Below are 57671 nucleotides of genomic sequence, written 5' to 3'. Positions count from 1 at the left end.
GTCGATCACGATCCGCTCGCGCCGCGCGATCGCCGCGCGCAGCCGCGCGACATCCGCCGCCTCGGTCAGCGGCCCCTGCATGAAGCGGCAGTTGCGCCCGATCACCTCTTCCCGCGCGAAGCCGGTGAGCGCGGTGAATGCCCGGTTCACATGGACCAGCGGATTGTCCGGCAGCGTCGGGTCGCTGACCACCATCGCGACGGTCGAGTCCGCGACCGCCGCCTGGAACGGATCGTCCACGGTCAGCCGCGCGGCGAACGCCGCGACCGCGGCGGCCACCTCCGGCGCGACGGTCGCCGGGCGGACCGGGCGGGTCAGATGGGTGGCAAGCGGCTGACGATCCACGAAACTGATCTAGGATAACAACACCATACGAGCAACCGGATTCGGGCGCGGTTGCCGTTACGGCCACCGGACGGTAGCGGAGCGACGCATGAGCGCGCGCCTCCTCCCCGCCTGCCGCATGGTCGCCGCGATCGTGGCGACGACCGCGCTGGCGGCGTGCGGCGGACGCTACCGCGCGGTCAGCGATACGCCGGTGACGATCGGGCGGCCCTATGCGGTGCGCGGCGTCACCTATGTCCCGGCGGCCGATCCTGGCTATGACATGCTGGGCCGCGCGAGCTGGTACGGCGGCGAGAGCGGCGACCGTACCGCGCGCGGCGAGAAGTTCCGCCCGAGGTGGATCACCGCCGCGCACGCCACGCTGCCGCTGCCGAGCTATGTCGAGGTCACCTCGCTGGATACGGGGCGCGTGATCCTGGTGCGCATCAACGATCGCGGGCCGTTCGCGCGCGGGCGGATCATCGACCTGTCGCGCGGCGCGGCGCAGGCGCTGGGCCTGCGCGACGCCGGGCACGGTGCCGTGCGGGTGCGCGTGGTCGAACCGCCGGAGCGCGACCGCGACCGGCTGCGCCACGGCAAGCCCGCGCTGCCGCGCCCCGACGCCGACCCGCGCTCGCTCGCTTTCTGGCGGTCGCAGCTCGCGGCGTCGGGAATGTGAGGCCAGGTCGACACGTCGAGGGATCGACGTGCCGACAGCGTTCGATCACAGCCTCAGCGAAACGCCCGCCACGATCTGCCGCCCGAGCAGGTCGTAGCCCATGATCGTGTTGCCGCGCAGCAGCCCGATTCGCGCGCGGCTGTCGGGGACCAGCGGCGGGTCGCGGTCGAAGATGTTGTTCGCGGCGATCCGGAACGTCATCCGCTTGCTGATGTCGAAGCCCAGCGCGACGTCGATCCAGTTATAGGCGTCGATGCCCGGATATTGATCGCGACGCGCGCTTTCGTCCTGCGCCGGGATGCCGGTGTCGGCGGGAGCGTAGAAGGTCGTCGGCATCGCGCCACGATGACGCCAGTTGACCGAGACGTTGGCGACGCGCTCCGGCGCGAACCACGTCACGCGCATCTGGTGCGCCCAGCGCGGCAGGCTCTCGCCGCAGCCCGTGCCGAAATAGCCGGTGCAGTTGCGGCGGATCGCGTTGGGCGACGCCTGCCCGCCGTTGCGCGTCATCAACGTGCCGTTGAAGCTGACGTCGAGCAGCCCCGCGCCGCCCAGGCCGACGTTATACTGGCCCTGGAAGTCCCAGCCGTAGGATTGCTCCTTGTAGCCGTTCGACGACCCGCGCGCGACCCAGCCGGTCGCCGGGCTCGATGCCGGCGAGCTCGACAGCGTGCCGGTACCCGGATTGCGGACGATGCCGCGGCAGAAATATTCGAGCCCGGTGTTGAGGCATTCGTTGATGATGTCCTGCGGTTGCAGAAACACCAGCTGATCCTCCAGATCGATCAGCCAGCGATCGACCGACACCACCAGCCCGGGAATGAAGCGCGGGCGCAGGACGACGCCGAAGGTCTTGGTGTATGCCGTCTCCGGGGTCAGGTTGAACCCGCCCTCGCGCACCGTGCATGCATCGTTCGGGCAGATCAGCGACGTGCTGCCATACAGGTTCGCGGGCAGCCCGGTGTTGGCGCATTGCGCCGCGGTGAAGGCAGGTGCGAGGCGCGGGCCGGTGGGATTGTTGGGGTCGACGCGCGGCGCGCATGGATCGGCGTAGAAGCCCTGGTTCCAGAACACGTTCGCGGCCCCGGCCGCTGCGCCCACGCCGGGTGCCGCCTGCGCCTTGTTATAGGAGGCGCGGAAGGTGATGTCCTCGACCGGCGACCACAGCCCTTCGACCTTCCAGGTGGTGAAGCGGTTGTCGAGGCGGTTGTACTTCGACACGCGATAGCCGCCGTTGAACTGCAGCAGCCGCGTCCACGACTGGTTCTCGACCAGCGGCGCCTGGATCTCGGCATTCGCCTCCAGGATGTTCTGCGTCACGCGGACGCGCTGGCCACCGTTGTTCTCGATGAAGATCTCGTTGGGATCGGTGCGGTCCATCTCGGCACGGAATTCGGCGCCCAGCGCGATTGCGAAGCCCTGCTCGGCGAACGGCGAGGTGATGCCGTATTTGCCGAGGTCGCCGCTGGTCGTGGCGAGGAATTGTAGCAGCCGCGGGATACGCTTGCTGATGCCCCCTGTCGCGCCACCCCCGTAAAGATAGTCGTTGACCGCAGCGTCGCGGCTGAACGGCACGAAAGCGTTGAAGGGTACGCAGCGCGGGTCGGAGCCGTTCACCACCGAGCGGCAGGTCGGCACCCCGCCCACGCTGACGACGTCGAGCGAGCGGTTGACCCGCTCCGGCGCGGCGAACGGGAAGTCGATCGTGTCGAGCTGCGCACGCGAGATCATCCCCGCGACGTCATAGGTCCACGCATCGCCCAGCGTCTTGCCGCGAAGCCCCGCGACGATTCGATAGCCCTCGTTGGTGAACTGCTGCCGGACGAGCGGCAGGCCGTCGAAACGGTAGCGCACGTCGAGCGGCGCAAATTGTCCCGCAACCCCGGCGTTGGCACCGCAGAGGGTGGTGGCCTGCGACGCCGACAGGAACGGATTGTCGCAGTTCACGCGGTACGGATCGGTGCCGAACGCGGTGTAGGACAGCGTCCGGTTGAGCTGCGTGTTGTACGATTTGTCGCGGTAGAACAGCGCATTGGCGTACAGCTCGATCTCGTCGGTGATCTCGGCGGTCAAGAAGCCGCCGACGTTGACGCGCTCGAACGCACGCTGCGACAGGAAATCGTCATAGGGGTTCGCGGACGTGCCCGTGCCCGGCGGACCGCTGTTGATCGGGATGAAGGTGCCGCTGCCGTTAGGGTTGTTGACGAGCTGCTGCTCGCTCCGAGTGCCTGGCCGCGTGACGATCGTGCCGGCGGGGGTGTAGCTGGCACGGCTGCAACCGAGCGGCGCGGTGTTCGATGTCTGGAGCACCTCGCAGATCGAGTACGACCGATCGCCCAGCTTCACCGGGCTGGACTGGCGATAGTTGATGAAGCTGCTGAAATTGACGCGACCGTCGAACAGACTGGTGCCCGCCGCCAGACTGATGTCGCTGCGACCGCCGTCGTTGGTGAGCCCGTTGGGCGAATTGAACCCGGCCCGGCGCGCCGCCTCGGTCACCGCGCTGCTGGAATTGTCGTGGTTGAAGAAGCTGTAGTTGGCGTCGATGCGGATGCCTTCAAAATTCTTCTTCAGGATGAAGTTGACGACGCCCGATACCGCGTCCGAGCCGTAGACCGACGAAGCGCCGCCGGTCAGCACGTCGATACGCTCGACCAGCGCATTGGGGATGATCCCGACGTCGACGCTGTTGGGCAGGCCGATGCGCAGGCCGTCGATCAGCATCAGCGTGCGCTCATAGCCCAGGCTGCGCAGCTTGATGCGCTGGCGGCCTTCGGAATCGCTGAAGTTCTGTTCGGAATTGACCTGCACCTGCGGCAGGCGGTTGACGACCTCCTCGATCGTGGTCGCGCCCTGTGCGGCGATGTCGAAGGCGGTGGTGGTGACGATCGGCGCCGCCGAGCGGTTGTTGGGGCGCACGATACGCGTGCCGGTGACGACCACGTCGCGCGTGCCCTCGCTGCTCTCGGCGGTGTCGCGCCCGACATCGGCGGCCAGCTTTGCGGAGGCGACCGGATCGCCGATCGCGGTTGCTGGCGCGGTATCGGCCGGCGTGGTGCCCGCCTGCGCCAGCGCCATCGACGGCATCGCCATCAGTGCCGCCGCGCAGCATCCGCTGGCCAGCACATATCTCATCATCATCACTGTCGACTCCCCTTCGCTCCCTGAAGCGCCCGGGAAGATCGGTGCCGCCCGGCTTTTCGGCCCGGTCCTGCACCCTCGCGATGTTCGGCTTATCTCCCCGTCGTCAGCGTTAAAAAGGTGTCACCAATTACTTCATTTAACAATACCAATTTCATTAATAGTCGAACTTTCGTCTTATCACATGATTGCCTTTTCGACTTGCGACACACCCCAAACGCAATACGGCGCGGAAAGAGGGTCCTCTTTCCGCGCCGTAGCAAATGACACCGGTCGCCGCGGGCGCAGGCGCCCGCGGCGGATGGATCAGGCGAACAGGATGTCGCTCTGGTCGATGCGGATCATCGTCTGGATCGAGAAGTCGGCGACGCCGTCGCCGTTCACGTCGCCTTCCAGGAAGTTCATGCCGTCCACGCGGTAGAAGCGCAGCTCGCCGGCGGTCTTCGAGAACGCCTGGTCGCCGATCCACGCGAACGGATCGATCGCGCCGCCGGTCTTGGCGTCGAGCTGCGTCAGGTCGATCAGGTCGACACCGCGGGTGAAGTCGGTGATCCGGTCGCGCGTGCCCAGATCGGTGAAGCGGAAGATGTCCGCCCCCGCGCCGCCGGTCAGCACGTTGTTGCCCGCACCGCCATACAGGATGTCGTTGCCGTCGTTGCCGCCCAGCACGTCGTTGCCCGCACCGCCGAACAGCACGTCGTCGCCGAACACGCCGTCGAGATAGTCGTCGCCGGCCCCGCCGTAGAGCTGGTCGCTGCCCGCGCCGCCATACAGCTGGTCGTTGCCGATCCCGCCGTCCAGCCAGTCGTCGCCGCCGTGGCCGTAGATGACGTCGTCGCCGGCCCCGCCGAAGACGGTGTCGTCGCCGCCGTTGGCGTACAGCTTGTCGTTGCCGGCATTGCCGGTCAGCGTGTCGGCGTTGTTCGAGCCGTAGATCGTGTCGTCGAAGGCGCTGCCCTCCACCGCCTCGATCCCCGACAGCCGGTCGCCGTTGGCGTCGCCCTGCGTGCCCGCGCCGGTCGACAGCGACACGGTGATCGCGGCGGCCGCGTTGCGGTAGCTGGCGGTGTCGAACCCGCCGTTGCCGATCAGCGTGTCGGCGCCGGCACCGCCGGTCAGCGTGTTGGCGCCGTTGTCGCCGGCCAGCACGTCGTTGAACTTCGTGCCCTCCAGCCCTTCGATGCCGGTGTAGATGTCGCCGCGCGCATCGCCCGCCGTACCGCGCCCGGTGAGCAGCGAGGCCTGCACGCCTGCGCCCGCGTCGCGGTAGCTGGCGGTGTCGGTGCCCGCCCCGCCGGTCAGCCGGTTGGCGACCGCATTGCCGATCAGCACGTCGTTGCCGCTGCCGCCGACCGCATTCTCGACGATCGCGCCATAAGCGATACCGACATTGTCGGTCAGCCGCAGGTTGCGCGTGCCGGCCAGCAGCTGCGCATAGAGCGCGTCGTAATCGGCGCGTGCGATGGCGTCATAGCCGAGCGCGGCGCGGTTGGCGTTGACCTTCTCGAACGTCAGCTCGGTACGGACCTGCTCGGCCGTGACGCCGCCCATGCTGCTGAGCGAGCCGGGATTGAGGTTGATCTCGGAATCGGTGGCGAAGCCCGAGCCGTCGAGCGTGTCGGTGCCGCCGGCATCCCAGATCGTCACGATCGGCGCCTTGTTGACCGTGAAGTCGAACACGGTCTTCCCCGCGGTCGCATTGAAGCCGTACACCGTGTCGCCGGTGCGGGTGGTGGTGTCCGCGCCGTACATCTTCTGCACCGCCAGGATGTCGTGGATCATCGGCGTGCCGCCATAGGCGCGCGCCATCGTGTTCCAGTCGATATCGCCCGCACCGATCGCGCTGGGGTTCCAGTACGACATGATCGTGTAGTTGCGCGAATCCTGGTAATATTCGGCGCCGTTGGTGTAATTGACCGCGAAGCCGGGGCCGAAATTGTAATTGCCCGGGTGCGACAGGCCGATGGCGTGGCCGATCTCGTGCGTCAGCGTGTTGAGGCCGTAGCCACCGGGCAGCAGCTGGAAGTTGCTCGGCTGGCTCGCCGAGACCCACACGTCGCCGACGATCCGCTCGGCATCGCCGTTGACGACCGGATCGCTCGACACGGTCTTGGACGGCAGCCGCGCATAGGCCTGCGTGCCCGGCGCGCTCGCCAGGTTGCCGAAGTTGATGTCGGCCTGATAGGCGTTCACCTCACGGAACGAGATGTCGACCACATCGTCCCAGAAGCTCATCGCCAGGCGCGCCGCGCCCTTCTGCGCATCGTTGAAAGCGGCGAAGTTGAAATATTCGTCGAGATATTCGACGTTCCCTTCGTAGCGGTAGGAATAGCCGCTGGCGCCGAGCTGCTCTTGCGAGAAGTGGAAGCCGAACGTCACCTCGCGCACGTTGCTGTCGCCCTGTCGCGCCGCATTGGGGCCGACCCAGCTGGTGCCCGAGCGGTTGAGGTAGCTCGCGATCTGATCCGCCGACCAGATCGCCTTGCCGTTCGCCGCGGTGGTGCCGGCCAGATAGTCGACCGAGCCCTGCTCGCCCGACAGCTTCAGCCCCGCCATCGGATCGACCTTGCCCACGTCCTTCTGCACGCCCGAACAGGCCGGGCAGGTGCAGACCGTGTCGTTCAACGGATTGGTCTGATGCTCCGGATGCTGGATCAGCTGATCCACCGCCGCCGTCGTCCCGATCGCCATATACTCACTCCCCGTTGTGATGTGTGGTGGTTGGTATGCGTGCCCGCGTCATGAGTGCGGTGCGGTCTCCGGCGACAACGGCCGGCGCGGCCCGCCCCGCGCGGGCGCCTGCCACGGCAGCGTCTCGGCGAGCAGCGCGGCGACCGCGCGGTCGAGCGCGGCGGCATCCCCGGCCGCCACGACGCGCGGGCGCGCGCCGAAGAACTGCCCGGCCCCGGCGGCGTTGCGGAACGGCCTCAGCGTCAGCGCCATGACCTCCGCGCCGCCGACCCGCTCGACATTGGCATGGACCAGCAAGGTGACGCGCCCCGGCGCCAGCGCCGCCCCGCCGATCGCGGCGACCTCGACCGGCACCGGCGCGCCTTTCGCGGCCTGCGCGCGCACCGCGGCGCACACGCGGTCGTGGAGCGCACCGGTCTCGACGCCGCGGGGCGTGTGGACAAGGCAGGTGACGCCGAGCGACGTCACGTCCTGCCAGATCGGTGCCGGGCTGGCGGCGGCGGGCTGCGCGCCGGACGCGAGTGGCGACTGATCGGGGGCAGAGGGCTGCGCATCGGCGGCGACGGCGAGCAGCGCCAGCGACGACGCCGCCGCGACCCGCACTCCCGCCCCCCGATGCTCGATCCCCACGCCGGCACACCCCCGAAGAAGTTTCGACGGAGACTGTCGCGCTGTCCGGGTAGCGTCAATGGGGTTTTAACCACGACTTCACGAAAGCATCATTTTTGCGCGATTTGTGGTTTTCCGCGCAATGCATCCACGGCTGATACCCATTTCGGGTCACGCGCGGTCGCAAAAATTGCCTTCAAAATGCTCGGGACGTGCTGGACCGGAGCAATTCGGAAATCTACGCCAACCAGCATCGGCGAGGGGACGCCGGAACATTGGGGTGGGACAGATGGCAGTTCAGCGTTCGGTGCGGTTGCGCCGTTGGTCGCTCGCGCTCGGCACGAGCATCGCGGCGATGGGGGTGGCGTCCTCGGCGCAGGCGCAATGTTCGCCGGATCCCGTCACCTCGTTCAACACCACCACCTGCACCGGCACCGATAACGACGGCTTGATCGCCGATGCCTTCGCCGCCCGCGTCGTGGTGGCGGAGGGGGCCACGGTGCGAGGCGGGTTCTTTGCACCGATCGATACCCGGTCGCAAAGCGCGACGTTCACGATCAACGGCACCGTCGACGGCGACAGCCGGATCGGCTTCCTCGTCAGCAACGGCCAGCCGTATCAGGCGCCGTGCGACCCTTATGCCGGCGCGTCGGTCATCGTCTGCCCGCCGGGCCTGCAGACCTATTATCCGTCGGCACGCGCCGACATCACCGTCGGCGCCGCGGGCAGGATCACCGGCGGACAAGGGCTGGTCAGCCGCCGGCTGTCGAGCAACAGCAGCGGCGAGATCACCGTGACCCTCACCAACGAGGGAACGATCGCCGGCACGAGCGGCGCGGCGATCCGCGACGCCAGCACCGTCCTGACCGTGAGCAACAAGGCCGGCGGCACGATCCGCGGCGTCGGCACCGCCATCGACACGGACGGCACGCTGCGCCTCGTCAATGCGGGTGCGATCGAAGGATCGGTGATCTCGCGCACGACCGGCAGCACCAACGACGGCAGCAGCATCGATACGCTGGCCGGTACGATCACCGGCGACCTGACCCTGGGGGCGGGCAACGATACGCTCGCGGCCCGCTATGAGGCCGGGCGGATCGTGACCGGTATCAGCGGCGCGATCGACGGGGGCGCGGGCATCGACACGCTCGACATGCGCCTTGCCACCAGCGCCGACTTCGCCACGCTGCCGCTCTTGACCGGCTTCGAGCGTCTGTCGCTGCGGATGAGCGACGCGCCGGTGGTCGCGATCGGCACGGCCGGCGGTGTCATCGACGGGGCGCTCGCGCTTGGCGGCGACGGCACCGTCACCATCAACGGCACCCTAACCGGAACCGGGCAGGTCCTGACCGCCGCCTCGTTCGACGGCGCGCCGACCATCGTCAACGCGGGGACGATCCAGGGGACCTCCGGAGGCGCCAACACCTACCTGGTGCGCATCAGCGATGCGAAGCGATTCCAGAACGACGGACTGATCGACGCCGCGGGTAACGGCGTATCGATCAATGCGCAGGGCATGTTCGTCAACGCCGGGACGCTTCAGGCCAGCGGCACCGCACTCGACCTGTGGGGAAGCGGCTTCACGAACACCGGGACGATCCGCTCGACCGCCGGGGTCGGCGCGATCATGAACGGTTCGTCGGGCACGAACTGGAGCAACAGCGGCACGATCGAGGGTGCGATCGCTGCTGTGCGACTAAGCAGCGACCTGGCCAACACCGGGCTCATCACCTCGCCGGGCTTGGCGGTCGACCTCGGTTATTACGGCGTCCTGTCCAACCGCGCCGGGGGCCGGATCGTCGGCAACATCGGCCCGCAGGTATCCGGCACCGGGCTGTTCAACGCAGTGGTCGCCAATGCCGGGACGATCACCGGCAACGTCTCCTTCGGCGGCAGCAACAACAGCAGCTATAGCAGCAACCGCTATTTCGCGCTGGCCGGCGGCGTGCTGGACGGCAACCTGACGCTGGGCCGCAACGAGATGCTGGTCACCTCGCTGACCGGCGAAGGCAGCAGCGGCTTCGCAGGGATCAACGGCGCGGTGTTCGCGACCGACGCGTTGCTGCGGTACCGCGTCGATGTCGACACGACCGTGTCAGCGATCGCGCGTCTTGGCTTCGCGGAGGTCGGCTACGATCTTATCAACAATGCCGGGTTGACGCTGACCGGCGCGACCACGCCGCTGGCGTTCGCCGGCAACGGCAGCGTCGACCTCACCGCTGACATCGCCGCCACCACTCAGGCGGCGATTTCCGTTTCGAACGTCACGATCGCACCGGGTGAAACGCGCCCCGATCGTGAAAGCGTGTCGATCACCAGCTACGGGACGCTGACGCTGGATCGCTCCGGCGGCAACGCCAACGCCTTCGCCGCAGTGCGGATCGGCGGCGACCACCGTTTCACCAACGCTGGCACGATCGTCGTGCGCGGCCTGGGCGGCCAGGGATTCGTGACAGGCATCTACAGCGACTTCCAGGGCGAGGTCACCAACAACGGCACGATCACGCTGGACGGGGCGACTGGTATCGGCGGTGCGGCTACGGTGACCAACACCGGCCGGATCGTGCAGGTCGAGGGTGGACGCACCGCCACGGGTATCGCAACGTTCGGCACGCTCGATCTTACCAACAGCGGCACGATTACGGTCGCCGGCACGGCGGTCGACACCACGCGCCTGACGCTGGACAACAGCGGCACCATCACCAGCACCGACGCACGCGCGATCGGCGGCAACGATCTTCCCTATGCGACGATCACCAATCGTGCGGGCGCGACGATCTCGGGCAGTGGTACCGCGATCCGCATGGCATCGGGCAGCTTGAACAATGCGGGCGCGATCATCGGTTCGGTGGACATGCTCTACGGCGGCGCGACCTATGTCGCGCAGGGCGGCACGCTCACGGGCGATCTGCGGCTCAACAATGGCGCAAACACGCTGGTCGTCTATGACGGCGTGACCGGCGTCAGCGGCACCATCTATGCCGATGGCGCAAACGACACCTATGTCGATGCCCGCACGACCAATGCCACCGTCACGTTGGGCAATCCCCTGCCCGCCGCCTTCGAACGCGAGGGCGTCCGCGCGGTCGGCACCGACACGGTCATCACGCTGACCGGCACCGCGGACACGCTGAACCTGTCCGGCACCGGCGCTTTCGTCAACACCGTCACGACCGCCAATGGCGCCACCACGGGCGACGCGTATTCACGGGTCGACGACCGCGAGGTGCCGATCCTGACCTCGTTCACCAATCAGGCCGATATCCGCGGAGGTTTCAGCGGGCAGACCCGGCAGTTCGTGAACGCCGCCGGCGCGACGATCAAGACCAACATCTCGCCCGGCACGGCGGTCGACATCCGTCAGCTCGCTGCGATCGATTTCCTCAACGACGGCACGATCGGCAACGATCCGGACAGCGCAGCCGCGATCTTCTCGCGGACGGCGATCACCGCGACCAACCGCGGGACGATCGACGGCAGCCTCGATCTCGACGTGCAAGGCAGTGCGATGGCACCGACCGCCGGTCCGGTCTCGATCGCGTTGACTAACACAGGCCGGATCACCGGTGCGCAATATCGCGACCAAGTGCAGATGACTGCTTTCGATGGCGCCAATGTCGGAGCATCGCTGACGCTGGACAATCGTGGATCGATCGTCAGCAGCACCAGCGGCGATACCGCAGTATACTTGGCGACCTATTCCAGCCAGCCGTCATCCGGCATGAGCCAAGCCGTGCGCACGATCAATGTGACGAACAGCGGCACGATTCGCGCGAACGCCGGTGGACGGGTCGACGAATATTACGACTTTTTCACCGGGCAGACCGTTTCCTATCCCCGCCCCGCAACGGCGTTGTCGCTGCATGCGGACACCGTCAGCGTCGCCAATGCCGATGGCGGCACGATCGAGGCGACCGGTGACCTTTCGGTAGCGGTGACGACGTCCGGCGCGCTCGACCTGACCAATGCCGGTACGATCCGCGGGGGCGCAGGCGCGACATATAACGGCTTCTATTACGCGGGTGCGATCCTGACAGGCGACGCCGCCGACCGCATCACCAACACCGGCACGATCATCGGCTCGATCGGGACCGGCGCCGGTGACGACCGCATCGAGAATTACGGCACCCTCGACGGCAACGTCTTCCTGGGCGACGGTGACGACACCTTCCTGCACCGCGCATCGGCGACGCTGACCGGCACCGTCGACGCCGGCCTGGGCACCGACAGCCTCATCATCGATGCCAGCGCCGGTGGCACGGTGCGCGCGGCGCAGTTCATCAACTTCGAACGCTTCAGCCAGATCGGCAACGGCGCGGTCGATTATGTCGGCGCGTTCCAGGCGAGCACGATCGGAGTCGCGGGCGGCACCGTCACGGTCGGCGCCGGCGAGACGCTGAGCAGCGCCGGCGCGGTCACGATCACCGGCACCGATGCCGCGGAGACGGTCGACAACGCCGGCACCATCACCGGCGCGGTCGACCTCGACGCAGGGAACGACACGTTCGTCGAGCGCGCGGGCAGCAGCGTTGCGGGCGGCGTCGACGGCGGCGCGGGCGTCGACACGTACCGTGTCGCGCTGTCGGGCGACCGCAGCGGTCTCGGCACGCGCAGCGGGTTCGAGCAGCTGTCGATCACCGGCACCGGCACGCTGGCGCTGACGCTCGACCAGCGCTTCGACAATGTCGCGCTCGCCGGCACCGGCCTGGCGCTCACGTTGAACGGCAACACCATCGGCGCGGTCACCGGCAGCGATGCGGCCGAGACGCTGGGCGTCGACGGCGACGTCGCGCGCGTGGCGCTGGGCGGGGGCAACGACACGCTGGCGCTCGGTACCACGACCGCGGCGGGCAGCTATGCGGGCGGTGCGGGCAGCGACACGCTGCGCTTCACCAGCACCGCGCCGGTGACGCTGGCGGGCGTCGCGACCGGGTTCGAGACGCTGGCGCTCGCCGGCAACAACCTGATCGTCGCGGGAACGCTGGGGGCGAGCGGCGATGCGATAACGCTCGGTGACGGCGCGCAGACTCTGGTCGTCGCCGAAGGCGGCACGGTCGGCGGGACGCTCGACATGGGCGCGGGCGACGACACGCTGGCGTTCGCGTCCGCGATTGCCGCGGGCCGCTTCACCGGCGGTGCCGGCAGCGACATGCTGCGCTTCACCAGCACCGCGCCGGTGACGCTGGCGGGCAACGTTAGCGGATTCGAGACGATCGCGCTTGCCGGCAATGCGCTGACCGTCACCGGCACGCTGGGTGCCGCGGGCGAGACCGCGACATTGGGCGACGGCGCGCAGGCGCTGACGCTCGGCAACGGCGGGACGATCGCGGGGACGATCGATCTGGGCGCGGGCAACGACAGCTTCAGCCTCGCGCCTGGCGGCACGCTGAGCGGCACCGTCGCGGGCGGCGCGGGCGACGACATTGCCTCCGTCGGCGTGGCGGGCACGCGCACGCTCGACGCCGCGTCGCTGACCGGGTTCGAGACGCTGGCGAGCACCGGCACCGGCACGCTGACGCTGACCGGCGCGCAAAGCTACCGCCAAGTGCTCGCGGGCACCGACCTGACGATCGCCGGCACCGGATCGCTGACGACGCAGACGCTGCGCATGGCCGGCGGCAACGAGCGGCTGACGATCGCCGGCGGCTTTGCGGGCGCGGTCGACGGCGGCGCAGGGACCGACACGGTCGCGGTGTCGGGGGGCAGCTCCAGCGTGCCGGTCGCCTTCACCGACGTCGGCAATGTCGACGCGTTCGGGATGAGCGGCGGCTATGCCACCGTCTCGGGCAATGCCGCGCTCGGCACCGTTGCGCTGACCGGCGGGCGGCTCGTCGGGCTCGCCAATTCGACGCTGTCGGCCAGCCGCTTCGACGTCGGCAGCGGCGCGACCTTCGGTTCGGCGGGAATCGTCAACGGCAACGTCACCGTCGCGGGCACGCTCAGCCCCGGCGCGTCGCCGGGCACGATGACCGTCAACGGCAACGTGTCGCTGGCCAGCGGCTCGCTGTCGGTGTTCGAGCTGACCCCGACCGTGTCGGACAGACTGGTCGTCAACGGCGCGCTTCAGATCGCGAGCGGCGCGACGTTGCAGATCGTGCCGGTCGGCACCCTGCGCGCGGGCACCAGCTACGACCTGATCACCGCCAGCGGCGGGATCACCGGCGGCTTCACCACCGTGTCGAAGCCGGCGTCGCTCTTCGGCGTGATCGTGCAGCGCGCCGATCGCATCCAGCTGCTCGGCCAGTTCCTGACCGACGCACGGTTCTCGCCGCAGGTGGCGCGCAGCGTCGCCTATGCCAATGCCACGCTGGCGGTGCAGCCGGCGACCAGCGCGCTGTTCGGCAGCCTGCCGGCGCTGGTCGACGCATCGGGCGCATCGAACGCGCGCGCCTTCGCGCAGCTGACGCCGGAGGCATACGCCTCGGCAACGCAGCTCGGCATCGACCATGCGCTGTCGCTGACGCAGGTCGCGCGCGGCAACGCCTTTGCCACCGACCGCGCGGAGGCCGGCGCCTTCACCGTCGCGCAGACGATCGGCCAGTGGCACACGCTGCAGGGCGACGCCGCGCAAGGCAGCAGCACCGCGCGCGCGCAAAGCTACGGCTTCCTCGGCGGCGTCGGCTACGGCGACCGCGGCTGGATGGTCGGCGCGTTCGGCGGCTACCTCAACGGGCGGCAGCAGATCGGCGCGCTGGGCGCGCGCACCAAGGCCAGCGGCGTGGTCGCGGGCGTGCACGGCCGCTACGGCGCAGACAGCGGCTGGGGCTTCAGCGCCTCGGTGCTGTACGACGGCGGCAAGGCGCGCACCGACCGGGCGCTGCCCGGCACGGTCGCGGCGACCGGGCGCTACGACCTGCACTCCTGGGTCAGCGACATCGCGGCGCATTACGGGATCGACGCCGGCGACGGCTGGTCGTTGCGCCCGCGCGTCGGGGTGACGTACATCCGCACCACGCGCGACGGCGTGGCGGAACGGGGCGGCAGCGCGTTCGCGCTCCAGGTCGCGCGTGACGTCCATGTCGCAGGCTTCGCCGACGCGGGCCTGACGCTGGCGCGCAGCGAGGCGAGCGACGCACCGTTCCGCCCGTTCGTGACGCTGGGCGCACGTTACCAGATCGAGGGGCAGCGCGCCGACGCGCTGGCGGGCTATGCAGGGGGCGGGCTCGGGCTGAGCGCGGTCGGCGCGGCACGCGGCGAACTGGTCGGCACCGCGGCGGGCGGCGTCGCCTATCGCCTGCCGGGCGGCCTCGACCTCTACGCCTCGGCCTCGGCACAGACCGGGCGCGACGACCACCAGGAGACGATCACCGCCGGCGTGCGGCTGCGCTTCTGATCGTAAAGGGGGCGGCCTCGGGTCGCCCCTCCCCATGCATCCCTTCGCGCCCTGCACCGTTCGTCCCCTCGACCCCATTCGAGAAAGGACGGAACATCATGGCGATCTTCAACAAGGACATGGTCGACCTCGCCGGCAAGAACACGCTGTGGCAGAAGGAAGTGTACCGCGACGCCAAGGTGCAGATCGTGCTGATGAACATCCCGGCCGGCGAGGAGATCGGGATGGAGACGCACCGCGCCGACCAGACGACCTTCATCGTCGAGGGCGAGGCGAAGATCACGATCGACGGCCACAACACCACCGCCGGGCCGAACCATCTGGTCGTCGTGCCCAAGGGCGCCGAGCACAATATCGTCAACAAGGGCAGCGCCGCGCTGAAGCTGTTCTCGGTCTATGCGCCGCCTGCCGAGCCGGAAGGCGCGGCGTTCAAGACCAAGGCCGAGGCGGAGGAGGCCGAAAAGGGCCTGCTCGCCAAGGCGGCGGAAAAGGTGAAGGACGTCGTCGGCGGCTGACGCGGCGACCATGCCGGGCCGTCGTCGCACGGCCCGGCTTGATGCAGGCGCTTGCGCCGGTGCGGGCGGCCGCTGCATCGTACCTCGAAAGCTCGAGGGGAAGATGATGCGCCGCCCGATCCTGTTCGCCCCGATCCTGTTCGCGATGTCGCTGGCGGCCGTCCTGCCGGGTGCGGCATCCGCCGAACGCGTGACGGTCGAGGAACGGTCGATCGACACGCTCCAGGCGCAAATGACCGCGCGCAAGGCCAGCAGCGTCGACCTCACCCGCGCCTATCTCGCGCGCATCGCCGCCATCGACCGCAAGGGGCCGGCGCTGCACAGCGTCCTCGCGCTCAACCCCGACGCGCTGGCGCAGGCGAAGGCGCTGGATGCCGAGCGCAAGGCCGGGCGCGTGCGCGGGCCGCTCCACGGCGTGCCGGTGCTCATCAAGGACAATATCGAGACCGCGGACCGGATGGCGACCACCGCGGGCAGCCTCGCGCTCGCCGCCAATGTCACCGGCCGCGATGCACCGCTCGTCGCCGCGCTGCGCGCGGGCGGCGCGGTGATCCTCGGCAAGACCAATCTGTCGGAATGGGCGAACATCCGCTCGACCCGGTCGATGAGCGGGTGGAGCGCGGCGGGCGGGCTGGTGCGCAACCCGTACGCGCTCGACCGAACCGCATGCGGCTCCTCCTCGGGCTCGGGCGCGGCGGTCGCGGCCAGCCTGGCGGCGGCTGCGGTCGGGACCGAGACCGACGGCTCGGTCGTCTGCCCGTCGTCGATCAACGGGCTGGTCGGGTTCAAGCCGACGCTCGGCCTGGTCAGCGGCGAACGCGTCGTGCCGATCAGCCACAGCCAGGACACGCCCGGCCCGATGGCGCGCAGCGTGCGCGACGCCGCGCTGTTGCTGGACGCGATGACCGACGGCACGCACGGCTTTGCGGCAGGGCTGAAGGCCGGCGCGCTGGCGGGGGTGCGCGTCGGCGTGATCCGCCCGGCGAACCTGCGCCCGGAGCTCGCGGCGCGCTTCGACGCGGCGGTCGACGTGCTGCGCGCGGCGGGCGCGGTGCCGGTCGCGGTGACGATGCCCGAGCTGCCCAGACTGGGCGAGGCCGAGCTGCTGGTGCTCCAGACCGAGCTGAAGGCGGACCTGAACGCCTATCTCGCCACCACCCCGCCGGCGGTCGCGACGCGCACGCTGGCACAGGTGATCGCCTTCAACCGCGCGCACGCCGCGCAGGAAATGCCGTTCTTCGCGCAGGAAACGTTCGAGGCGGCCGAGGCGACGAAGGGCCTCGACGATCCCGCCTACAAGGCGGCGCGCGCCACCTCGCGGCGGCTGGCGGGCACGCAGGGGATCGACGCGATGCTGGCGGCGGCGAAGGCGACGCTGCTGGTGGCGCCGACATACGACGCGGCGTGGCTGAGCGATCCGGTGTACGGCGACCAATATGACGGCCCCTCGGCATCGACGCTGCCGGCGGTCGCGGGCTATCCGCACCTGACCGTGCCGATGGGGCTGGTGCGCGGGTTGCCGGTCGGGCTGTCGTTCATCGCGACGCGCGGGCAGGACGCGGCGGTACTGGCGGCGGGTTACGCCTATGAGCAGCGCGCGCCGGCGCGGACGGCACCGCGTTATCTGGCGACCGCCGCGGGCGACTGACGCGCCCACCCCTCGCCCGCCGGCACCAGCGCATCGAGGAACGCCGCCGCGCTCGCCCGATACTCGGCCTGTTTCTCCGGCGGGAACCGCCCCCACGTCGCGTACATGTTGCGCATCCGCGGGTTGCCGGCGAACCGCCGCTCGTGCCGCGCCAGGAAGTCCCAGTACAGCGCGTTGAACGGGCACGCGCCCGCGCCGGTCTTCTTCTTCACGTCATAGGCGCAGCGCCCGCAATAATCGGACATGCGGTCGATATACGCCCCGCTCGACACATACGGCTTGGACGCGATCATCCCGCCGTCGGCGAACTGACTCATGCCGACGACGTTGGGCAGCTCGACCCATTCATACGCGTCGAAATAGACGACCAGGAACCAGTCCGACACCTGTGCCGGATCGACGCCGGCCAGCAACGCGAAATTGCCGAGCACCATCAACCGCTGGATATGATGCGCATAGGCCTCGCGCTTCGTCTGCCCGACGCTTTCGGCCAGGCAGCGCATGTCGGTGTCGCCGGTCCAGTAGAAATCGGGCAAGGGCCGCACCGCCTTCAGCGCGTTGCGCTGCGCGAACGCGGGCATGTCCCACCAATACATGCCGCGCATATATTCGCGCCAGCCGATGATCTGCCGCACGAACCCCTCGACCGCGTTCAGCGGCGCGTCGCCGCGATCGTAGGCGGCGACCGCGGCCTCGCACACCTCCAGTGCTCCCAGCAGCCCGAGGTTGAGGCACAGCGACAGGCTGCTGTGGAAGAGATAGTCCTGCCCCGCGACCATCGCGTCCTGATAGCGCCCGAAGTCGGGCAGCGCGGCGGCGACGAAATGGTCGAGCGCCGCCAGCGCCTGCGCGCGCGTCACCGGCAGCGCGAACGGTTCGAGGTCGCCGAAATGCGCGGCGAAGCGCCGGCCCACCAGCGCCAGCACCTCCCTGGTGACGTCATCGGGCGCGAAGCGTTCGGGGGCGGGATAGTTCACCCCGCGCGGCGGCGTGTCGCGATTGTCGTGGTCGTAGTTCCACTTGCCGCCCTCGGGCTGGCCGTCGGCGGTCATCAGCAGGCCGGTGCGCCGCCGCATGTCGCGATAGAAGAACTCCATCCGCAGCTCGCGCCGCCCCTGCGCCCAGGCGTAGAAATCGGGCAGCGGGCAGACGAAACGGTCGTCCTCCAGGATCTCGACCGGCACCCCCGTCTCCGCCGCCCACGCGTCCTGCGCCTGCCGCACGCGATACTCCCCGCCCGCCACGACGCGGATCGCGCTCGCACGGTGGCGCGTGGCCGCCCGCGCGACCTCGCCGGTGAAGCTGTGCGTGTTGCCGTCCGCATCGAGCGCGACGTAATCGACCGTCCAGCCCTGCCCGCGCAATTCCTCGGCGAAATGGCGCATCGCGGCGAAGATCAGCGCGATCTTCTTCTTGTGGTGCCGGACGTACGTGGCCTCGTCCCACACCTCCATCATCACCACCACCGCGTCGCCGCGGTCGACGTCGCGCAAGGAGGCGAGCGTGTGGGAAAGCTGGTCGCCCAGCACCGGGATCAGCGTGGTCATGGCGGGTGGAACGCACGGTAGCACGATCGGGCGCGTCAGGCCCGCCTCGCCGTCTTCGTCATCCCCGCGCAGGCGGGGATGACGGCGAGAGTCATTCGGGGTCGCTGGCCTGGATGTCGGTCGACCTAACTGGGCCGCACCGCATTCCGCCCGGCCTGCTTGGCGGCGTAGAGCATGGAGTCCGCCGCCTGCAGCCAGTCCGCGAACGCGGTCACACCCGCGGTCAGTCCCGCCACGCCCAGACTGGCGGTGACATGCAGGGACAGGCCGTCCGACACCCGCACGCGATGCGCATCGATGGCGTACCGTATGCGTTCCGCCGCAAGGCTGGCCTCGCGCTCCCCGGTTTCCGGAAGAAGGATGCCGAACTCTTCCCCGCCCAGCCGGCCGAGCACGTCGCTGGGCCGGATCGTCGATTTGATCACATCCGCCGCATGGCGAAGCACCGCGTCGCCGACGGCGTGGCCATGGCCGTCGTTGATCGACTTGAAATCGTCGAGGTCCAGGATGATCAGCGAGCCGGGGCGGCTGTACCGCGTCGAACGGGCGATCTCGCGCTCCACCTGCTCGACGAAGCCGCGGCGGGTCAGCGTACCCGTCAGATGATCGGACTGCGCGATCAGCCTGAGTTCGAGTTCGTCGCACACAATATTGGCGAAGTTCGACAGGATGCCGATGTCCGCCGGGCTGAAGCGGCGCGGTCGCGTGTCCATCGCACACAGCGAGCCGACGTTATGGCCGTCGGGGGTACGCAAGGGGACGCCGGCGTAGCTCCTGATGAACGGCGGCCCCGCGACCAGCGGGCTGTCGGCGAAGCGGGGATCGGCCTCGGCGTCTTCAACGACCAACGGATCGCGCTGCTGGATGGTGTGGGTGCAGAACGACACCGATCTCGGCGTTTCGTTCGCCTCGACGCCGCGCTTCGCCTTGAACCACTGCCGGTCGCGGTCGACGAGCGTCACGGTTGCGATCGGCACGGCCAGCACCGTCCGCACGAGCGTGACGATCTTCTCGAACGGCTGCTCGATCGGCGTATCGAGGATCGCCAGCCGCTGAAGCGCGGCGAGCCTCGCCTCGTCGTCGAACGGCGCCTCACCCACGATCATCGCCCTTGATCATCTCGCGCACGGCGCGGGTGAGTTCGTCGGCGTAGCTGTCGACCAGTCCGCGAATGCTCGCCTCGACGGTCGCCTCATCAACGCCCGCTGCCCGCAGGCTGGACACCAGCGCGGCGAGATGCGCCTGATGCCGATGGACGCTTTCCAGCAGCGCCGCAGGGATTTCGAGCGGCGCCGCGTTGATCGGCGTCGGTTCCAGTTCGTCGATACGCAACGATGTCTCCCGGGCAATACGGCACTGGAATAACACCGGAAGATTGTCGTCGCATTAACCCCGTACGATCGCCAGGCGCGCGCCGCCATCGCGCCCGGCGACACGATCCCGCTTCTCGCCGCTTCCCCTTACGACGACGGCGGCCGGCTGCCCGGCAGCAGGAAGCGCACCGATTGCTGCTCGCCCGAACAGGCCAGCGCACCTTCGGGGCGGAAGGTGCTGGTGTAGCGGGTGCCGCGCGCGATGCCGTTCGCGGCCTCGTCGAAGACGAACGGCGGGTAGGCGATCACCACGCGCGGTGCGACCGTCCGCCCGTCGGGCGCGATGTCGAAGGCGGTGCGCACCCAGCCCTCGAACCCCATCCGCTGCGCCTCCTGCGGGAAGTCGTTCGCGCCGGTGCCCAGCCGGCTCATCGCCGGGGTCAGCCCGATCATCGCGCATTGCTCGGACGTCAGCCCGGTGCGGTCGAACACCGCGCGCGCACCCGCCACGTCGCCCTTCGCCGCGACGACATTGGCCTCCGCCAGCAACGCGGCGATGCGCAGCGGATGCCGCTCGGGCAGCGCGCCGCCGTCGCTCACCTGCCCCAGCAGCACCGCGGCGTCGGCGGGCGGTCCTTTCCGCTCGCGCGGCTGCGCGATCAGCAGCCGGAGGGTCGCGGCGGTCAGCGGGTCGGTCGCGAGATCGGGGCGCGCCAGCAGCGTGCGCAGCCCCGCGCGTTCCTTCTCGACATTGCCGTAGGGCAGCTCGCCGCCCTCGATCGCCAGATAGCCGCGCACCGGCGCCGGCGCGCCCAGCGCCTCGACCGCGGTCGTCGCGTCGGCGAAGAACGCCGGCCGCTCCTCGCGCGTCACCACCGGATTACCCGCCAGCGCGAGCGCGGCCTGCGCCGCCTTCGCCCGGTCGCCGCGGGCGGTCGCCGCCGCCAGCGCGGCGCGTTGCAGCGGCAGCGCCGCGGCGGGGGACAGTTCCGCCCACGCCGGCGTGCCCGCACCCTTCTCCGCCAGCCAGCCTTGCGTCGCCTCCGCCAGCGGCGCGACCAGCTCCGGCGCGCGGTCGCCCTTCACGCAGCGCAGCTCGACGCGCGTCGTATAGCGGAACAGCGGCGGGATCTTGCGGGCGTCCTCGGCGCGCCACGACCAGTCGCCGACCGCGCGCGCGAAGGCGATCGCCTTGTCGCGCCCGCCGGTGGCGTAGATCGGCGCCACGCCCGAGACGTGGCCGTCCTCCTCCAGCGAGAATTCGACGATCGCCTCGTCCGCCGGTGTCAGCCCGCCGTCGCCGCACGTCGGCGGGGCCATCGCCGCGGAGCTGGTGAAGGGCGTGTTCTCCACCCGCCCCGCGCCGGTATAGGCCAGGTACAGCCGCGCCTGGTCGCGGTCGTTGTTCTTCAGCGCCGCGATCGCCAGGTCGGACCGCGTCGCGATGTCCGATGCCGTGACCTTGTTGGTCAGCCCGCCCTGCTTGGACAGGCTGTTCTTCAGCAGCGCATAGGCTTCCTTGAACTGCCCCTCGTTCAGCAGGACGCGCGCACGTATCGTCTGGATCGCGGCGAGGTTCTTCCTGCCGAGCTCGGGCGATCCTTCCGCCAGCCGCAACGCCTCGTCGGTCGCGGCCAGCGCGCGGCCGTCATGGTCGAACAGCGTCACCTGCGCGATCCGTAGCAGCGCGGGGATACGCCCGGCATCCTTCAGCTGCGCGGCGGCCGCGGTATAGGCGCGCGCGGCGGCATCATAGTCGAGGTCGCGCTGCGCCAGCCGGCCGAGCGCCATGTGCGCGTCGTATACGTCGCCCGAAAACGCCTCGCCCTTCGCGGCCAGCACTGGCAGCCCGCGCAGGATCGCCGCCTTGCCCTCGGCACCGCGCCCCAGGTCGATCAGGCACGTGCCGCTCCGCACGTCGACCGTGGCGGCGAGCAGCGGGTTGCGGCTGCCCGCCAGCGTCGCGAAGCCGCGCACCGCCTCGGCACAGCGCCCGTCCGCCGCGGCCTGGCTGGCGGCATCGAACCGCGCCTGCGCGCTCTGCTGGGCCGGGGGCGGCGCCGCCGACGTAGCGGCGGGCGCGGCGGCTTGACCGGCCAGCGCCAGCGCGAGCAAAGATATCGACATGGACCCTCCCGTTGCTGCCGCGAACACATCATGGCGCGCGCGTGCTGTCGAGGGGGGTCGTGGCCCGATCCGGGCGGCGGTCCTGCTATGCGCCGCGGCGGCCGCGCCCGCCCTTCCCGCCGCCGCGGCGCCGGACGTGCGCTATCCGCCCGACAGCGTGCTGCTGCTGGTCGCGCCGTGGTGCGCGCCGTGCCATGCCGAGCTGGCGCGGCTCGACGCGATCGCCGCAGGCGCGCGCCCGCGAGCGGTGCGGGTGTTCATGGTCGACGAGGGGCCACGCGCCGCGGCGATGTGGCGCGGCGTCCCCGCCGGCTATCGCTGGACGCCCCCCGCCGGCGAGGAACGCCGCTACCGCGCCGACGCGATGGCGCGCACCGCCGGGCTGCCGTTCAGCCTGGCGACCGACGCGCACGGGCGCGTCTGCGCGGCGCGCGGCGGGGGGATGGACGCGGCGCGCGTCAAGGCGCTGGCGACGGAGTGCTAGGCTCCCCACCCCCCCCCCCCGGGGAGGGGTGCGTCCGGGCGATGTTCGACGCCCGAGCGGTGACAGAAGCCGGCATCATCCGCATATGTTCCGTTTTTGTTCTGTCCTACATCGACCTAACCTGCTGAAAGGGCGTCAGGAAAGGAGTCGAGTCATGACGATCGACACGCCGATGCTGCTGGCGGTGGCCGCGATCCTCACTGCGCTGGCGAACGTGATCTGGTCGATTCGCCGCAAACCCTGAGCGGCGCGACCGGCCAACTCGTCAACAGTGGCACAGACCACTAGGCCGATCACGACGGCATACCACCGTCAATGATGTTTACACGACGACCCCACACGATCACAAGTCGAGCACATCGTGATGGTGGGCAGAGGTCCGTGGTTCAATCCATCGGCATCGGGCATCCAAGCCTAGCCAGACCGATACAATGTCGATATTCGCGCTACAGCATCGTAAGCGTGAGACACACCGGAATGACTGGATCATCGGGCACCATGGCCGCAGCTCCCGCCCTGCGGATATCGGATGACATGCACGCTGCAATGTCGGCGCGGAATTTCCACTCTGCGCGACCATTCCCGGTCGTGATCATCGACGATTTCCTACCGGCCGACTTCGCGGATCAACTCCATCGCGAGATCCTCTCGATCAAGGACCTTAACCAGTCAAACGACTACATCTTCGCCAAAAATAAGTTCGAGTTTCCTGCGCTCGAGCAAATCGGCCCGTATGGTGCCGAATTTAAACGCTTCCTCCTGTCCGGCGAATTTGCGGCCGCATTGACGGAAATGTACGGCAAGCCGCTATTCGTCGATGCGCACTTCACCGGCGGTGGAGTTCACCGTGGGGGAAGCGGCTCGTTTCTCGATATGCATGCCGATTTCGGGCGCCATCCGGGCGAACCGCAGTGGGTGCGCGAACTCAATATCCTGCTGTATATGAACAAGGATTGGCAACCCGACTACCTTGGGTCGCTCGATCTGACGAACGCAGAAACCGGCGAAAGCCGCGCCATTGCGCCCTTGTACAATCGCTGCGTCTTGATGCTCACCAAGGATCACACGCTTCACGGTTACAAGAAGACGGCCTTTCCCGACGGAAACTTCCGAAATTCGATCGCGGCTTATGCCTATTCGCTGGAACATGACGAAGCGAAGCTCGCCGAGCTGTCCACCACCACAAAGTGGCAGCCCTCCGATGCGAGCGTGGTGAAGCGCGGCGTCGCCGCCATCGCACCAGCACTCGTTCGCCTCAAGCAACGCCTGTTGGGCAGCAACACCGTCAAGAACAGCAAGAGATAGAGAAAGCATCGACACGCTCTCGGCGCTCGCATGAGAGAACGAAGCTGCCGATCCACGATCATATCGGGTGCGCGGGCGACCGCTTCCGCCATACCCGCATCCATGCTGCGGTCGCCTCCAGGGGAATTCGGAGTGAGCACGTTCGCGAAAGCGCGGGAATCCCTTACGTTCAAGATGCTCGGCCGCCTGCGCTATCAAGTCCTGATGCTTGTTATCGCTGCGGTCGTCCTTCCAACGATCGTACAGCAGTATGTCTTTAAAATTCCCTTCTACGTCACCACACAATATGCGACGATCCTAGGTGGCGCCGCCGCGCTGATCATGGGATATTTTGCCTACCGCCGACTTCTTGTCTTCCCTGGAATTTCGGCGGGTGGCTATGTTATCACCTCAATGATCGCGACCTTCGGGACGCTGACCGCCCTGCTCGTCTTACTGCGAATCGATTACAGCCGATGGCAGTTGACGACGTGCTTCGTCCTTTCAATCGTAGTCCTGCTCTTCATCCACCTGAAGGTTGAACGGTATCGCAATCTCGTCTTTGCCTATGTTCCCGGGGGACAGGCCGACGCGCTGCCGCTCGTCCCACGGGTCGTGTGGCAGCCGATCGCCAGTCCCGGTCAGGATTGCGGCAAGTCGATTCATGCGATCGTCGTCGATCTGCATCACGCACATGATGCGGAATGGGAGACGGCGATCACACGCTGGGTCCTGAACGGCGTCCCCGTCTATGACGTGCGTCCTGCACTGGAACAGATGACCGGCCAAGTTCAGATCAAGCATATTTCGGAAAACACATTGGGGTCGCTCAATCCCAACGCGGTGCTGCTGAAGATCAAGTCCATTCTCGATGTCGCCGCCGCGCTGGCGATGCTAGTGATCGCAATGCCGATCCTGTTGATGATCGGCATTGCGATACGGCTCGATTCGCCGGGGCCGGCGATCTTCCGGCAGCAGCGCACCGGCTTCCGGGCGCAACCTTTTACCGTCTATAAATTTAGGACGATGCGCGTCGTCCCACCCGAGCAGGACGAGGAGCGCTCGCGGCAAAGCGCCATGACCAAAAACGACGACGGCCGGATCACCCGCTTCGGTCGCTTCCTGCGGCGATCGCGGCTCGACGAGCTGCCGCAGCTCTACAATATCCTAAAGGGCGAAATGAGCCTTATCGGCCCCCGCCCGGAAGCCATATCGCTCAGTCGATGGTACGAGGCAGAGATACCTTTCTACCATTACCGGCACATCATCAAGCCGGGCCTGACCGGCTGGGCGCAGGTCAACCAGGGCCACGTCACCGATGTCGAGCAGATCCGGGAGAAGCTGCACCTCGACTTCTACTACGTCAAAAACTATTCTCTTTGGCTGGATATTCTCATCGCCCTACGCACGGCGGCGATCATGGTGTCAGGGCATGGCGCGAGATAGGCTCGTCACTTCAGCAAGGCGCAATAGTCGGCGGCGATCTGCGACCATCGGTATCGGTCGCGCAATGACCGAAGTTGCGCTGCCGGGATCGGCACCGGCGGCCGTCTCAGACGCGCGGCAAGCGTTGGTGCATCGACGAAATACTCACCCGCATCAAACAGCGACGCTCTGTTGAAGCTGCAATTGAAGCTCAGCAGATAGTCAGTATGGAACAGCGCCTCAACGAGTGACGGATTGGTGCCCCCCACGCTGTGGCCATGGATATAACCGATCGCCTGCCGCCGCCATGGGTCCAATTGTACCTGCGCGTAGATCGGGTCGAGGAGCGTGAAGCCGGGCTCGTTGCCATAGCGCCGGCGCAGATCGCGGCCATAATCGTTCGCCGACCAGTTGCCGACAAAGGCGAGCGGCACGCCGGCCAGGCGGCAGCCCTCTAGAATGGCGAGGGTGTTGTTTTCGGGTTCGATCCGCGCGATCGCCAGATAGTGTCTCCCAGCCATTTCGGGTGACGATCCGGCAACCAGCGTGTGGTCACCACCATAAGCGATTACGACGGGGGCGCGGCGATACCGCTTTTGGAAGAGGTTGGCGAGTGCGGCGTTATCGGCGATGATCGTGTTTCCCCATCGGGCCGCAAGATATTCCAACGCTTTCAGCAACCTCTTGGCGGAGCGCGAAAACTTGTCGCGCCGCCACTCCATGCCGTCAACATTGACGATAAAGTTGACGCTCGGCCGCAGGAGCCGGAGCAGCGGCAGAAGCCAGGCACCGGAGTAGCCCAGAAGGTAGATGTTCGCGACCCGGGCGATCATCGTCGCATGGAGCAGCGCAAGGGCGTCGTAGAATAGGCTCATCACGCCGTTCGCGCGCAGCGGCAGGAACACGCGGCGATGTCGCAGGAATTCACTGGTCCGCTCGCCCACCGGATAGCTTCGACGCTCGCAATAGATGATAAATGTCACGTCTTCGGGTTGGACATGCGCGCACAATTGCTCGGCCAGCGTCTCGAAGCCGCCATAGCGGGCGGGAACACCGACGGTGCCAACAATCGCAACGGGACGGTCGCGCATCAGGAATGTTCCAATCACGAAAGAAGGGCAAGAAGACGGTGGGTGAAGGCCGTCGTCGAGAGATGCGGCCGCCGTGCGGCACACGCGCGCCGCAAGGCCGCATGCCGCTCCGGCGCTTCGCGCAGGCTGACGATGTCGGCGGCGATACGAGCCGGATCGCGGTCGGGCTCGTCGAAAGCAAGTGCCTCGCCCACGACTTCCGGAAGGACGCTGATGCCCGGTCCTGCAACTGGGACGAGATGCGCCACCGCCTCGGCCGCCACAAGCGAGAATGTCTCCGTCCACAATGCAGGATCCGTGCAGACCAGCACCAGGAACCCGTCTGCATACATGGCATCGGGAGAACGCTCGCCGAAGATCACGCCGATGCCGGCTTGGCGCGCACGCGCGACCAACGCGGTGTCGCAACGATCCTCGTCGGACAGATAGGCCGTCACCTCGCAATCGATATCGGGAAGACGTTCGCAGACTTCGATGAAGAGCGAAAAGCCCTTGATCGCTTGCGTGGTACCGATGAATAGCAGACGGTTCCGGCGTGAAGGCGTATCCACCGCCGGTATCGGCACCGGGTTAGGAAGAACTAACGCTTCGACCCCCACGCGGCTGGCCTGATCTTTTGAAACACATACAATCGTGGCACCGCGCCACGCCGCAAGTTTGAGAATATCGTGAAATATTCGTGGAAACGCCGCCTCGTGCAGATGAATCACCGTCCGGTGAGGAAATAACATGGTCGCCAGCAAAGCCGGTAACAATGCATAGACGGCGTTGATCCAGATGGTTCGCCCACGCGCGGCGCTCCATGCGACCGGGATCAGCGCGGCCAGCGACCAAAGCGGGTAGATCAGCTTGCGCGTCGGGATGTGGTTGCTGCCGATGTCGGCGGAGACGCCGGGCAGATCCGAGAGAAAGCCGCGCGTACCAAAACCGAGCTTCACGTCGACATCGACGCCGCGTGCGCGCAACTGGGTTACGATGGCGGCGCCGATGCGCTGCGCGCCGGCATAAGCGTCGAAACAGTGCAGAAGAAGGACGCGGGAACCGGGATTGCTCATCGACTTATCCGATCGCCACGGCGCGTCGCGGTCCCGAACGATCGAACCACCACCAGGCACCGCAAAGAAGACCTGCCATGCCAAGACTGAGTGCGATCCGCCCGGAAAGGTACCCAAGGTGCACGAGCGCAGCACGATCGATCAGCCGGATCAGCGATCCTGCCGCGACGATCACTGCGGCACGCACCGCGGCCTGTCCGACGACCGCCGATCCGTCCGCTCGGTCCACCGTGTTGAACATCATCCATGCTGCCACCGCATGGCTAATCCCCAGCGCAACGGGAATGGCGAGGATGCCGATCACCGGAAAGCCGGCAACCAGCAACAGGATCGACAGGACGCTCGCCACTGCGCCGAGGATCGAATACGTCTTTCCCTTATGCGCCGCGAGCAACATCGAGCCACCAAGCAGATAGAGAATGACCGATATCATCGCCACGGCATAATATCGCAGCATCTCACCGAGCATGCACTGTGCCGAAAGGGCGATCTTGTTGCCGAACAGGAGCGCCGTCAGCAGGTCGGACAGGCCGAACAGTACGATGGATCCCAGTGTCAGCAACAGGAGGCATTGATGGATCCACTGCCTGGCTACTTCACGAAAGGCGGACCGGTCGTCGGGGCTCCATGCGCGGGCCAGCGTCGGCACTGCCATTGCCGAGAGCGCGGCCGTAAATACCGCCTGTATAGTATTTCGGGCGAATAAGGCGTAGCTCAGCACCCCGAGGACCCCCGTTCCGGCCCATAGCGCATATTGTCGTTCGATCAGGCCGCTGGCCTGCCCCAGCGCATAGGGCAACAGCAGTGGCAACGAGAACGCCATGGCCCCGCGGGCATGGCGGCGGAACACCGCCCGATCAAGCAGGGCCGCGGACCGCGCCAGGTCGATCCAGAACGACGCCCGGATCAGCAATGGTGCCGCCAGCCCGATGTAATAGCTTCCCGGCAGCAGCCACACCGCCGGCAGGTGAGGAAATAGCGTGATGAACAGCACGCCGGCGCCACCACCGACGATGCCCGCGATCTCCGGCGGGTACACGCGCCCCTGGCAGTTCAGATGCGCGGTGAGCACGGTCACCATCTGCGAAAGAATCAACGAGGGCGCCATGATACGCAGAAAATCGGTCGATGCTTGGGCATGGACCGTCCGATCGCCGTTGGGGTCCGTTGCGACCATTGGCAACAGGACGCTCGCTACGATCGTCATGACGGTCGCGGTCCCGATCATCATGATGCCGATGGTCGCCAGATATTGTTCTGCGGACTCCCTGCCCTCTCGGTGCTCGGTTGCCGCGTAGCTCGCCCGGATCGTTTCGGTGATCGGGCCGAACAGCATCATGCCGATCGCATTGACAATGCCCAGCGACCATATCCATGCATCGTATGTGGCGCTCACGCCAAACATGCGCGCATAGACGAACATTGTCGCCAAACCGACGATCAGCTTGGCGCCACGCGCGCCGATCAGTCCTACGAAGTCCCTCTTCATGACGTAGCACCCCGGCCATGGAAGCGGGTGATGGCGGTCTGATAAGCGTCGAGGAGTACCGGCGCTCGATGCTCGATCCTGAAGCGCTCGCAGGCAGCGGCACAGGACCGCGCCATCGCCTCTAACCGCGCGGGGTCGTCGACCAAGGATCGAAGCGCAACGGCAATCCCATTGATCGTGCCCTCGACATCGATCAACGGCACTCGGATCCCGTATGGCGGCTGGACCACATCGTGCATCCCGCAATGGTCGAGCGCGAGGACCGGCACGCTGCGCCCCAACGCCTCCCACACCGACGTGGTATTCGCCTCGTTCAACCCGGTGATGACGTGGAGGTGAGCGTCGTCCAGCAACGTCATCACGGTCGTGCGGGGCACACGACCGTGCCAGACGATATGCTCGGCGATCCCCGTCTCCATCGCTTGCTTCTGCAAGGCAGTGCGGTCGGGGCCGTCTCCGACGACGTTGATCGTCAGGCCGCGTCGATCGGGCATCCTGGCGACCGCCTGCAACAGCAGGGTGAGTCCCTTGCGCGCCTCGAGCGAACCGATCCACACGATCCTGACGCAGTCGATCGGAAATTTGGTGCCGTTGAGGCGAATGTCACCATCGATCCCGTTCTCCGGGAGATAGATCGAATCGACTCCCTTCAGCCGCCGGAAGATCGTCTGGTTCTCGGTCGTCGCGGTGAGCAGCACGTCGGTGCGGTGCAGCGCCCGGTCGACTCGCCGGCCGACATGCAGTTGCAGCGCGTTTCCGGCCGATCGTATCATCAATCGCACCAGGCCCTTGGACGACATACCGCTCCTGAAGCGCCACGGGAAGCTGGTCGCGCCGCCGATCGGACCCCATACATACGGCAGCGGAAGCCTCCACAGGTCGCCCGGCTCGCGATAGCCGATCGGGCCGACGTAGTGGATCAGGTCGTACTTCCGCTCGGCGACCAGCCGACGGGCGTGGTCGAGCACGGCGCGATGCCAGGCGCGATAGGCCAGATAGAAGCTGTACGTCAGGAAGCCGCGCCGGTTCAGTGCGTTCAGACGATGCGCCAGCGGTGGCTCGGGGACAAAGCGGAATTCGACGTCCCCGTCGGGATGCCGATCGATGAAGGTCGGCTCGGTGAAGTCGTCATACTGCCCCATATGCTCCCCTGCCGATCCGTACAGGATCGTCAGGTCGCAATGGCGGCGCATGACCTGCACGTAGTTCCAAGCCACGGCGAACTCGGTGCCGCGCCGGGGCGAGATCATATAGGCGAGCACGAGAACACGGAGACGACCGGCCATGGTTCCTCAGAAAAACTGATAGGGAGCACTCCATGCGGCTCCCCGTGCGACCGCAACCGCTAGCCAGGCCATCAGAACGAACGACGTGCCGAAACCGACCACCAAATCACGCGTCGCCCTTCCCTCGGCTAGACAATAGTGAAGCATGAAGCCAATGCAAACCGCGCGCATAGCGACGAAATAGAAAAGAGCGCGCGAGAATGGAAGAAAGTCCCAGGAATTGGCAACAGGCTGCAGGAACGCCGCGACAAGAAAGAACAGATGGTAATATCCATAGCCCATAGCGCGGTATCGTTCACTAACAACTTTAGAATAAATAATAATCAGGCCATCCAAAATCGGCCACAGGTACGCAGCAATCTGGAACGAGTCAGCTGTCGATTTTGCGAATGCCAAATCGGCCCGATTAATATCCGAGTAGGACGAATACCCGAATATTGGCGAGAGATAGACAAATATCCCAATCACGCGGTCAAAAAACAAGTTCGTCAGCGCGTAACTGAGGGCCAGGATCGTCATCTGAATAGCGACGGACGGAACCCGAGCGAACAGCATCACCGCCGAGATCGGAAGAATGATGATGGCGCTTCGGTGGAACATGTAACCGAACAGCGCCGAAAGAAAGAACTTGATCCACTTTCTCTCGTTTAACTCCGACAACGCCAGCAGGATCGCGAAAAACGCAATTCCCTGTCGGACGATGTTGTCGATATCGAGTAGCAGAAGCGCCACGACCGAGAAGAGTACGAACGGCGATATCTGCGGGTGCTTTCTCAGCCACAACGACAGCAACGTGACCTGTATGCAGCTGCTGGCGACGATAATCGATCGGTCGGGCAGATGGAAGGTCTTGAGGAGCTGGATGAGCAGCAGGAACCCCGGCTCGTACGCGACGTCGCTCGCGCGATCGTCGAGCGAAGCGTATCGATAATAATCGATGTAACCGAAGAAATCGCCGCCGACATCGTAGCGGCCGCCGATCACGACCGTGAAGATGATGATCGACAGAAGCGCGGCCTGCGTCCCGGCGCGAGCCGTCGCCCACGGGGCCGCGGTTGCCAGCCACGCTGGCCGGGCCCAGCACGCCGCCAGCGTCACCATCAACCCGAAATAGACAATGAAGGCCAGCGTCATGCTTGTGCCTTGCCGCGGCGAAGCGGGAGGAACAATCCGAGCAGCCGCAGATAGTTAACGAACACTCGCGGCGGAAAATACCGCCACCACAGATGACCTGCCGCCAGGATGCGCGACCGGGACGCGATCGTGCCGCGTCCTGCCGACGTGATCCGGGCGGCGTAATGACGTGCAGCGGCCAGCGCATAACCCACTTCGCGGGCGAGCGCACGTCGCGCCGCGCTGCCGACCGGGCGGGCCCTTGCGAGCAATCCCAGCCGCTCGGCGATGTACAGCATATCAGACAGATGCTTGTCCGGGCGGCTGACCGACATGATCGATCCGGCGCGCAGCCGATACCGATAGCAGGTGTCGCGCAGCCGGACGAGCGAGGTCGCGCCGACCAGCGCCTGCGGCGTGAACAGCGCGTCTTCGTGGTAGATGCCCGGCTCGAACGACAGCCCGGCACGGTCGATCGACGCCCGCGAGAAGACGTAGAATTGCACCGGGCTCGGCGGCCGCCCCGATACCAGGAAGTCGATCGGATCGACCGGCATGTCGTACGTGGCGAGATAGGGCGCGCGTTCCAGCGATCCGCCCAGCGTCTCGAACTCAAACGCGATCACGTCGGGCGCGAAGCGACGGATGCACGCCGCCAAGGTCGCGATCGCATACGGGCAGATCTCGTCGTCGCTGTCGACAAACCAGACGTACCGGCCGCCAGCATGCCGCAGCCCAGTGTTGCGCGCGGCACTCAACCCGCCGTTCGACTGCCGCACGATGACGACATTGTCTCGACCGGCGCAGCGCGCCTCGGCGATGGCCATGCTGGCGTCGGTCGACCCGTCGTCGACGAGAACCAGCTGACAATGATCGCCAAATTCCGACGCGTCGAGGATGCTGTCGAGGCAATCGCCAATAAAATCCTCGACACCGTAAACCGGGACGATGATCGACAACAGCGGTGCCTGCGCGTCATCCACGCCGGTTCACCTTCGCGCGCCACGCCGCCGCGACCGCCTTGCGCCGGATGCGCGCCACCAGGTCGCGCATCCGCGCCATGGGCAGGTCCGCTTCGGGCCGCAGGCGGCACGAGCGGAACGGCGCCGACGCGACGTGACGTAGCTCCATTCCGATCAACGTCGAGATATCGAAATCTTCGATCAATCGCCGACGCGCCCTGACGAGTGCCTCGAAATACCGTGCATAGGTCGCCTCGCCGTCCGTCAGGATGGCCTCGACGGTACGACGGGCTGCCGCATGGTCATCGACATCAATGCTGATGACAGCCCCAGGAAAATATTCCTCGATGTTCGGGCATCCGGCATAGATCGGAACCGCATAGCCGAGCAAAGCGTCCGCTATCTTCTCGGTCCACAATCCGGGAAATGAGCAATTCTCGACACACAGGTGAAAGCGGTACGGGAGGATCGCGTCCTCTTTATATTCCACGAACCGATGCGGTCGCCCAAACACGTCAATTTGTCCGGCGAATTCCTGCGACAGGCGACCCACCAGCGCCTTGCGGCGGATGTGCATCGGCAGATAGTTGAGATTGGAGGTAATGGTGGATAGATCGCGGGTCTTGGCCGGGGGAGCGAAATCCGCGATCGTTCGGTGATCGAGCCGGTACTGCGCGCTTTCGCGATGGTATCCGAAATGCCAATTGTTGAAGTGCTGCTCCCGGGACACGCGCGGCGCCACCCGGTCCGGCGCTTGTGCGCAGAAGACTGCGTCGAACTGTGCGAGAAACCGCGCCGCATGACGGCTGATCTCAGGGGGTTCGCCCGAAATAAATACCGTCCCGCCGGTTCGCACCCGGTACGTCGCGCCGTAGCCTAGGGCCTCAAAGACGATCAGAAGATCCCATTCGCGCGCAGGGTCGCCGTTTTCGTACACGTCAAAACCATCGCGGTCGCGGTCGAAATGCGGCGCAAATAATCCCGTCCCGTGGCGATGCACGATGTTGACCGCAGGCCGATCGCTCATCGGTCACCGTTTCCGGTCAGCACCTTGAGAAAGAAATCTCGAAGCACACGCAATTCGGCATTGCGATAGTCGCACGCCATGCCGGAGAGGACCGACGCCCAGAACAGCAGCGTGCTGTCGTTGCCGTCGACCACCGCGAAACCCGCGAGCGTGCGCAGCACCTGCTCGGCGGTCATGTGCCCGGTCGGAATGACGGTGGCGTCGGCATCAGCAAGGATTCCGGCGACGACCGGATGCTCCAGCCGTGCCTCCTCATTCGTCACGATGCCCGCACCGTGCGGCAGCGTCTTCAACCGACCGGAAAGGTGCTCCGCGACTGCCTGCTCCGACCGGAAGAAATCCCCCAACCGTAGGTGGACGCCATATCCCCCCGCCGGTGCTGGAGCAACGCGCAACTCTTCACGAATTCGCAGCAGTTCGGCGCGCAGCAGCAAACGGTCGAACGCGGAATAATCGGCCAACCGCTGGAAATAGCCATCGATATAGGCGGTGCCGAACACTGTCACGACATCGCGACGGCACCCTAGTCGCGTGACGACCTTCGGTATCCGAAGTGCGGAGATCGCGTTCGCGGGCAAGGACGGGGGAGGTGCCGGCGTCAGCTCGTGGCTGCGGGCGAAGGCATGGGCATAACGCAGGTCGTGCACCTCGCGAAGGCTGGCGCCATGCGCACGCGCGTACAGGCGCGCGTACAACAACTGGAACAGCTGGTTACCCAGCCCGCCATGCGTCCGAACGACGACGTTCATGCGACCGGATCGATGTTTCGCCCGGATCCGCCGCCGTATGCGGCGAGCCTAGCGGACGTTCCTGAGCATCTCATAGCGCGATCGTCGGCACTCTTGCTTGGTTGCAACCGGCATGCTGTGCCTTCGGTAAGCGGTCCCGCTGCTACAATGGGGGTGAAGGCCAGTCAATCGCGATGACGGCAGCCGTCGCTGCGACGAGCGGCATTGTCACCTGCACGCAAGCTGGCGGATAGGGGCGACATGACTAATGACGAACCGACGCTGTCGAGACGGATACTTGTGCAGGGCTTGGCGCTTGGTGCCGGCACCGCGAAGAACGGATCGATGAACACCCCATCCGCGTCCCGGCACGTCGCCGTTCTGAGCGTCGGCGAGTTCGGCGCCAGGGGCGACGGCCGGACCGACGACAGCGGCGCCTTCCAGCGCGCTATCGCCGCGGCGTCGCGGTCCGGATCGCGGTTGCGCATCCCCGCCGGCCGATACCGAATCGCCCGGACCCTTGAAATCACTCGCGGCATTTGCATCGAAGGCGATGGCGTGGAGCATACGGTCCTCGAGGGTGCTGTCGGCCCCGGCCACCCTGTGCTCCACATCCTCGCGACCGCGACGGATTCGGTCATTGGGCCGGCCCTAGCCGGGTTGAGGATCACGGGCGGCGAGGGCGACGCGCGGTGCGACGGCGTCCGCCTGTCGACAGGCGGCACGGGCGCAGCGATCCATCAGGCGGTCCTACGCGACCTATACATCACCCATGTCGGCACAGGTCTCGCGCTGTCGGGAGTGGTGTACCGCTCTTGCTTCGAGAACATCACCGTGTCGAAGGGCGTCAGCCGCTACGGCATCTACTGCGACGCCGGGTTCGAAGACGTCACCTACAATAGCTTTCGGGACATTGAAGTTACCGATGCAGGCCCCTCCGCCTATGCCTTCTGGATCCATTCGAACTATTCGAACTTCACCAATCTCACCGCTGACAGCTGCTGCTACTTTTCCTCGCCCGGGGGCAGTCTGCGCAATCTCGCCATCGAGGGCATCTCCGCCGACAAGCCGGCGACGGACGTGCTGTTGACGTTCAACCAGATGCAGATCATTGAGGCCATCAACCTGATCGGCATCGATCCGCGCAAGTGCCCGTCGGGCATCAAGGTTATCGGACAGGGCACGGTCATCAACGGCATACGCTGCATGTCGCTGCAGCCGCGACGCCTGTTCCTGCTCGATCAAAATTCCGAGGGCGTCGTCATAGGGGTGCAAACCGAACGCGCGGCCGCCATGATCGAGGACTATATTCCCGCCGCGATCCTGGAGCGCTGGGTCTTCATGGCCGCGCGTGCCGTGACACGCCGACGATCGGGCTGATCGACCGTCGGCGCGCTGTTCAGTTCGCGGTAATCGCGGCTAGCGCCTCGACCGCCTCGTCAATTGGATAATGATGATTGCCGATGAAAAGGCCGTGGGCGTCGACATGGTCGGCGTTCGTTAGCTCGCCCGCGATGCTGTGGTCGAAGTGGCGGACGACTTCCTTACGCGCGAAATTGCCGCTGACGACCGGGCGATACTCGAACCCGGCCGCGTCCAGCCGCGCCATCAACGCGCCGCGCGTCATGCTGCTGCCCGGCCGGATGACCAGACTGAAGCCGAACCAGCTGCTCTCGCCGACCTCCCTCTGGATCATGACGTCGGGATGATCCGCCATGCGCGCTTGCAACAGCGCACCGTTGCGGCGCCTTTCCACGATCAGGTGCGGCAGCTTGGCGATCTGCGCGATGCCGATCGCGCCCGACATCTCGAGCGGACGCAGATTGTAGCCGGGCAGGATGAAGCGGAATGATTCCTCGAAGGCGTCGTCCCCCTTGCGCCCGACGACGCGGTTCTCCGTCGGCAACTGCCGCGTCCAGCCGTGCGCGCGCAGCGACAGCATTAGATGATAGAGTTCCTCGTCGTCAGTGGTGACCAGGCCACCTTCCATCGTCGAGATATGGTGCGAGAAGAAGCAGCTCTGGCTGCCCATCACGCCGAAGCTGCCGGTCTTACGGCCGTCGAACGCTGCGCCCATCGATTCGCAGTTGTCTTCGAGCACGATCAACCCATATCGGGTCGCCAACGCCTCGATCGCAGCGAAATCATTGGGATTGCCAAGAAGGTTCACGCAGAAGATGGCGCGGGTTCGCGGCGTGATCGCCGCCTCCAGCGCGGCCAGGTCAAAATTGAGCGTCTCCAGGTCGATGTCGACGAACCGCAGGTGCAGTCCATATTGCGCCAGCGGGCTGTACGTCGTGCTCCACGACACCGCCGGCACGATGACCTCGTCGCCTGGATTGAGCCTCAGCGCAGGGTTTTGCGTGAAGCGAAGCGCGGCGATCATCAGCAGATTGGCCGAGGACCCCGAATTGCACATTACCGAATAGCGGGTGCCCGCATAATCGGCGAACGCCTGCTCGCACGCGGCGACCTTCGGCCCCATCGAGAATTGCCCCGATGCAATGACGTCCTGCATCGCCTGATGTTCGGCCTCGTCCCACGACGACGTGGCGAGAGGGAACTGCTTGGTCATCTTGGTCACGCCTGCTGCTGATAGAAACGGATGGTGGCGGCGATGCCGTGGCGAAGGGACGTCGGCGGGGACCACCCCCACGCTCGCTGGCGGCTAACATCGCTCAACTTGCGCTGCATCCCGACCGGGCGGTCGAGATCGAAGCGGAACCGGCCCGCCCAGCCGAGCACTTCGGCCACAGCGCGGTAATAGTCCAGAATGCTGTGATCGTCGCCGACGCCGACGTTCATCATCTGCGGCAGTGCGGCGGGATCCTCGGCGGCGCGCCAGACCGCGTCCGCCAGGTCGGCTGCATACATGAACTCGCGCCGCGCCGAGCCGTCGCCCCAGATCTCCACCTCGTCCTCGCCGTCACGCATGGCCTTGTCGACCTTGGCGATGATTGCGGGCACCAGATGCGAGGCAGCGGGATCGAACTTGTCGTGGCGCCCGTAAAGGTTGCACGGGATCAGCGTTCGATAAGCCGCGGAGGGGCGGACCCGGACGATATAGTCGCACAGCCGCGTCGCGACGATCTTGGCCAGCGCATAGCCTTCGTTGGTCGGCTCCAGCTCGCCCGTCATGATGTCGCTTTCGCGAAGCGCATGGTCGCGGTTGCGCGGATACATGCAGGAACTGGCCAGGTTGAGGAGTGCGGGCACCTCTGCCTCGAACGCCGCCATGATGACGTTGCGCCCGATATCGAGATTGTGGACGAGAAAGCCCACGGGATCGGCGATATTGGCCTGGATGCCGCCCACCTGTCCCGCGGCGTGGATGACTAGATCGGGGCGGTGATCGCGGACGAACCGCGCGACGGCGCCGTCATCGGCGAGGTCGAGTTCCGATCGCGGCGGGCACAATACCTCCCAGCTGCGCGCGCGCGCATGTTCGCGCAGGTTTCGACCCACCATGCCGTTGCCGCCGGTGATCCAAACGCGTCGTGTCGGGTGCAATGTATCGCCCATGTTCGCCTGCTCGATCATGTCTGTGACGGTCAGGCGCCCTTGCCGATCGGCGCGTCGCGCATGATCTGCAGATCCGCTTGGACCATCTCGCGCGCCAGCTCGCGCGGCGATGTCCGATGCTGCCAGCCCAGCTGCTCGCGTGCCTTAGTCGGGTCGCCGATCAGCAACTCGACCTCGGTAGGACGAAAATAGCGCGGATCGATCGCGACGAGCAGGCGACCTGTGTCGCGGCAATAACCCTTTTCGTCAACTCCTTCGCCTTCCCAGCGCAGACCTATGCCGGCATCCTCGAACGCCCATTCGACGAAGGTCCGGACGCGCGTGGTTTCGCCCGTCGCCAGCACGTAATCGTCGGGCTTGTCGGCCTGAACGATCATCCACATGCCCTGGACATATTCGCGGGCATGCCCCCAGTCACGCTGCGCATCGAGGTTGCCCAGATAAAGCATCTTCTGCCGCCCGAGCGCGATCGCAGCAGCCGCGCGGGTAATCTTGCGGGTGACGAACGTCTCGCCACGCAGGGGACTTTCGTGATTGAACAGGATGCCGTTGGTGGCATGCATCCCGTAGGCCTCGCGGTAATTGACCGTGATCCAATAGGCATAGAGCTTAGCGGCCGCGTACGGGCTGCGCGGATAGAAAGGTGTCGTCTCGCGCTGCGGTACTTCCTGAACCAGGCCGTAGAGTTCGGACGTCGACGCCTGATAGAAGCGAGTCTTCTTCTCCATTCCCAGGATACGAATCGCCTCGAGCAGCCGGAGCGTTCCGATGGCATCGGCATTGGCGGTATATTCTGGCGTTTCAAAGCTGACCTGGACATGGCTCTGCGCCGCCAGGTTGTAGATTTCGTCGGGCTGCGTCTCTTGGACGAGACGGATCAGCGCCGTCGAATCCGTCATGTCGCCATAGTGGAGATGAAAGGAAGGATCGGTCGCGTGGGGATCCTCATAGATGTCTTCGATGCGGCCGGTGTTGAACGACGAAGAGCGGCGTTTCAGACCATGGACGACATAGCCCTTGTCCAGTAGCAGCCGTGCCAGATAAGCACCGTCCTGGCCAGTAACACCGGTGATGAGCGCGGTCTTGCGCGAAGCCATAAACCCTCTTTCGTCTGATGGCCCTCGTGCTTCAGCGCCCGACGTCCGGCCAAATCCACCGCCGCCTATCCGACCGCGCTGCTTTGGTCCAGCCGCCACCTGCGCGACATGGCCCGGCAACGCATTGAGCGGAGTGATCCCCGCGATCATTGTGCATCGCACGCCTGATCGCCTATGGCGCGTCAATGTCGGTCTCTCGCGCTTCTTCCGGTTATCGGCCGGGCCTCGCCGCCGTGCTGTCCCTTACTCTCATGGGCGCTTTGTGGCTCGCGGGCGGGGCCTCGCGCGGGGATGAAGCCGGTCAGATCATCGTCCGGGCAACCGCGACCATCGTCCTCATCGTCGCGGCACTTGTCGGTCCGCGACCACGGCTTGCGGCAATCCGCCCGGTCCTCCTGCTCCTTGGCGCCATTCTGGCGCTCGTGGCGTTGCACCTTGTGCCGCTGCCGCCGGGCGTCTGGCAGGCGTTGCCGGGACGCGGCATCCTGACGCAGGCAATTCAGGGAGCCACGGCCCAACCGTGGCGACCGCTGGCGATCGTCCCGGGTGCGGCGGTCAATGCGCTGGGCTCGCTGATCGTACCGGTCGCGGTCGTCGCGCTCTTTTCCATCGCGTCGCCCGATGATCGACAGTATCTCCCAGCCGCGTTGCTCGCGATGATCGTCGCCGCGGCGTTGCTGGGGTTACTGCAGTTCATTGGTGCGGGCTTCGACAATCCGCTGATCAACGAAACCGTCGGCATGGTGGGCGGCAACTTCGCCAACCGCAACCATTTCGCGCTGTTTCTGGCCGTCGGCCTGCTGCTCGTGCCCGGCTGGGTCTTCAACGGACGCGGTGCCCCGATGTGGCGCATCGCGGCGGGCGGTGGGTTGATGCTGCTGCTCGCGCTGGTCACGCTGGCGACCGGTTCGCGCGCCGGGCTGGGGCTCGCCGCGATCGCGGTCGTCATCGGACTAGCGGCAGGATATGGTGGTCTGCGACGCGCTGCGCGACGAATGCCACGCTGGCTTTTGCCGGCCGCGCTGGCCGGTTTCGTCGCGCTGCTCGCCGCCGCGATCCTGGCAAGCGTAGCCGCCAATCGTGCCAGCGCCATCGATCGCCTGTTCGCGGTCGACATCGGGCAGGACATGCGGGGCCGCGGCCGCCCCGTCGTGCTCGACATGATTCGCGAATACTTACCCGTCGGATCGGGCGTAGGCGGGTTCGATCCGATCTTCCGGATGCACGAACCTTTCGAACTTCTGAAGCTTACCTATTTCAACCATGCGCATAATGACTTCCTGGAGATCGCGCTCGACACGGGGCTTCCAGGCTTGTTGCTGCTCGCAGCAGCGGTCGTCTGGTGGGGAGTGGCCAGCATCAAGGTCTGGCGCGTAAAGCCATCGTTCGATGTCACCTTGGGTCGCATCGGATCGGGGATGCTTCTGCTGGTTCTGGCGGCAAGCGCCTTCGACTATCCCGCACGAACCCCGATGATCATGGCCGTGATCGTGATTGGCGCCGCCTTGCTGAGCACATCGGCATCGGCTCTGGGGCGGTCTGCTTTACCGGCCGATGCGCGCCATCTATAGGCGGCGCGATTTCTACTCTGATCGCGGATAACCCACGCGTATGCGTAAGACCTGTATCGCAATCTGTCTTCTTATTGCGACGGCCAGTTGCGGTGCTCCGGAGCCGATCCGGTCCAACGGCTCCCTGACGGTCGTGGAGGGCAGTTCTGTGCTTCCCCCGCCCGACCGCAGCGACCTCGTCGCGGCAGATCGCCCTGCCCTGATTGGTCCGCTGGATACGATCGAGGTCGATGTCTTCGGCATCCCCGACCTCAGCCGCGAGATGCAGGTCGACGCCAGCGGTCGCATCGCGATGCCGCTTGCGGGGACGATCGAAGCGCGGGGCAAGACCGCACAGGAACTGGCGCAGGCGATCAGCGCGGCGCTCAGTCGCCGCTACGTCCGCAATCCCGAGGTTACCGTCAACATCAAGAGCTCGGTCAGCCAGGTCGTCACCGTTGACGGGCAGGTCGTAGAACCCGGTCTGTACCCGGTTACCAACCAGATGACGCTGATGCGCGTCATCGCCTCTGCGAAGGGGCTGTCAGAATTCGCCCGGCTGGAGGACGTGGTGATCCTGCGCTCGGTGGGCACGCAGCGGATGGCGGGGCTCTACAACATCGAAGCCATCCGGCGCGGCGCCTATGACGATCCCCCCGTCTATGCCAACGACGTCATCATCGTCGGCGACTCTCCGCAGCGCCGCCTCTTCCGCGACTTCGTTTCGGTCACGCCGCTGCTGGCGGCGCCGCTGATCGCGCTTCTCCAGTAAGGCATCGGGATGCACATCCTCACCCCCAGTCAGCGGCCCGCCGCCTATCAGCCGCCGGTCGCCGCCCTCGCGCGACCCGGCGATGGCGAGTTCATCCCAATCATCCGCCAGTATCTGCGCATCGCGATGCGCTGGCGCTTCGTCATCATCGGCGTGACCATCGGCTTCATGCTGCTCGGTCTAGTCGCGACTTTGCTGATGACACCGAAATACACCGCGACCGCGGTTATCGAGATTTCGCGTGAATCCAGCCAGGTGACCAATTTCCAGGGCATTGAGCGCGAGACGAGCGTCGCCGATCAGGAATTCTACCAGACCCAATACGGTCTTTTGGAATCGCGGTCGCTGTCAGAGCGCGTCGCCATGCAGCTGCGGCTGGCGGAAGATCCGAAGTTCTTCGAGATGTTCCACGTCAAGCCGGACGACGCCGACTTCGCGATGGTCAACGGCCGCTACACGGCCGCGGGCCGCGCGACGCGCCTGCGGATCGCCGGGGAGATCTTGCGCCGGAACTTGAACGTCGCCCCCGAGCGCCTGTCGCGCCTCGTCTCAATTAACTTCACGAGCCCCGATGCGGCCTTTTCGTCGCGTGTCGCGAACACCTGGGCGGAATCGTTCATCCGCACCAACCTGGAGCGCAAGGTCCAGGCGACATCCTACGGGAGCAATCTGCTGAAGCGTCAGTTGGCGCAGGCCAAGGAGCGGCTGGACGAGTCACAGCGGCAACTGGTCGGCTATGCCTCGGATCAGCGCATCATCAACCTGCCCGGGCAGATCAATGCCAACGGCACGACCAGCGAACGCTCGATCGTCGCCGATCAGCTCGGGGCGCTCAACACCGCGCTGACGCAGGCGACCGCGGACCGCATCGAGGCGGAGGCGCGGTACCAGCAGGCCGGGCGCGGCGGTACCACGTCCGAGGCGCTGCGGAATCAGGCGCTCAATAACCTTCGCCAACGGCGCGCCGAAATGGCCGCCGAATACAGCCGCCTGATGGTGCAGTTCGAACCCGGCTATCCGCCCGCAAAGGCGATCCAGTCGCAAATTGACCAGCTCGATCGATCGATTGCGCGCGAGGAGGGTCGCGTGTCGGGGTCGGTGCAAGCCGAATACCGCCAAGCGCAGGAGCGGGAGCGGGCGCTCAGCGCGCAGGTCGAACGGCTCAAGTCGAGCTATCTTGACCTGCGCCGCCGCAGCATCCAGTACAATATCTATCAGCAGGAAGTGGATACCAATCGCGCGTTGTACGACGGCCTGCTCCAGCGCTTCAAGGAAATCGGGGTCGCGGGCGGCGTCGGCATCAACAACATATCGGTCGTCGATCTGGCCGACGTGCCGCAGAAGCCGTCGAGCCCGAAGCTGTTCCTGAACCTGTTGCTATCGTTGCTGGCCGGTGCGGTCGTCGGGGCGGCGCTCGCCTTCGCGCTCGAGCAGATCGACGAAGCCATCGCGGAACCGGGCGAGGTCGAACGACGGCTCGGGCTGCCGCTGCTGGGGTCCGTGCCGAAGGTGGAGGGCGTCACTCCGAAGGAGGCGCTGCTCGACCGTAAGTCCGACCTGGTCGATGCCTACCTAGCAATCCAGACCAATCTCGCCTTCACCACCGAGCACGGCGTGCCGCGCTCGCTGATGGTCACATCCACGCGGCCGGCTGAGGGCAAGTCGACGACCGCGCTGGCGATCGCCACAATGCTGACCCGGGCGCAGAAGCGGGTGATCCTTATTGACGGCGACATGCGCTCGCCTTCTATCCATCATCTGGGCGGCGTGGGTCACGATCACGGGCTGAGCAACTTCCTTGCAGGGCAGGACGAGATCGAGCCGCTGACGTTCGAGATGACCGACCTGGGCCTGACCGCCATGTCTGCCGGGCCGATCCCGCCGAACGCCGCGGAATTGCTGACCGGCAATCGCCTGCAGATACTGATCGCGCGTCTCCACGAATACTACGATCATGTGGTGATCGACTCCCCGCCGGTGATGGGCCTTGCCGACGCGCCGCTGATTGCCAGCCGTGTTGAAGGCGTCATCTACGCGGTTGAGTCGCATGGTATCCGGTCCAGCCTGGTCAAGACCGCGCTTGGCCGCTTGGCCGCCGCCAATGCGCGCATCTTCGGCGGGGTGCTGACCAAGTTCGAGGCGCGCAAGGCGCATTACGGCTATGGCTACGAATATGGCTATGGTTACGGACGCGATATCGGAAAGAAGAGCTGAGGCCATGGCCCGAGCCCGCCGCGCCTCCACCCGTGCAACGCGCCGCTCCGCTCGCGAATGGGCGCTGCGCGGTATCCTTGCGTCGATATTCCTCGTCTTCGGCTATGTCGCCGTCGCGCAATCACTCGGCTCGGCCCAAAAGGACGCATTTGCGGCACGCGCGTACGCGCTAGCGCCGTGGGACGGTCGGATCGGCGCGCAATGGTCGGCACGCCTGTCCGACGGCAACGCCTCGCCTGCCGATCGCGTCGTCGCAGATCGCCTCGCCACCGAGGCGCTGCGCCGCGACGCCACAGCGGTTGCTGCGGTTTCCACCCTAGGGATCGACGCCCAGATTCGCGGCGACACCGCTGCGGCCCGACGGCTGTTCGTCTATGCTGACCGGCTGTCGCGCCGCGACCTTCGCACCAGATTGTGGGCGATTGAGGATGCGGTCGCGCGTGGCGACATTCCCGGCGCGCTACGGCAGTACGATATCGCGCTACGGACGTCGAAGCTCGCGTCCGACCTGCTGTTCCCGGTATTGGCTCCCGCCAGCGAGCAGCCGGCAGTTTCCCGCGAACTCGTACGTACGTTGACCCGTCGCCCGCCTTGGTCGGAGGGCTTTCTCGCCTATCTCGCCTCGACAGCCGACCGCCCCGAGGCGATGGCACGCCTTTTCATTGGGCTGCACCGCAACGGCGTCGTTGCATCGGATCGCGTCGGCGCGACCGCGATCGAGCGGTTGATAGCCGGTGGACACGACGATGCAGCATGGGCGCTCTATGCGACCATCCGGCCGGGGTCGCAGCGCGATCATTCCCGTGACCCGACGTTTTCACACTATATCGACGTGCCGACCCTCTTCGACTGGAGCCTCAGCAACGACGACAGCGGGCTCAGTGCGTCGATCGGTCGAAATGGTACGCGGGGCATAGCCGACTTCGCCGCACCGGCCAGCATCGGCGGCGTCCTGCTCCAGCAGCGACAGCTTTTGCCGCAAGGCCGTTATGTTATCGAGGGGCGCAGCGCCGGCGTCGAACAAGTCCAAGCCGCGCGCCCATACTGGACGCTCGCCTGCGCCGACGGTCGTGAGCTTGGCCGCGTCGATGTGACCAATTCGTCGGTATCGAACGGGCGCTTTGCGGGCATCGTGACGGTACCGGCCGGTGGATGTCGGGCACAGATCCTTCGCTTAATCGCGCGACCGTCCGATGACGTTTCGGGCGTGTCGGGCCAGTTGCTCGGAGTCACCTTGCGGCCGGCGGCGTGATGAAGCGGACAAGCCACATTCGTTTATACTGTCTGGCCGCCCTTTCGGTCCTGCTGGCGACCTCGGCATCGGGGCTCGCCCAGGAACCGCGCCGCACAGACGATCCGGTGGTGGAGGGTCCTTTTCAGCCGCAGGCTCCGGTCCGAACCTTATCTTCGACCGACACGGGTCAGAATGCGGAAACCATCGCCGGTCGTGCGGGCGAGCGGGTGACCGAGGATCGGCTTACCGCAAATCCACTGATGCGATTGAACAATCGGATCGCAAATCGCGTCCAGTCGCGGATCCGCAACCGGATCGACCGCTACTACGATCCGCAGGCCAACGTCACATCGCCCTTTGTCGTCGCCGGCGAACAGACGCGGCGCGCCGGACGGCGTTGATCGCGCACTGGCCGCAATCACCCTCACGGATCCACATACACCTTCCCGAACCGCGCCGCGAGCGCCTGCGCCTCCTCGGGCAGCAGCGCCGCGGTCGGCCCGATCGCGACCGCTTCCTGCGCACGGTCGAACAGCGCCACGCAGCGCCGGTCATTGAACCGCGAGGTATAGAGCACCCCGTCCACCTTCGTCGCCGCATGGATCTCCGCCGCGAGTCCCTGCGTGCGGCGGTAATCGGCGCCGTGCAGCTCGGTGAACGACAGCCCGTGCGCCGACACGCCCGCGTCGACCAGCGGATAGAGCGACAGCGCACGCGTCGCGACCAGCTCGCTGCGCGCGCGCACCGCGACATCGCTCGACAATACGTCGCTGACGCTCGGCACGCGCACCAATGTCTCGCCGAACGCGGTCTCCAAGTCGAGCGCCAGGTACAGCGTCTTGTACCCGCCCGCCGGGTCGTCATAGCGTTGCAGCGGCAGCGCCCCCGCCGGCCCGAAGAACAGCGGCGACAATGTCTTGCGGTGGATGCGGTGGAAGACGCTCCCCTTGGCCAAACGGCGCGGACGCAGCATCGTCGGCCCCTGTTCCGGGCGCGTCAGGCCGCCCAGCCCGCCGCCAGCTGCGCCAGCCGCGCGCGTGTGTCGGCATCGGCCCCCTGCCCCAGCAGGTCGAGCACCGATGCCGGCGCCTCGCCAAAGCCGTCCAGCGGCGCGGCGAGCAATTGCAGCTGCCCCCACGGGTGCATGTCGCCCAGCGCGTCGAGCACCGCTTTCAACCCCGGCACCGCCGCCCCGTCGCGGAACTGCGCCGCCGGATAGCGCGTCTCGGTCCCGTACGGCACGCCCAGGATCTGCCGCCGCTGCCGCTGCTTGTCGATCGCCGCCGACGTGACCCCCAGCAATTCGGCGACCTCGTCGCGCGCGTACATGCCCCCCACCCGCGCCGCCAGCTCGGCACGGAACCCGGCGGTGCGCGCGCGCGCGGCGCGTTCGGCGGCCAGCCGTTCGGGCGGCGGGGGCGCGAGATCGCGCGGCGCGATCGCCAGCGCCTCGCGCGGATCCTGCGCGCCGACGATCGCCGCCAGCGTCTCCTCGCTGGCACTGTCGAGCGCCCGCACCACCGCCTCGGTCAACGCCTGCATCGCGCGGCGGCGCAGCGTGTCGGGGGCCAAGGATTGAGCGAGCGCGGCCATGAACCTGTCCTTCCTGTCCGGCATATAGTCTAGCCGGACAGACAGGACAAGACGCGGCGCCGCCCGCGAACACGCTGTCACCCCGACCTGCGCCGGGGTGACGAAGCAGGAACCCCTTACAGCCCCAGCTTGAACCCGGCGCGGAACATCCGGCCGTAGATGCCGATCCCGCCCTGCACCGGATTGTACAGGTTCGCCCCGTACGTCACCGGATCGATCGGCGGCAGCTTGTCGAACAGGTTCAGCACGTTGACGTAGAAGCTGGCGCGCTCGCTCACCTTCACGCTGCCGGTCAGGTCGAGCGTGATGTAGCTGTCGACGTTGCACGGCACGTAACCCGGGTTCATCCCGCAATCGCCGCGCACGCCGCCCTGGTCCTCCGCCGACAGGTTGTACCCGTCGAAATATTGCGCGGTCGCGGTCAGCGAATAGTCGCGCACGTTCAGCGTGTTCTGCCACGTGCCGCGCCAGCGCGGCGTGCCCGAGCCGGCGGTCAGGTCGTAATTGCCGATCGTGCCCTGATATTCCTGCTTCGATCCGTCCGCGAACTCGGTCGACAGCTCCAGGATCAGGCTGGCCTGCGCCGAGGAGGTGAAGCGGATGTCGTCGGTCAGGTCGAACGTGCCGGTCGCGCTGAAGTCGATACCCTGCGAGCGGATCGTGTTGGCGTTGACGTAGCTTGCCTCGACGAACGCGATGCGCGGGCGCGCGCCGGCGAAGCTGGGGTCGACCGCGTCGGGGATCACCGCGAAGCCCGCCGGGATCGCACCGCCGGCGTTATAGGCGTCGATCGCGGCCTGGTTGTCGGCCGCGGCGATCGCATTGGTCTTCTTGATGTTGAAATAGTCGACCGTGAAGGTGAAAGCGCGCGTCGGCTCGAAGATCAGCCCGGCGGTGAAGCTGCGCGACTTCTCCGGGTCGAGGTCCGGCGTGGCGCGGGTCGTCTGCCCGTAGGACGAGTTGCGGATATAGGCCGGGCACGACGTGAACGTCGCCTGCGTACAGCCGTATTGCGCGAGGAACGCCTCCGAATAGGTGGTCGGCGCCGCGTTCACGAACCCGCTCGTCGGCAGCGAATTGGCCTCGCCGAAGCTGGGGATGCGGAAGCCGCGCGAATAGGTGCCGCGGATCGCCAGCTGGCGGAACGGCGTGAATTTCGCGCCGAACTTCGGCGAGAAGGCGCTCTGCCCGCTCGAATATTTGTCGTAGCGGCCCGAGGCGTTGAGCAGCAGCTGGTCGAAGACCGGTGCGTTCAGCTCGCCATAGCCCGAATAGACCGAACGGCTGCCGTTCACCCCGAACGCGTTCAGCACGAAATAGCGGTCGGTCGGCCCGTTGAAGTCGGGGTTGCCGCTCGGCGCGTTGATCGCCTCGTAACGATAGGCCACGCCCAGCCCGAGCTGGAGCGGCCCGCCCGGCAATTGCGCCAGCGAACGCCCGACGGTCGCCTGCACCTGGATCAGGTCGGAATCGGCGTTGGTGACGTTGTCGGGCGAGATGAACGCATTCTGCTCGGCGGTGTTCGCATACGGGTCGGCGAAATTGTACGTGCCGCGCGCGATCGCGGTCAGCAGGTTGTCGATGCGGACATAGCCCTGCTGGAGCCGGCGCAGGTCGGTGTGCATCGCGGTCGCGTCGACCGCATAGTCCCACGTGTCCGCGACATTGCCCTTGATGCCCAGTGCGGCGCGGTACACCCGGCTGCGCGTCTCGTTATACTGGCGCAGGTTCGGCAGCCGGCCGACGATTCGCGCCACCTGGCCGCTGGCCGCGAACGGATTGTTGACGGTGTTGAGCGTGCCGTTGGTCGCGTTGCACCCGGTATCGATGCCGTTGGCGGCGCCGACGCCGTTCGCGCAGGTGTAGACCGGCAGCGTCAGCTGGAACGATCCCGGCGCGAACGACGGCCCGGTGCCGTTGGTGCTGAAGCGCGGATAATCGATCCCGGCATTGGCGTTGGCGCGGATCACGCCCAGCCCGCCGGTATAGCCGACCGTGCTCTGCTGGAAGTTGACCATCGCATAGGCCTCGGCATTGTCGCCGACGCGCGCGGTGAAGCGCGCCGATCCGCCGAACCGCTCGATCTTCGGCGCGATCACGCCGTCGTTGTTGACCAGATCGTCCTGGCAGACGTTCAGCGGCGCGGCGGCATTGACCAGCGCGCCCGTGTCGTCGGTACGCGCCAGGTCGGCGGCGGTGAGCGCATAGCCCGGCCCGCGCGCGCAGCCCAGCGACGGGTTCAGCTGCTGGTAGCGTCCCTGCGCGGTCGTGTTGGTCGCATCGAACGGGCGCACGTACAGCGTGCCGCCGGTGTTGAAGACGCTTTCGGCGAAGGTGTAGCCGCCGTTGCCGTCCAGCCCGTTGACGACCTCGTTCGGGCCGCACTGGCCGTCGTGGCAGATGCCGCGGCGGTCGTCGGTGTTATAGGGATAACCGCGATCGCGGTTATACAGCGCTTCCTGCTTCAGGTAGAAGCCGCTGACATAGGCGTTGTAGCCGTTGTCATCCAGGTCGCCGGTGCCCGCGATCAGGCTCAGCCGCTGGTTCGCGCCGTCGCCGCGTTCGGTGATGCCGGCCTCGACGCGCCCGCCGATGCCCTTGTACTGGCGCTTGGTGATGATGTTGACGACGCCCGCGATCGCGTCCGCGCCGTAGCTGGACGAGGCGCCGTCGCGCAGCACCTCGATCCGGTCGACCAGTTCGTCGGGGATGGTGTTCAGGTCGACGAAGTTGCGCGTGCCGTCGTCGGACAGCGGGTAATAGGCCGCCCGCAGCCCGTCGAACAGCACCAGCGTCGAGTTGGTCGACAGGCCGCGCAGCGACACCGCCGACGCACCCGCCGCGAAGGCGCCGTTCGCCGAGAAGGAGTTGGTCAGCGCCGGGCCGTTGTTGAAGGTCAGCTGTTGGATGCCCTCCTGCGCGGTCTGCACGCCGCGCTGGTCGAGCGCCTCGGCGCTGACGGTCGTGACCGGCGACGGCTGCGCGCGGTCGGTGGTGCGCAGGATCGACCCGGTGACGACGATGTCGCCGCCGGTGTTGCCCTGATCTTCCGCGACCGGCTCGACGGGGCTCTGCGCCACCGGCGCGGCAGGCTGGGTCTCGGATTGGGCCGGGGTCTGGGCGCTCGTCTGGTCCTCCGCGAACGCGGGCGTGGCGAGCAGGACGGCGAGCGCGAGCGCGGAACAACCGGCCCCGTGGCGCAACGACGTGCGCGCGGAAGCGATGCGATGGGTCACGATGATCTCCCTGGAGCACGCCCGCGCGGCATCGGACGACCGCCCGGACGTAATATGTCGTCAACTGCCGCGCCTCGCGATGGCGCAACCAGATTGTTGCGAAGAAACGACTTTTTCTTACGATTGTAAATCAACCGTCGCTATCGGCCCGTCGCGCTTCCGCCACGGCTCAACGACAGTGATACTGACCTATGTCAGCGCTCTGCGACGTAATCCGCCCCGATCCGCGCCCGCGCCCCGGCGCGCCGCGCCAACAGCGCGCGGACATAGCGCGCCGCTTCCTCCTCGCCCGCGAAGCTGCGCACCAGCGTGCGGCCGGGCGCGCCGATCCGCCCCCAGGCGGTCTCCACCACCACGCGCCCGAACAGGTCGCGCATCGCCTGCATCCGCCAGCGCCGCGCCACCCCGCGCCGCGGATTGCGCGCGACCAGTTCGACCGGGTCGTAAGGGAGCATCACCGCATCGTCCTCCGCGCGCACCGATATAACGCGCACCGCGAAGGACGTCCGATTGATATTCTGAATCAGTGGCTTCTCACGCCGTGCCCCGTCCCCCCATCCCCCGTCACCCGGACGCCACACCTCCGCACTGTCACGTCCCCGTAACGTATTTTGCACGGTCCCGTCATCGAACCCCGCCATGCGCGCCGCATCACCGCGGTCGGCGCCGTCGCCCGGCCGCTACAGCGTTCCGAAGGGGGAACCCATGTCCATCATCCGTTCCGGCGGCCGCGCGGTCGCGGGCGTCTCGCTTCTCGCCCTCGCCTTCGCCAACGCGCTGCCCGCTGCCGCCGCCCCTGATGCCGCCCCCGCCGGCACCGTTGCCGCGGTCGCTGGCCCCAGCGTCTCGGGCCACGTCTATGACGCGACCGGCGCCGCGCTGCCCGGCGCGCGCATCCTGGTCGAGGGGACGGCGGCGCAGGCGACCACCGACCTGCAGGGCGCGTTCACGATCGCCACCCCCGATGCCACCGGCCCGGTCACGCTCCTGATCGACTATCTCGGCCGCCCGCAGGCGACGCAGGCGATCACGTCCGCCGAGCGCGTGCGCGACGTCGAGATCACGCTCCCCGCGGCCGGCACGAACAGCGGCGACATCGTCGTGCGCGGCGCCTCACTGCTCGACAACACGGCGCGCGCGCTCAATCAGCAGCGCACCGCCGACAACACGATCACCGTCATCTCGGCGGATGCGATCGGGCGCTTCCCCGATCCCAACATCGCCGAGGCGCTGCAACGCGCGCCCGGCGTCGGGATCGAGCGTGACCAGGGCGAGGGCCGCTACATCAACGTGCGCGGCGCGCCGTCCGAATGGTCGGCGATCAGCGTCGACGGCATCCAGATCCCGTCGGTCGATCCGACGACGCGCGCGGTCGATCTCGACACGTTGCCCTCGGACATCGTCGCCAACCTCGAGGTCACGAAGTCGCTGCTGCCGTATCAGGATGCGGATTCGATCGCGGGCGCGGTCAACATCACCACGCGCTCCGCGTTCGATCGCCGCGGCTTCTCGCTGACCGGGATGGCGGGTGCCAGCTACAACCAGTTCGGCAAGGGCAGCGATTACCGCGCGTCGGGCGCGGTCAGCGACCGCTTCGGCGCCGATCGCCAGTTCGGCGTGCTGCTCTCGGGCAGCTATTCCTTCACCCACCGCCGCCCCGACAATGTCGAGAACGCCTGGACCCCCACCGCCGCGGGGCTGCGCGTCACCGAGACGCTGTTCAAGGATTACGACACCAAGCGCGAGCGGATCGCGGGCACCGCGGCGTTCGAATGGCGCCCGACCGACGCGACGCGCACCTGGGTGCGTGGCACCTATGCGCGCTTCGAGGACGACGAGTTCCGCGATCGCATCGGCATCACCTGGAATGCCGGCAACGCCAATCCGGTCGCCGGCTCGACCGACACCGCCGCGACCTGGGCGAACACGCGGATCGAGAAGCAGGTGCGCCACCGCGTCCAAGTCAACGAGATCAAGACCGTCACCGGCGGAATCGAGCAGCAATTGGGTGAGGGACAGGTCCGCGCCGATGTCGCGTACAGCGAAACGTCACAGACCTATCCGCGCCGCGACGAACTGCTGTTCCGCTCGTCGCTGCGCCCGACGCTCTCCTACGATTTCGGGCGCGACGCCGATCTGCCGGGCTATTCGCTATTCACCAGCAACGAGCATCTCCAGACCGATCGCTACGCGTTCCGCGAGAACGCCTATCGCAGCAACACGACGAAGAACGACGAGTTCACCGCGCAGGTCCGCATGGACATTCCGCAGCCGCTCGGCAGCGGTACGGCGACACTCTCGACCGGCGGCAAGTACCGCGCGCGCAACATCGTCGCGGACGAAGAACGGCTGCGCGACCAGCGCGCGTCGGCGGCCCCGACGCAGACGCTTGCCGGGCTCTTGTCGGACGAGGAATCGCGCAACTTCGACTATCCGCTCGGCAACCGGTTCGACACCGGACTCGCCGACGCCTATTTCGACGCCACCAAGGCCGCGTCGCAGCGCCGCCTGCCGCAATCGGTGACCGCGGATTACCGCGCGACCGAAAAGATCCTTGGTCTGTTCGGGATGGGCAAGTTCGAGTTCGGCGACACCACGCTGATCGCGGGCCTGCGCGTCGAGGCGACCGATTTCCGCAGCGAGGCGCCCGGCGTCGCGCGCAACGGCGCGATCACCGATGCGCGCGGCGACGCCGATTACACCGACTTCTTCCCCAACCTCACGCTGCGGCAGGCGTTCACGCCCAATCTGATCGGGCGCGTCGCACTGACCCGCGCGATCAACCGCCCGAACTTCCCGCAACTGGCGCCGCGCGTGCTCGAGACGACCGAGGGCAACACGATCCGCGTCGATTTCGGCAACCCGGACCTGCGCCCGACGCTGTCGAACAATGTCGATGCCGGGGTCGAATATTACATCCGCCCGCTGGGCGTCATCGCGGTCAACGGCTTCTACAAGGACCTGACCGACTATCGCTACAACGTCACCGGCTTCGGCACCTACAACGGCGTCGCGAACGCGATCCTCAGCCGCCCGGTCAACGCGCGCGACGGCAAGCTCTACGGCGTCGAGGTCAATTGGCAGCAGCAGCTCGCCTTCCTGCCCGGCGTGCTCGGCGGGTTCGGGGTCTTCGCCAATTACACCTGGACCAGCGGCGACGCGCGCTTCGACACGCCGTTCGGCGGGCGCACGCGCTTCCGCCTGCCCGGCCAGTCGAAGCATATGTGGAACGCCAGCGTCTTCTACGAACGCGGGCCGGTGAACCTGCGCGTCGCCTATACCAAGCGCAGCGATTACCTGGACGAGATCAACGCCGACGTCCCCGCGCTCGACCTCTATTGGGAAGGCCGCGGGCAGCTGGATGCCACCGGCAGCGTGCAGGTGGCGCCCGCGATCAACCTGTTCGTCGAGGGCAAGAACCTCACCAACACCGCGGGCGTGCGCTATTATGGCGAGCGGCAGCGCGTCTACGAATATGAGAAGTTCGGCTGTACGATCTTCGGCGGCGTGCGGGTGAAGCTGTGAGGCGCGCGCTTCCCCTCGCCCTGCTGCTGTCGGCGTGCGCGACGGTGACACCGCTGGCCGACATCGTCCCGACCATCGCGGCCACCGCGGAGACCGATCCGGTCGCGAGTGCCGACGATGCCGCGGACGATCCGGCGATCTGGCGCAATGCCCGCGACCCGGCGAAGAGCCTGGTGATCGGCACCGACAAGAAGGCCGGGATCCACGTCTACGACCTGAAGGGCCGGCGGCTGTCGTTCACGCCGGCCGCGCGGCTCAACAACGTCGACCTGCGCGACCTGCGCGGCCGCGTGATCGTCGCCGCCAGCGACCGCGCCGACGCGGCGGAAGCGCATGTCGCGCTGTTCGGGCTCGACACCGCGCACGCCACGTTGGTCCCGCTCGGCCGTCATCGCACCGGCGCGGGCGAGGCCTATGGCATGTGCCTGTGGCGCCGCGCGCGCGATCGGGCGCTGTTCGGCTTCGTGGTGATGAAGGACGGCCGCATCGACCAGATCGCGATCGACCTCGCCGCACACTCCCCGCGCGTCACCACCGTGCGCACGATGAAGCTCGCGACCCAGGCGGAGGGCTGCGTCGCCGACGACCGCACCGGGCTGCTCTACGTCGCGGAAGAGGACGTGGGATTGTGGCGCTTCGCCGCCGATCCGGCCGCCTCGCCGGTCGGCACGAAGGTCGCGCAGGTCGACGGCCGGGCGCTGGTCGCCGATGCCGAAGGGCTGGCGCTCGCGCCGCGCGGGAAGGACGGCGGCTATCTGGTCGTCTCCAGCCAGGGCGACAACAAATACACGCTATTCCGGCTGCCCGGCATGTCGCCGGCCGGTTCGTTCCGCATCGGCGGCGGTGCCATCGACTCCACCAGCGACACCGACGGCATTGAACTGGCGCTGGGGAACTTCGGCCCCGACTATCCTGCCGGGCTGTTCGTGGCCCAGGATGGCGACAATGCGCCGGACACGCAAAATTTCAAATTGGTGAGCTGGGCCAAGGTGCTGAAAGCATTGAAGCGGCGGTAGGGGGTGGCGCTTGACAGCAGACCTCGCACGGATGAGCCTCCCGCTTATGCCCGGTCCGCTGCTCCTGTTGCTGGCGCAGGTCGCCGCCCCTGCCACCCCCGGCGACGTCGTCGTCATCGGCCACCGCGCCGAGCGGGCACTGGCGGCGTGTCTCGCGCGGAACTGTCCGCCCGCCCAGGAGGTCGAGGCGGCGCTGAAGGCGTCGGTCGAGCAGTTCGCGGACGCGCGCTACGCCGACGCCCGCCGCACGCTCCAGGACGCGATCCGCCGCAACAAGCGCCACGCCGCCGACCTTCCCGGCCCGGTGTCGAGCCTTTACGCCACGCTGGCGATCGTCGCCGAGCATGAAGGCGACACCAACCTGTGGCGCACCGCCTCGCGCAACAACGTTCTGATCCTGCGCAAGAACCTCGGCACCGCCAACACCGCGACAATAACCGAGGAATTGTCCTTCGCCGACGACATGGTCGGCCAGGGCGCGATCGATCTGGCGGACGGTGTCTATTCCCGCGTCCAGAGCCGCGCCGCCGCAAACGGCCGCGGCGACCTGGCGGCCAGTGCGGCTTTCCGCCGCGCGTGGCTGGCGCTGCAACGCGAACGCTTCCGCGACGCCTAGCGCTTCGCGGACACCGCGGTCACCTTGTCCGGCAAGGACAATGCGGTGATGACCGAGCTGCGCGAGATCGTGCGGACGCGCATCGCGGTGCGCAAGGGCGACGAGGGCGCGGTCGACGCGCTGGCGGTGCGGCTCGGCCAAGCGACGAGCGTCCGCCCGACGCTGATCTACACGCCGCCGATCGACGACATCAATCCGCCGCGCTCCCCACTCGACCCGCTTCCGCCGCTGCGCGACAATTGGGGGCACCTCAAGGTTTGTTACATGAACAGCGGTAAGCTGAACATCTGACGAACGGGGACGCTCAGGCCACCTTCGTCCCTGGCTCGTCGGGCAGGTTGAGCGCTCGATAGCCGTCACGGTCGAGGTCGGTGGCCGCGTTCTGCCAGAGGTAGTCGCCGGTCAGGCTGATGTGCCGCCAGCCGAGCGGAGCGACATGGGCGAGCAGCTCGTCGGGCGCGGGCTCGCCGAGGGCACGGAGGTGCTCGACCGCGCGGCCCATGTAGAGCGTGTTCCAGTACACGATCGCGGCGGTGACGAGCGTGAGTCCGGACGCTTTCAGCGCCTGGTTCTCGAACTGCGGGTCGCGAAGCCGGCCCTGCTTGTGAACGAACACGGCCTGGGCGAGCGTGTGGCGCGCTTCGCCCTTGTTCAGCCCCGCCTGGCATTGCTGGCGCAGCGCCTTGGCCTCCAGCCAGTCGAGCGTGAACAGCGTGCGCTCGATCCGGCCAACCTCCTGGAGCGCGAAGTCGAGCCGGTTCTGGCGACGGTGCGCGGCGAGCTTCCGGAGCATGACGGACGGCAGCACCGCGCCGGCCTTCACCGAGGCGGCAAGCCGGACGATCTCGTCCCAGCTCTCCCGGATCGCGGTGACGTTGAACGGGCGACCGATCAGCGCGGCCAGGGACTGGTGCCGCGCCATGCCGGGGAACAGGCCGAGCTTGCGATCGGCGAGGTCGCGCAGGCGTGGAGCGAACCGGAAGCCCAGCAGGTGCGCGAGCGCGAAGACGTGGTCGGACGCCCCGCCCGTGTCGGCGTAGTGGGTCGCTGGCTCAATGCCGCAACCGTGCGCGACCAACCCGTCGAGCACATATGGCGCCTCGGCCGTCGTCGCCGAGAGCAGGCGCAGGTGGAACGGCGCGTAAGTGTCGGCGACATGAGCGTAGATCTTCTGCCCCGGCTCCCGGTCATAGCGGGCGTTGACGCTGCCTGCGGCACCGCGCCTCCCCGACCGGAAGAACTGCCCGTCCGAGCTCGACGTCGAGCCGTCGCCCCACACGCGCGTGAGCGGCAGCGCGGCTTGCGCGTCGACCAGGTGACGCAGCCCGGCCGCGTAGTTTTCCTCGGAGACATACCAGCCGTGCGTCCAGGCGAGCTGGGCGTATGTGACCCCCTGGCTGGCGTTGGCCATGCGTTCGATGCCGAGGTTGGTCGCGTCCGCCAGGATGGCGGCGAGCACGGCTTGCGGGTTGAGGTGGGCACGGCCCGAGCGCAGCTCCGGGAACGCACACAGGAACCCGGTCCGGTTCGCCACTTCGGCCAGCAACTCGGTGATGCGCACGCGCGGCATGAGCCGGTCGACTGCGGTGTCCAGCCTGTCGGCCGCGGGCGGCGTGACCGCGGCGAGCGGGGTGACGCGGAGCTCGCCGCCCCGCAGCTCCACCCCGTCGAGAGCGCCGCGCTTCAACGCTGCGGCGAACCGGCGCAACCGCCAGTCGAGGAGCTTCATGCGGCCGTCCAGGTAGCGGTCCACATCCGTGTCGAACGGGAGATTGGCCGCGACCTCGGCCGCTTGCGGGGGCGGGAGCAGGTAGCTGTCGAACCGCCGATGGTCGCGCGTGCCCTCCACCCAGAGGTCGCCCGACTGGAGACGCTCGCGCACCGTCGCGACGGTTGCGGTCTCATAGCGGCGCCGGTCGATGGCGCCGCCCTCGGTGATCGCAGCCTTCCACTTCCTTGAGAATGGCATGGGCGCGTCCGCGGGCACGTCACGCCTCCCGCTCGCGTTCATGTCACGAACGACCTTGATCGCCCCGAGCACTCCGTCGCGCGATCCCGCCGCCTTGAACCGGAACGCGTCAAGAAAGGCCGGCGCATAGCGCCGGAGCGTCATGTAGCGGTCGGCCGCCCGGATCAGCGGCTCGTCGCGGGCCATGTCTGCGATGGCGGTTGCCTCGCCCTCGGCGCCGAGGAGCTTGCTCCAGCCCACGCCCGTGTCGAGCGCGTCCCATGGGTCGAGCCCATCCTCGCGCGCGACCCTGAGGGTGCCGACCGTGGCCCCGAACAGGCGCATGAGCCGGTTCACGTCGCGCGATGTCGCCTCGTACTCACGCTTCTGAGCGGCCCGGGCCTTGGCGAAGAGGAGCCCGGTCTGTTTGCCGAACATCTCGATCGCGGCGTCCGCCAACCGGCTCTCAAGGTCGAGCAGGGCCGCAGCGAGCGTGGCACGCCTTCTGCGGAGCGAGTAGTCGGAGAGCAGGAATGCGGGCGCCACCTGGCCCTCGCGCACGAGCTGTTCGAACCGGTGCTCGTGGACGCAAGTGGCGATGCGCGGGTCGAGCCCGAGCGAGCGGATATGGGAAAGCCGGGTTAGGATGCCGGACAGGTTCTTGGCCGACGGACTGTCGGAGGTGTCGCGCAGCCATGCGAGCGGGGTCGTGCCGCGCTCCGGGTCGACGACGAGCAGGGCGTCGAGCGCGGCGACCTGCTCGGCCGTCAGCGTATCCACCACGGCGTCGGCCGCGAGCCGGCGCGCCATGGCGCGGCCCGCCACCCCGATCCGCTCGATGCGGGCCGGTGCCGGCAGCACGACGCGCGCGGCGCGGAGATGTTCGACCACGGCCGCGACGATCAGGCGACCGCGCTCGGTGGCTTCCGCAGCCCGCGCGGCTGCTCCAAGCGCGCCGGCGACATCCGCCGCCTCGAACGCGCGCAGCCCCAGATGCGCCATCGCCTCCCAGGCGTGCTCGAGCCGGGTCTGGGCGCGTCGAGCATAGCCGGTGAACGCATCGGCGCCGACGTCGAGCTGCCCGGCCACGTGCCGGACAAGGAAGTCGGGCACGATCTCGTCATGGCGGATGCCGAAGCCGGGATGCCTGAGCAGCGCCAGGTGAAGCGCGAAGCCGAGCCGGTTTGCGTCGCCGCGCTTGGCCTCGATCAGCACGCGGTCCTCGTCGGCGAGCGTATAGAACTTGGCGAGCGAGGCGCGGTCGAGCGGCACGCCGAACAGCGCCCGGCGCTCGTCGCCCGTAAGCAGGTCGCGTCTCGCCATCGACTCACCCCCAAGCCGGAAGCGTATCGCGCCCGACCCGGATGGGCGAGGTGTCGCGCAACTCTCAAGTTTCGCGACAGCGGCCCTGACCGGTCACGCCACGAGGGCGGACGCTGTCGCAAATGTCTGTTGCTAATCAGCCGTGTTCCAATGC

41 protein-coding genes (1 of these 41 running past the window's edge) are annotated in these 57671 nt (G+C 67.0%); 17 read left to right on the top strand and 24 right to left on the bottom strand.

Annotation, left to right across the window (positions count from 1 at the left end; translation table 11 throughout):
- Positions 1–345 carry the start of an HWE histidine kinase domain-containing protein gene (locus tag J2Y58_RS15405; protein WP_310104849.1) on the bottom strand. It extends 1161 nt beyond the left edge of the window, so only the first 345 of its 1506 coding nucleotides appear in the window; it begins with the start codon at positions 343–345; the stop codon falls past the left edge of the window.
- A gap of 88 nt (positions 346–433) precedes the next feature.
- Here J2Y58_RS15405 and J2Y58_RS15400 point away from each other — a divergent pair, with 88 nt between their 5' ends.
- Positions 434–1003 (top strand): septal ring lytic transglycosylase RlpA family protein, encoded by a 570-nt coding sequence (locus J2Y58_RS15400; protein WP_310104847.1) that lies wholly within the window; start codon positions 434–436, stop codon positions 1001–1003.
- 45 nt (positions 1004–1048) lie between these two features.
- Here the strand turns inward: J2Y58_RS15400 and J2Y58_RS15395 are convergent, their stop codons facing one another.
- From J2Y58_RS15395 to J2Y58_RS15385, 3 genes are all read right to left on the bottom strand, one after another.
- A complete protein-coding gene (locus J2Y58_RS15395) occupies positions 1049–4144 on the bottom strand; it encodes a TonB-dependent receptor domain-containing protein (protein ID WP_310104844.1) in 3096 nt (1031 codons plus the stop codon).
- Between the two features lie 306 nt (positions 4145–4450).
- On the bottom strand, positions 4451–6835 hold the full coding sequence (locus J2Y58_RS15390; RefSeq protein ID WP_310104842.1) for a M10 family metallopeptidase C-terminal domain-containing protein: 2385 nt from the start codon (positions 6833–6835) through the stop codon (positions 4451–4453).
- A gap of 48 nt (positions 6836–6883) precedes the next feature.
- Complete coding sequence (locus J2Y58_RS15385; RefSeq protein ID WP_310104840.1) at positions 6884–7465, bottom strand: hypothetical protein; 582 nt, start codon at positions 7463–7465, stop codon at positions 6884–6886.
- Positions 7466–7733: 268 nt separating this feature from the next.
- Here J2Y58_RS15385 and J2Y58_RS15380 point away from each other — a divergent pair, with 268 nt between their 5' ends.
- The 3 genes from J2Y58_RS15380 (at position 7734) to J2Y58_RS15370 (ending at position 16940) form a co-directional block, all read left to right on the top strand.
- Positions 7734–14777 carry an autotransporter outer membrane beta-barrel domain-containing protein gene (locus J2Y58_RS15380; protein WP_310104838.1) on the top strand — a complete coding sequence of 2348 codons (7044 nt, stop codon included), beginning with the start codon at positions 7734–7736 and terminating at the stop codon, positions 14775–14777.
- Positions 14778–14875: 98 nt separating this feature from the next.
- On the top strand, positions 14876–15292 hold the full coding sequence (locus tag J2Y58_RS15375) for a cupin domain-containing protein (RefSeq protein WP_310104837.1): 417 nt from the start codon (positions 14876–14878) through the stop codon (positions 15290–15292).
- A gap of 106 nt (positions 15293–15398) precedes the next feature.
- The gene (locus J2Y58_RS15370; RefSeq protein ID WP_310104835.1) at positions 15399–16940 is read left to right on the top strand and encodes an amidase; all 1542 of its coding nucleotides are present in this window, start codon (positions 15399–15401) and stop codon (positions 16938–16940) included.
- On the opposite strand, the gene J2Y58_RS15365 is transcribed toward J2Y58_RS15370, so the two are convergent.
- From J2Y58_RS15365 to J2Y58_RS15350, 4 genes are all read right to left on the bottom strand, one after another.
- Positions 16913–18487: a cryptochrome/photolyase family protein gene (locus J2Y58_RS15365; RefSeq protein WP_310104833.1), complete on the bottom strand. Its 1575-nt coding sequence runs from the start codon at positions 18485–18487 to the stop codon at positions 16913–16915. The two genes, J2Y58_RS15370 and J2Y58_RS15365, sit on opposite strands and share 28 nt — an antisense overlap.
- A 125-nt stretch (positions 18488–18612) precedes the next feature.
- A complete protein-coding gene (locus J2Y58_RS15360) occupies positions 18613–19593 on the bottom strand; it encodes a sensor domain-containing diguanylate cyclase (RefSeq protein WP_310104831.1) in 981 nt (326 codons plus the stop codon).
- Positions 19580–19819 (bottom strand): hypothetical protein, encoded by a 240-nt coding sequence (locus J2Y58_RS15355; RefSeq protein WP_310104827.1) that lies wholly within the window; start codon positions 19817–19819, stop codon positions 19580–19582. Before J2Y58_RS15355 ends, J2Y58_RS15360 begins: the two co-directional genes overlap by 14 nt.
- A 128-nt stretch (positions 19820–19947) precedes the next feature.
- A complete protein-coding gene (locus tag J2Y58_RS15350) occupies positions 19948–21927 on the bottom strand; it encodes an energy transducer TonB (RefSeq protein WP_310104823.1) in 1980 nt (659 codons plus the stop codon).
- Here J2Y58_RS15350 and J2Y58_RS15345 point away from each other — a divergent pair.
- From J2Y58_RS15345 to J2Y58_RS15335, 3 genes are all read left to right on the top strand, one after another.
- Positions 21926–22411, top strand: a complete 486-nt coding sequence (locus J2Y58_RS15345; protein WP_310104821.1) for a hypothetical protein — start codon at positions 21926–21928, stop codon at positions 22409–22411. The genes J2Y58_RS15350 and J2Y58_RS15345 overlap by 2 nt on opposite strands.
- Positions 22412–22909: 498 nt before the next feature.
- Positions 22910–23716, top strand: coding sequence for a 2OG-Fe(II) oxygenase (locus tag J2Y58_RS15340; protein ID WP_310104818.1), 807 nt, complete (start codon positions 22910–22912; stop codon positions 23714–23716).
- 132 nt (positions 23717–23848) lie between these two features.
- Positions 23849–25141 (top strand): exopolysaccharide biosynthesis polyprenyl glycosylphosphotransferase, encoded by a 1293-nt coding sequence (locus J2Y58_RS15335; protein ID WP_310104815.1) that lies wholly within the window; start codon positions 23849–23851, stop codon positions 25139–25141.
- 5 nt (positions 25142–25146) lie between these two features.
- Here J2Y58_RS15335 and J2Y58_RS15330 read toward each other — a convergent pair whose 3' ends face one another.
- From J2Y58_RS15330 to J2Y58_RS15295, 8 genes are read right to left on the bottom strand one after another with little or no spacing between them, the layout of a single operon-like run.
- Positions 25147–26211: a DUF1972 domain-containing protein gene (locus tag J2Y58_RS15330; RefSeq protein WP_310104812.1), complete on the bottom strand. Its 1065-nt coding sequence runs from the start codon at positions 26209–26211 to the stop codon at positions 25147–25149.
- 14 nt (positions 26212–26225) lie between these two features.
- Positions 26226–27266 (bottom strand): hypothetical protein, encoded by a 1041-nt coding sequence (locus tag J2Y58_RS15325; RefSeq protein WP_310104809.1) that lies wholly within the window; start codon positions 27264–27266, stop codon positions 26226–26228.
- Between the two features lie 4 nt (positions 27267–27270).
- Entirely contained in the window at positions 27271–28755 is a 1485-nt protein-coding gene (locus tag J2Y58_RS15320; protein WP_310104807.1) for a lipid II flippase MurJ, read from the bottom strand.
- Positions 28752–30041: a glycosyltransferase family 4 protein gene (locus tag J2Y58_RS15315; RefSeq protein WP_310104804.1), complete on the bottom strand. Its 1290-nt coding sequence runs from the start codon at positions 30039–30041 to the stop codon at positions 28752–28754. The genes J2Y58_RS15320 and J2Y58_RS15315 overlap by 4 nt, the downstream gene beginning before the upstream one ends.
- Before the next feature lie 6 nt (positions 30042–30047).
- A complete protein-coding gene (locus J2Y58_RS15310; protein WP_310104801.1) occupies positions 30048–31175 on the bottom strand; it encodes an EpsG family protein in 1128 nt (375 codons plus the stop codon).
- Entirely contained in the window at positions 31172–32137 is a 966-nt protein-coding gene (locus tag J2Y58_RS15305; protein WP_310104798.1) for a glycosyltransferase, read from the bottom strand. The genes J2Y58_RS15310 and J2Y58_RS15305 overlap by 4 nt, the downstream gene beginning before the upstream one ends.
- Positions 32130–33143 carry a glycosyltransferase family 10 domain-containing protein gene (locus tag J2Y58_RS15300; RefSeq protein WP_310104793.1) on the bottom strand — a complete coding sequence of 338 codons (1014 nt, stop codon included), beginning with the start codon at positions 33141–33143 and terminating at the stop codon, positions 32130–32132. The genes J2Y58_RS15305 and J2Y58_RS15300 overlap by 8 nt, the downstream gene beginning before the upstream one ends.
- Positions 33140–33892, bottom strand: a complete 753-nt coding sequence (locus tag J2Y58_RS15295) for a hypothetical protein (RefSeq protein ID WP_310104789.1) — start codon at positions 33890–33892, stop codon at positions 33140–33142. Before J2Y58_RS15295 ends, J2Y58_RS15300 begins: the two co-directional genes overlap by 4 nt.
- Positions 33893–34132: 240 nt before the next feature.
- Between J2Y58_RS15295 and J2Y58_RS15290 the strand changes: the two genes are divergently transcribed.
- Positions 34133–35251 carry a glycosyl hydrolase family 28-related protein gene (locus tag J2Y58_RS15290; RefSeq protein ID WP_310104786.1) on the top strand — a complete coding sequence of 373 codons (1119 nt, stop codon included), beginning with the start codon at positions 34133–34135 and terminating at the stop codon, positions 35249–35251.
- Between the two features lie 19 nt (positions 35252–35270).
- On the opposite strand, the gene J2Y58_RS15285 is transcribed toward J2Y58_RS15290, so the two are convergent.
- From J2Y58_RS15285 to gmd, 3 genes are read right to left on the bottom strand one after another with little or no spacing between them, the layout of a single operon-like run.
- Complete coding sequence (locus J2Y58_RS15285; RefSeq protein ID WP_310104784.1) at positions 35271–36446, bottom strand: DegT/DnrJ/EryC1/StrS family aminotransferase; 1176 nt, start codon at positions 36444–36446, stop codon at positions 35271–35273.
- 5 nt (positions 36447–36451) lie between these two features.
- Positions 36452–37393, bottom strand: coding sequence for an NAD-dependent epimerase/dehydratase family protein (locus J2Y58_RS15280; RefSeq protein ID WP_310104781.1), 942 nt, complete (start codon positions 37391–37393; stop codon positions 36452–36454).
- Positions 37394–37422: 29 nt separating this feature from the next.
- On the bottom strand, positions 37423–38490 hold the full coding sequence (gene gmd, locus J2Y58_RS15275) for a GDP-mannose 4,6-dehydratase (RefSeq protein WP_310104910.1): 1068 nt from the start codon (positions 38488–38490) through the stop codon (positions 37423–37425).
- 185 nt (positions 38491–38675) lie between these two features.
- On the opposite strand from gmd, the gene J2Y58_RS15270 reads away from it, so the two are divergent.
- The 5 genes from J2Y58_RS15270 to J2Y58_RS15250 all read left to right on the top strand — a co-directional run bounded on the left by J2Y58_RS15270 (position 38676) and on the right by J2Y58_RS15250 (position 44661).
- The gene (locus J2Y58_RS15270) at positions 38676–40061 is read left to right on the top strand and encodes an O-antigen ligase family protein (protein WP_310104779.1); all 1386 of its coding nucleotides are present in this window, start codon (positions 38676–38678) and stop codon (positions 40059–40061) included.
- Positions 40062–40209: 148 nt separating this feature from the next.
- Positions 40210–40812, top strand: a complete 603-nt coding sequence (locus J2Y58_RS15265; protein WP_310104776.1) for a polysaccharide biosynthesis/export family protein — start codon at positions 40210–40212, stop codon at positions 40810–40812.
- Positions 40813–40821: 9 nt separating this feature from the next.
- Positions 40822–43026, top strand: coding sequence for a polysaccharide biosynthesis tyrosine autokinase (locus tag J2Y58_RS15260; protein WP_310104774.1), 2205 nt, complete (start codon positions 40822–40824; stop codon positions 43024–43026).
- 4 nt (positions 43027–43030) lie between these two features.
- Positions 43031–44278, top strand: coding sequence for a hypothetical protein (locus J2Y58_RS15255; RefSeq protein WP_310104771.1), 1248 nt, complete (start codon positions 43031–43033; stop codon positions 44276–44278).
- Positions 44278–44661 (top strand): hypothetical protein, encoded by a 384-nt coding sequence (locus J2Y58_RS15250; protein WP_310104768.1) that lies wholly within the window; start codon positions 44278–44280, stop codon positions 44659–44661. The genes J2Y58_RS15255 and J2Y58_RS15250 overlap by 1 nt, the downstream gene beginning before the upstream one ends.
- 23 nt (positions 44662–44684) lie before the next feature.
- On the opposite strand, the gene J2Y58_RS15245 is transcribed toward J2Y58_RS15250, so the two are convergent.
- From J2Y58_RS15245 to J2Y58_RS15230, 4 genes are all read right to left on the bottom strand, one after another.
- Positions 44685–45233, bottom strand: a complete 549-nt coding sequence (locus tag J2Y58_RS15245) for an RES family NAD+ phosphorylase (protein WP_310104761.1) — start codon at positions 45231–45233, stop codon at positions 44685–44687.
- A gap of 23 nt (positions 45234–45256) precedes the next feature.
- The gene (locus J2Y58_RS15240) at positions 45257–45853 is read right to left on the bottom strand and encodes a hypothetical protein (protein ID WP_310104758.1); all 597 of its coding nucleotides are present in this window, start codon (positions 45851–45853) and stop codon (positions 45257–45259) included.
- A 116-nt stretch (positions 45854–45969) separates the two neighbouring features.
- On the bottom strand, positions 45970–49089 hold the full coding sequence (locus J2Y58_RS15235) for a TonB-dependent receptor domain-containing protein (RefSeq protein ID WP_310104755.1): 3120 nt from the start codon (positions 49087–49089) through the stop codon (positions 45970–45972).
- A gap of 194 nt (positions 49090–49283) precedes the next feature.
- Entirely contained in the window at positions 49284–49544 is a 261-nt protein-coding gene (locus tag J2Y58_RS15230) for a WGR domain-containing protein (protein WP_310104753.1), read from the bottom strand.
- Between the two features lie 250 nt (positions 49545–49794).
- On the opposite strand from J2Y58_RS15230, the gene J2Y58_RS15225 reads away from it, so the two are divergent.
- Genes J2Y58_RS15225 through J2Y58_RS15210 form a run of 4 tightly spaced genes read left to right on the top strand, consistent with a single transcriptional unit; the run spans position 49795 to position 54537 of the window.
- Positions 49795–52614, top strand: a complete 2820-nt coding sequence (locus tag J2Y58_RS15225) for a TonB-dependent receptor (RefSeq protein WP_310104751.1) — start codon at positions 49795–49797, stop codon at positions 52612–52614.
- Positions 52611–53630, top strand: coding sequence for a phytase (locus tag J2Y58_RS15220; RefSeq protein ID WP_310104749.1), 1020 nt, complete (start codon positions 52611–52613; stop codon positions 53628–53630). The genes J2Y58_RS15225 and J2Y58_RS15220 overlap by 4 nt, the downstream gene beginning before the upstream one ends.
- A 31-nt stretch (positions 53631–53661) precedes the next feature.
- On the top strand, positions 53662–54246 hold the full coding sequence (locus J2Y58_RS15215; protein WP_310104747.1) for a hypothetical protein: 585 nt from the start codon (positions 53662–53664) through the stop codon (positions 54244–54246).
- Between the two features lie 48 nt (positions 54247–54294).
- On the top strand, positions 54295–54537 hold the full coding sequence (locus J2Y58_RS15210) for a hypothetical protein (protein ID WP_310104744.1): 243 nt from the start codon (positions 54295–54297) through the stop codon (positions 54535–54537).
- Between the two features lie 13 nt (positions 54538–54550).
- Here the strand turns inward: J2Y58_RS15210 and J2Y58_RS15205 are convergent, their stop codons facing one another.
- Positions 54551–57517 carry a Tn3 family transposase gene (locus J2Y58_RS15205; RefSeq protein WP_310104743.1) on the bottom strand — a complete coding sequence of 989 codons (2967 nt, stop codon included), beginning with the start codon at positions 57515–57517 and terminating at the stop codon, positions 54551–54553.
- Positions 57518–57671 lie beyond the last annotated feature (154 nt).

Source organism: Sphingomonas sp. BE138 (assembly GCF_031456125.1).
GTDB lineage: Bacteria > Pseudomonadota > Alphaproteobacteria > Sphingomonadales > Sphingomonadaceae > Sphingomonas.
This window is presented reverse-complemented; position numbering and strand designations above follow the sequence as displayed.

What these genes read in the sequence shown, in the direction of transcription:
- J2Y58_RS15400 (WP_310104847.1), top strand. Translation starts at nt 434, where the DNA reads ATGAGCGCGCGCCTCCTCCCCGCCTGCCGCATGGTCGCCGCGATCGTG.
- J2Y58_RS15395 (WP_310104844.1), bottom strand. Translation starts at nt 4,144, where the DNA reads ATGATGATGAGATATGTGCTGGCCAGCGGATGCTGCGCGGCGGCACTG.
- J2Y58_RS15390 (WP_310104842.1), bottom strand. Translation starts at nt 6,835, where the DNA reads ATGGCGATCGGGACGACGGCGGCGGTGGATCAGCTGATCCAGCATCCG.
- J2Y58_RS15380 (WP_310104838.1), top strand. Translation starts at nt 7,734, where the DNA reads ATGGCAGTTCAGCGTTCGGTGCGGTTGCGCCGTTGGTCGCTCGCGCTC.
- J2Y58_RS15375 (WP_310104837.1), top strand. Translation starts at nt 14,876, where the DNA reads ATGGCGATCTTCAACAAGGACATGGTCGACCTCGCCGGCAAGAACACG.
- J2Y58_RS15370 (WP_310104835.1), top strand. Translation starts at nt 15,399, where the DNA reads ATGCGCCGCCCGATCCTGTTCGCCCCGATCCTGTTCGCGATGTCGCTG.
- J2Y58_RS15365 (WP_310104833.1), bottom strand. Translation starts at nt 18,487, where the DNA reads ATGACCACGCTGATCCCGGTGCTGGGCGACCAGCTTTCCCACACGCTC.
- J2Y58_RS15360 (WP_310104831.1), bottom strand. Translation starts at nt 19,593, where the DNA reads ATGATCGTGGGTGAGGCGCCGTTCGACGACGAGGCGAGGCTCGCCGCG.
- J2Y58_RS15345 (WP_310104821.1), top strand. Translation starts at nt 21,926, where the DNA reads ATGGACCCTCCCGTTGCTGCCGCGAACACATCATGGCGCGCGCGTGCT.
- J2Y58_RS15350 (WP_310104823.1), bottom strand. Translation starts at nt 21,927, where the DNA reads ATGTCGATATCTTTGCTCGCGCTGGCGCTGGCCGGTCAAGCCGCCGCG.
- J2Y58_RS15340 (WP_310104818.1), top strand. Translation starts at nt 22,910, where the DNA reads ATGGCCGCAGCTCCCGCCCTGCGGATATCGGATGACATGCACGCTGCA.
- J2Y58_RS15330 (WP_310104812.1), bottom strand. Translation starts at nt 26,211, where the DNA reads ATGCGCGACCGTCCCGTTGCGATTGTTGGCACCGTCGGTGTTCCCGCC.
- J2Y58_RS15325 (WP_310104809.1), bottom strand. Translation starts at nt 27,266, where the DNA reads ATGAGCAATCCCGGTTCCCGCGTCCTTCTTCTGCACTGTTTCGACGCT.
- J2Y58_RS15320 (WP_310104807.1), bottom strand. Translation starts at nt 28,755, where the DNA reads ATGAAGAGGGACTTCGTAGGACTGATCGGCGCGCGTGGCGCCAAGCTG.
- J2Y58_RS15315 (WP_310104804.1), bottom strand. Translation starts at nt 30,041, where the DNA reads ATGGCCGGTCGTCTCCGTGTTCTCGTGCTCGCCTATATGATCTCGCCC.
- J2Y58_RS15310 (WP_310104801.1), bottom strand. Translation starts at nt 31,175, where the DNA reads ATGACGCTGGCCTTCATTGTCTATTTCGGGTTGATGGTGACGCTGGCG.
- J2Y58_RS15300 (WP_310104793.1), bottom strand. Translation starts at nt 33,143, where the DNA reads ATGAGCGATCGGCCTGCGGTCAACATCGTGCATCGCCACGGGACGGGA.
- J2Y58_RS15295 (WP_310104789.1), bottom strand. Translation starts at nt 33,892, where the DNA reads ATGAACGTCGTCGTTCGGACGCATGGCGGGCTGGGTAACCAGCTGTTC.
- J2Y58_RS15290 (WP_310104786.1), top strand. Translation starts at nt 34,133, where the DNA reads ATGACTAATGACGAACCGACGCTGTCGAGACGGATACTTGTGCAGGGC.
- J2Y58_RS15285 (WP_310104784.1), bottom strand. Translation starts at nt 36,446, where the DNA reads ATGACCAAGCAGTTCCCTCTCGCCACGTCGTCGTGGGACGAGGCCGAA.
- J2Y58_RS15280 (WP_310104781.1), bottom strand. Translation starts at nt 37,393, where the DNA reads ATGGGCGATACATTGCACCCGACACGACGCGTTTGGATCACCGGCGGC.
- gmd (WP_310104910.1), bottom strand. Translation starts at nt 38,490, where the DNA reads ATGGCTTCGCGCAAGACCGCGCTCATCACCGGTGTTACTGGCCAGGAC.
- J2Y58_RS15270 (WP_310104779.1), top strand. Translation starts at nt 38,676, where the DNA reads ATGTCGGTCTCTCGCGCTTCTTCCGGTTATCGGCCGGGCCTCGCCGCC.
- J2Y58_RS15260 (WP_310104774.1), top strand. Translation starts at nt 40,822, where the DNA reads ATGCACATCCTCACCCCCAGTCAGCGGCCCGCCGCCTATCAGCCGCCG.
- J2Y58_RS15255 (WP_310104771.1), top strand. Translation starts at nt 43,031, where the DNA reads ATGGCCCGAGCCCGCCGCGCCTCCACCCGTGCAACGCGCCGCTCCGCT.
- J2Y58_RS15250 (WP_310104768.1), top strand. Translation starts at nt 44,278, where the DNA reads ATGAAGCGGACAAGCCACATTCGTTTATACTGTCTGGCCGCCCTTTCG.
- J2Y58_RS15245 (WP_310104761.1), bottom strand. Translation starts at nt 45,233, where the DNA reads ATGCTGCGTCCGCGCCGTTTGGCCAAGGGGAGCGTCTTCCACCGCATC.
- J2Y58_RS15240 (WP_310104758.1), bottom strand. Translation starts at nt 45,853, where the DNA reads ATGGCCGCGCTCGCTCAATCCTTGGCCCCCGACACGCTGCGCCGCCGC.
- J2Y58_RS15230 (WP_310104753.1), bottom strand. Translation starts at nt 49,544, where the DNA reads ATGCTCCCTTACGACCCGGTCGAACTGGTCGCGCGCAATCCGCGGCGC.
- J2Y58_RS15225 (WP_310104751.1), top strand. Translation starts at nt 49,795, where the DNA reads ATGTCCATCATCCGTTCCGGCGGCCGCGCGGTCGCGGGCGTCTCGCTT.
- J2Y58_RS15215 (WP_310104747.1), top strand. Translation starts at nt 53,662, where the DNA reads ATGAGCCTCCCGCTTATGCCCGGTCCGCTGCTCCTGTTGCTGGCGCAG.
- J2Y58_RS15210 (WP_310104744.1), top strand. Translation starts at nt 54,295, where the DNA reads ATGACCGAGCTGCGCGAGATCGTGCGGACGCGCATCGCGGTGCGCAAG.
- J2Y58_RS15205 (WP_310104743.1), bottom strand. Translation starts at nt 57,517, where the DNA reads ATGGCGAGACGCGACCTGCTTACGGGCGACGAGCGCCGGGCGCTGTTC.